This window comes from Celeribacter indicus (assembly GCF_000819565.1).
GTDB lineage: Bacteria > Pseudomonadota > Alphaproteobacteria > Rhodobacterales > Rhodobacteraceae > Celeribacter > Celeribacter indicus.
Map to the genome: position 1 here is coordinate 114688 of NZ_CP004394.1, position 40496 is coordinate 155183.

The 40496-nt window shown below is 67.7% G+C and carries 38 protein-coding genes (1 of these 38 running past the window's edge); 21 read left to right on the top strand and 17 right to left on the bottom strand.

Annotated elements, in window-relative coordinates:
• The 8 genes from P73_RS22610 to P73_RS22645 form a co-directional block, all read left to right on the top strand.
• Positions 1-469 carry the 3' portion of a thiolase C-terminal domain-containing protein gene (locus P73_RS22610; protein ID WP_043872168.1) on the top strand. The gene continues 698 nt to the left of window position 1, outside the view, so 469 of the gene's 1167 nt are visible here — the last part of the coding sequence; its start codon lies beyond the left edge, outside the window; it ends in the stop codon at positions 467-469.
• Positions 470-487: 18 nt separating this feature from the next.
• Entirely contained in the window at positions 488-952 is a 465-nt protein-coding gene (locus tag P73_RS22615) for a MaoC/PaaZ C-terminal domain-containing protein (RefSeq protein WP_052453644.1), read from the top strand.
• Positions 953-965: 13 nt separating this feature from the next.
• Complete coding sequence (locus P73_RS22620; RefSeq protein ID WP_043872170.1) at positions 966-1754, top strand: enoyl-CoA hydratase/isomerase family protein; 789 nt, start codon at positions 966-968, stop codon at positions 1752-1754.
• 101 nt (positions 1755-1855) lie between these two features.
• A complete protein-coding gene (locus P73_RS22625; protein WP_043872171.1) occupies positions 1856-2608 on the top strand; it encodes an electron transfer flavoprotein subunit beta/FixA family protein in 753 nt (250 codons plus the stop codon).
• A complete protein-coding gene (locus P73_RS22630) occupies positions 2608-3528 on the top strand; it encodes an electron transfer flavoprotein subunit alpha/FixB family protein (protein WP_043872172.1) in 921 nt (306 codons plus the stop codon). The genes P73_RS22625 and P73_RS22630 overlap by 1 nt, the downstream gene beginning before the upstream one ends.
• A 135-nt stretch (positions 3529-3663) precedes the next feature.
• Positions 3664-4866: a 3-oxoadipyl-CoA thiolase gene (gene pcaF / locus P73_RS22635; RefSeq protein ID WP_043872173.1), complete on the top strand. Its 1203-nt coding sequence runs from the start codon at positions 3664-3666 to the stop codon at positions 4864-4866.
• Between the two features lie 22 nt (positions 4867-4888).
• Positions 4889-5917, top strand: coding sequence for a zinc-dependent alcohol dehydrogenase family protein (locus P73_RS22640; RefSeq protein ID WP_043872174.1), 1029 nt, complete (start codon positions 4889-4891; stop codon positions 5915-5917).
• A gap of 21 nt (positions 5918-5938) precedes the next feature.
• Positions 5939-7357, top strand: coding sequence for an aldehyde dehydrogenase family protein (locus P73_RS22645; protein ID WP_043872224.1), 1419 nt, complete (start codon positions 5939-5941; stop codon positions 7355-7357).
• 54 nt (positions 7358-7411) lie between these two features.
• On the opposite strand, the gene P73_RS22650 is transcribed toward P73_RS22645, so the two are convergent.
• The 5 genes from P73_RS22650 to rpoN all read right to left on the bottom strand — a co-directional run bounded on the left by P73_RS22650 (position 7412) and on the right by rpoN (position 12010).
• On the bottom strand, positions 7412-8281 hold the full coding sequence (locus P73_RS22650) for an acyl-CoA thioesterase (protein WP_043872175.1): 870 nt from the start codon (positions 8279-8281) through the stop codon (positions 7412-7414).
• Between the two features lie 13 nt (positions 8282-8294).
• The gene (locus P73_RS22655) at positions 8295-9137 is read right to left on the bottom strand and encodes a thioesterase family protein (protein WP_139267222.1); all 843 of its coding nucleotides are present in this window, start codon (positions 9135-9137) and stop codon (positions 8295-8297) included.
• An 11-nt stretch (positions 9138-9148) separates the two neighbouring features.
• Positions 9149-9994, bottom strand: a complete 846-nt coding sequence (locus P73_RS22660) for an SDR family oxidoreductase (protein ID WP_052453645.1) — start codon at positions 9992-9994, stop codon at positions 9149-9151.
• Between the two features lie 28 nt (positions 9995-10022).
• Positions 10023-10415, bottom strand: a complete 393-nt coding sequence (locus P73_RS22665; RefSeq protein ID WP_043872177.1) for a Zn-ribbon domain-containing OB-fold protein — start codon at positions 10413-10415, stop codon at positions 10023-10025.
• 155 nt (positions 10416-10570) lie between these two features.
• On the bottom strand, positions 10571-12010 hold the full coding sequence (gene rpoN, locus P73_RS22670) for an RNA polymerase factor sigma-54 (protein WP_043872178.1): 1440 nt from the start codon (positions 12008-12010) through the stop codon (positions 10571-10573).
• A 338-nt stretch (positions 12011-12348) separates the two neighbouring features.
• On the opposite strand from rpoN, the gene P73_RS22675 reads away from it, so the two are divergent.
• A complete protein-coding gene (locus P73_RS22675; RefSeq protein ID WP_043872179.1) occupies positions 12349-13989 on the top strand; it encodes a sigma-54 interaction domain-containing protein in 1641 nt (546 codons plus the stop codon).
• On the opposite strand, the gene P73_RS22680 is transcribed toward P73_RS22675, so the two are convergent.
• The 11 genes from P73_RS22680 to P73_RS22730 all read right to left on the bottom strand — a co-directional run bounded on the left by P73_RS22680 (position 13990) and on the right by P73_RS22730 (position 25883).
• Entirely contained in the window at positions 13990-14997 is a 1008-nt protein-coding gene (locus P73_RS22680) for an amidohydrolase family protein (RefSeq protein WP_043872180.1), read from the bottom strand.
• A 25-nt stretch (positions 14998-15022) separates the two neighbouring features.
• Positions 15023-15253 carry a tautomerase family protein gene (locus P73_RS22685; protein WP_043872181.1) on the bottom strand — a complete coding sequence of 77 codons (231 nt, stop codon included), beginning with the start codon at positions 15251-15253 and terminating at the stop codon, positions 15023-15025.
• 40 nt (positions 15254-15293) lie between these two features.
• On the bottom strand, positions 15294-16754 hold the full coding sequence (locus P73_RS22690) for an NAD-dependent succinate-semialdehyde dehydrogenase (protein WP_043872226.1): 1461 nt from the start codon (positions 16752-16754) through the stop codon (positions 15294-15296).
• 212 nt (positions 16755-16966) lie between these two features.
• Complete coding sequence (locus P73_RS22695; protein ID WP_043872182.1) at positions 16967-18097, bottom strand: C4-dicarboxylate TRAP transporter substrate-binding protein; 1131 nt, start codon at positions 18095-18097, stop codon at positions 16967-16969.
• Between the two features lie 34 nt (positions 18098-18131).
• The gene (locus P73_RS22700) at positions 18132-19439 is read right to left on the bottom strand and encodes a TRAP transporter large permease (RefSeq protein ID WP_043872183.1); all 1308 of its coding nucleotides are present in this window, start codon (positions 19437-19439) and stop codon (positions 18132-18134) included.
• On the bottom strand, positions 19439-19990 hold the full coding sequence (locus tag P73_RS22705; protein WP_074743439.1) for a TRAP transporter small permease: 552 nt from the start codon (positions 19988-19990) through the stop codon (positions 19439-19441). Before P73_RS22705 ends, P73_RS22700 begins: the two co-directional genes overlap by 1 nt.
• A 216-nt stretch (positions 19991-20206) precedes the next feature.
• Entirely contained in the window at positions 20207-21151 is a 945-nt protein-coding gene (locus P73_RS22710) for an ABC transporter substrate-binding protein (RefSeq protein ID WP_043872184.1), read from the bottom strand.
• A 38-nt stretch (positions 21152-21189) separates the two neighbouring features.
• Entirely contained in the window at positions 21190-22197 is a 1008-nt protein-coding gene (locus P73_RS22715) for an ABC transporter permease (protein WP_043872185.1), read from the bottom strand.
• Positions 22194-23696, bottom strand: a complete 1503-nt coding sequence (locus tag P73_RS22720) for a sugar ABC transporter ATP-binding protein (protein ID WP_043872186.1) — start codon at positions 23694-23696, stop codon at positions 22194-22196. The genes P73_RS22715 and P73_RS22720 overlap by 4 nt, the downstream gene beginning before the upstream one ends.
• Complete coding sequence (locus P73_RS22725) at positions 23693-24823, bottom strand: Gfo/Idh/MocA family protein (protein WP_043872187.1); 1131 nt, start codon at positions 24821-24823, stop codon at positions 23693-23695. The genes P73_RS22720 and P73_RS22725 overlap by 4 nt, the downstream gene beginning before the upstream one ends.
• 1 nt (position 24824) lies before the next feature.
• Positions 24825-25883 carry a sugar phosphate isomerase/epimerase family protein gene (locus P73_RS22730; protein WP_043872188.1) on the bottom strand — a complete coding sequence of 353 codons (1059 nt, stop codon included), beginning with the start codon at positions 25881-25883 and terminating at the stop codon, positions 24825-24827.
• 119 nt (positions 25884-26002) lie between these two features.
• Here P73_RS22730 and P73_RS22735 point away from each other — a divergent pair, with 119 nt between their 5' ends.
• Positions 26003-27022 carry a LacI family DNA-binding transcriptional regulator gene (locus tag P73_RS22735; RefSeq protein WP_043872189.1) on the top strand — a complete coding sequence of 340 codons (1020 nt, stop codon included), beginning with the start codon at positions 26003-26005 and terminating at the stop codon, positions 27020-27022.
• Between the two features lie 15 nt (positions 27023-27037).
• On the opposite strand, the gene P73_RS22740 is transcribed toward P73_RS22735, so the two are convergent.
• Positions 27038-27493, bottom strand: coding sequence for a cyclophilin-like fold protein (locus tag P73_RS22740; RefSeq protein ID WP_245629302.1), 456 nt, complete (start codon positions 27491-27493; stop codon positions 27038-27040).
• A 272-nt stretch (positions 27494-27765) separates the two neighbouring features.
• Here P73_RS22740 and P73_RS25265 point away from each other — a divergent pair.
• The 11 genes from P73_RS25265 (at position 27766) to P73_RS22800 (ending at position 40039) form a co-directional block, all read left to right on the top strand.
• Positions 27766-28526 (top strand): IS5 family transposase gene (locus P73_RS25265; RefSeq protein ID WP_139267087.1). Its coding sequence is split into 2 segments (ribosomal slippage): positions 27766-28090 and positions 28090-28526, totalling 762 coding nucleotides; the frame shifts between segments, so codons are not numbered across the junction.
• A gap of 102 nt (positions 28527-28628) precedes the next feature.
• Positions 28629-29657, top strand: a complete 1029-nt coding sequence (locus P73_RS22755) for an IS110 family RNA-guided transposase (protein WP_043867978.1) — start codon at positions 28629-28631, stop codon at positions 29655-29657.
• Positions 29658-30052: 395 nt separating this feature from the next.
• Positions 30053-30511 (top strand): (R)-mandelonitrile lyase, encoded by a 459-nt coding sequence (locus P73_RS22760; RefSeq protein WP_043872190.1) that lies wholly within the window; start codon positions 30053-30055, stop codon positions 30509-30511.
• 170 nt (positions 30512-30681) lie between these two features.
• Complete coding sequence (locus P73_RS22765) at positions 30682-31578, top strand: LysR family transcriptional regulator (protein WP_043872229.1); 897 nt, start codon at positions 30682-30684, stop codon at positions 31576-31578.
• Between the two features lie 107 nt (positions 31579-31685).
• The gene (locus P73_RS22770; protein WP_043872191.1) at positions 31686-32447 is read left to right on the top strand and encodes a carboxymuconolactone decarboxylase family protein; all 762 of its coding nucleotides are present in this window, start codon (positions 31686-31688) and stop codon (positions 32445-32447) included.
• A gap of 3 nt (positions 32448-32450) precedes the next feature.
• On the top strand, positions 32451-33089 hold the full coding sequence (locus P73_RS22775; protein ID WP_043872192.1) for an NADPH-dependent F420 reductase: 639 nt from the start codon (positions 32451-32453) through the stop codon (positions 33087-33089).
• 22 nt (positions 33090-33111) lie between these two features.
• Positions 33112-33507 (top strand): (R)-mandelonitrile lyase, encoded by a 396-nt coding sequence (locus P73_RS22780; RefSeq protein ID WP_043872193.1) that lies wholly within the window; start codon positions 33112-33114, stop codon positions 33505-33507.
• A 249-nt stretch (positions 33508-33756) separates the two neighbouring features.
• Positions 33757-34218, top strand: coding sequence for a (2Fe-2S)-binding protein (locus P73_RS22785; protein ID WP_043872194.1), 462 nt, complete (start codon positions 33757-33759; stop codon positions 34216-34218).
• A complete protein-coding gene (locus P73_RS22790) occupies positions 34215-36476 on the top strand; it encodes a xanthine dehydrogenase family protein molybdopterin-binding subunit (protein ID WP_043872195.1) in 2262 nt (753 codons plus the stop codon). Before P73_RS22785 ends, P73_RS22790 begins: the two co-directional genes overlap by 4 nt.
• Before the next feature lie 150 nt (positions 36477-36626).
• Entirely contained in the window at positions 36627-37649 is a 1023-nt protein-coding gene (locus tag P73_RS22795) for a nucleotidyltransferase family protein (RefSeq protein WP_043872196.1), read from the top strand.
• Between the two features lie 65 nt (positions 37650-37714).
• Positions 37715-40039 (top strand): Tex family protein, encoded by a 2325-nt coding sequence (locus P73_RS22800; RefSeq protein WP_043872197.1) that lies wholly within the window; start codon positions 37715-37717, stop codon positions 40037-40039.
• Positions 40040-40496 lie beyond the last annotated feature (457 nt).

Below are 40496 nucleotides of genomic sequence, written 5' to 3' on the forward strand. Positions count from 1 at the left end.
GGAGGTCTACCTCGCGGGCATCGGCGAGGCGCATACCCACGAACATCTCACCAGCGCCCCGAGCCTGACCGAGTTCGGCGCGGAGATCTCCGGGCGCACCGCCTATGGCATGGCCGGGCTCGGGCCCGAGGACATGGATCTCGCCATGCTCTACGACTGTTTCAGCATCGTGCCGATCATCGAGATGGAAGAGCTCGGCCTCGCCCCGCGCGGAGAGGGCGGCGCGCGTTTCGCCGAAGGCCAGGCGCGGATCGGCGGCCGGCTCCCGGTCAACACCCATGGCGGCATGCTGAGCCATGCCCATGCCGGCGCGGTCGGCGGGCTCATGGCCATCGTCGAGGCCGTGCGCCAGCTGCGCGGCGAGGCGGGCGAGCGGCAGACACAGGGCGCCTCGGCGGCGCTGGTGCACGGGGAAGGCGGCGTCATGTCCTCCCATTGCACCGCCATTCTCACCGCCGAAGCCCGCTAATCCCGGAAAGGAAAGAAGATGAGCACGAATGTCAGAGGCATGTATTTCGACGATTTCGAGGAGGGCCAGGTGATCGAGACGCCGCGGCGCACCATCACCTCGACCGATATCGTGAATTTCGCCTGCCTGTCGGGCGACTTCAACGGGGTCCATACCGATTTCGAATATTGCAGGACGACGCCCTTCGGCGAACCCATCGCCCATGCGCCACTGGTCTACGCGGTGATGGGCGGGCTGCAATATGCCAGCGGCGTCAACGACGGCACGCTTCTCGCCGTGCTCGGCATCGACGAATGGCGGATGTTGAAACCCGTCAAGCATGGTGACACGGTGCATATGCGGTCGAAGGTGCTGAGCAAGAAACCCACTTCCAAACCGGGGCGCGGCGTCGTCTCCTTCCGGCGGGAATTCGTCAACCAGCACGACGAGGTGGTGCAGAGCATGACCGCCACCTTCCTCTATCGCATGCGCCCCGAAGAATAAGGAACATCCCGGAATGTCAGAAGATCTTCTGTTCGAGGTCGCCGACGGCGTGGCGACCATCACGATCAACCGCCCGGACAAGCGCAACTCCTTCACCGACGAGATGGTGCGCCAGTGGGTCGGCTGGCTCGAGGAGTGCAGGACCCGCGAGGACGTGCGCGTGATCGTCTTCACCGGCTCGGACACGGCCTTCTCCGCCGGCGGCGACATGGGCGGGATGAAGGGCAAAGCGGAACGGACCCCGCTCGAGGCGCGGGCGGGCATCGTCGCCAACACCCAGTCGCTCGCCCGCTGCGTCGAGACCATCGAGAAGCCGGTGATCGCCGCGATCAACGGCGTCGCGGTCGGCGGCGGGCTCGACATCGCGCTGATGTGCGACGTGCGGCTCGCCACCGCCTCCGCGCGGATGGCCGAAACCTATGCGAAGATGGGCCTCGTGCCGGGTGTCGGCGGGGCCTGGTTCCTGCCGCGCATCGTCGGCCAGTCGGTCGCGCTCGACATGTTCTGGACCGCGCGCTGGGTCGGGGCGGAGGAGGCGCTGTCGCTCGGGCTCGTCAACCACGTCTATCCCGACGAGAGCTTCCGCGAGGAGGTCGCCGCCTATGCCCGCCGCATCGCGGAGGCCGCGCCGCTCTCGGTCCATTTCATCAAGCAGCTCGTGCGGCAATCGCTCGACGTGGACCTGCGCACCCATCTCGACGCGCTCGCCTCGCATATCGCGCTGGTGCGGACGAGCTCGGACCACAAGGAGGCGGTCGCCGCCTTCAAGGAGAAGCGCAAGCCGAATTTCAACGGAAACTGACCGGCGCGGGCCGCGATGGCACGCCGGTTGCAATGCTGCGCTTTCGGGGCCGGGCCGCATGGCCGCTCCGGCGCAGACAACGGAAAGTCTGGACTCAGGATATGAAGATAATCGTACCGATCAAACGGGTGATCGACTACAACGTGAAGGTTAAGGTTAAGGCGGACGGCACGGGTGTCGATCTTGCGAATGTGAAGATGTCGATGAACCCGTTCGACGAGATCGCGGTGGAGGAGGCGATCCGGCTGAAGGAGGCGGGTGTTGCGACCGAGGTTGTGGTCGTGTCGATCGGGGAGAAGAAGGCGACGGACACGCTGCGCAACGCGCTCGCGATGGGGGCGGACCGGGCGATCCTCGTGGAGGAGGCGCAGGGCGTGGAGATCGAACCGCTCGCCGTGGCGAAGATCCTCGCGAAGGTGGCGGAGGCGGAGAGCCCCGATCTGGTGATCCTCGGCAAGCAGGCGATCGACAACGACATGAACGCCACCGGGCAGATGCTGGCCGCGCTGCTGGGCTGGGGCCAGGCGACCTTCGCCTCCGAGGTGAAGGTCGGGGACGGCAAGGCCGTGGTGACCCGCGAGGTCGACGGCGGGTTGCAGACCATCTCCGTGCCGCTGCCGGCGATCGTCACCACCGACCTGCGCCTCAACGAGCCGCGCTATGCCTCCCTGCCGAACATCATGAAGGCGAAGAAGAAGCCGCTCGAGGAGAAGACGGCCGCCGATTACGGCGTCGACACCTCCCCCCGCCTGACGGTGGTGGCGACCGCGGAGCCGCCGGCGCGGGCCGCCGGGGTCCGGGTCGGCTCCGTCGACGAACTTGTCGCGAAACTCAAGGAAGGAGGGCTCGTCTGATGGCCGTTCTGTGTCTTGCCGAAGTTGCGGGCGGGGAGCTCGCCCCGGATGCCACCGCGAAGGCGGTCACCGCCGCCGCGAGCCTCGGGGAGGTGACGCTGCTGGTCTGCGGCCCCGCCGCGGCCGGAGAGGCCGCTGCCGGGATCGCGGGCGTCGCGAAGGTGCTCCTCGCGGAGGATGCCGCCTATGCCCACGGGCTGGCCGAGCCGCTGGCCGGGCTGATCGTCTCGCTGGCGGGCGATTACGCTCATATCGTCGCCCCCGCCACGACCACGGGCAAGAACGTGCTGCCGCGGGTGGCCGCGCTGCTCGATGTGATGGTCCTCACCGATGTCACCTCCGTCGTGGATGCCGAAACCTTCACGCGCCCGGTCTATGCGGGCAACGCTGTCCAGACGATACGCTCGAAAGATGAAAAGAAGGTTATCACCTTCCGCACCTCGAGCTTCGAGGCCGCCGGCAGCGGCGGCCCGGCGCCGGTGGAGAGCGTCTCGGGCGCGGGCGACAGCGGCCTGTCGGCCTTCGTGGAGGACAAGGTGGCCGAGAGCGACCGGCCGGAGCTGACCTCGGCGAAGATCGTGGTCTCGGGCGGGCGCGGGCTCGGGTCGGAGGAGAATTTCGCGATCGTCGAAAGCCTGGCCGACAAGCTCGGCGCGGCGGTGGGCGCCTCCCGCGCGGCGGTGGATTCGGGCTATGCGCCGAACGATTTCCAGGTCGGCCAGACCGGCAAGGTGGTCGCGCCCGAGCTCTATATCGCCGTCGGCATCTCCGGCGCGATCCAGCACCTCGCCGGCATGAAGGACAGCAAGGTCATCGTCGCGATCAACAAGGACGAGGAGGCCCCGATCTTCCAGGTCGCCGACTACGGCCTCGTCGCAGACCTCTTCGACGCCCTCCCGGAACTCACCGGGAAGCTCTGAGCGGAACGCACCGGGACGCGGCGCGCTCCGCTCCCGGCTGCCCCCCAAGGCCCCGGCCGGCCTCTCCTCCCCCGGCCGGGGCCGAATATCAAATTTCCACCGTGAATCACGGTGTCAGACGCAGGAAAGAAACTTATGGACGCATTCATCTGTGACGGGATCCGCACACCGATCGGGCGCTACGGCGGCGCGCTGTCCTCGATCCGCGCGGACGACCTTGCCGCGCTGCCGATCGCCGCACTGATGGAGCGCAACCCGCAGGTCGACTGGTCGCGGCTCGACGAGGTGATCCTCGGTTCGGCCAACCAGGCGGGCGAGGACAACCGCAACGTGGCGCGCATGGCCGCGCTCCTGGCCGGGCTGCCGGTCGAGGTGCCGGGGACAACGGTGAACCGGCTCTGTGCCTCGGGCATGGATGCGGTCGGCATGGGCGCGCGCGGGATCCGGGCGGGCGACTACGACATGGTGATCGCGGGCGGCGTCGAATCCATGTCCCGCGCGCCCTTCGTCATGCCGAAGGCCACGAGCGCCTTCTCGCGCGCCAACGCGGTCTACGACACGACGATCGGCTGGCGGTTCGAGAACCCGAAGATGAAGGCGCAATACGGCACCGACTCCATGCCGCAGACCGCCGACAACGTGGCCGGGGATCACGGCATCTCGCGCGAGGATCAGGACGCCTTCGCCGCGCGGTCGCAGGCGCGCTGGCAGGCCGCCCATGAGGCGGGCGTGTTCGGCGACGAGATCGCGCCGGTCCAGGTGCCGAGGCGCAAGGCCGACCCGGTCACGGTGGACAGGGACGAACATCCCCGCCCCGGCACGGATACGGCGACCCTCGCGAAACTGCGCGGCGTGAACGGGCCGGAGCGCACGGTCACGGCGGGCAATGCCTCCGGCGTGAACGACGGCGCGGCGGCGCTGCTGCTGGCCGGAGAGGCGGCGGTGGCGGCGCAGGGGCTGACGCCGGTCGCGCGCATCGTCGCGATGGCCGCCGCCGGCGTGCCCCCGCGGGTGATGGGCATCGGTCCCGTGCCGGCCACGCAAAAGGTGCTCGCGCGCACCGGTCTCTCCATCGCGGACATGGATCTGATCGAACTGAACGAGGCCTTCGCGAGCCAGGCGCTCGCCACGCTGCGCGCCCTCGGCGTTCCCGACGATGCGCCGCATGTCAACCCGAACGGCGGCGCCATCGCGCTCGGCCATCCGCTCGGCATGTCGGGGGCCCGGCTCGTGCTGACGGCGGCGCGCGAACTCAAGCGCCGCGGCGGCAGATACGCGCTGTGCACCATGTGCGTCGGCGTCGGCCAGGGCACGGCCCTCGTGCTCGAGGCCGTGTGATGAAACCTGAGGAGACAGAGTGATGAAAGCAGTGGTTTTTCTCGGGGAGGGAGAGCTCGAGATCCGGGACTACCCCGATCCCGCCCCCGGCCCCGACGAGGTGATCGTGGAGATCCGGGCCTCCGGCATGTGCGGCACCGACCTGCACCACCTGCACGGGCCGAAACGGTCCGAGGACCAGATCGTGATCGAGGGGCACGAACCCTGCGGCGTCGTGGCCGAGATCGGCAGCGCCGTGCATCCGAACGAGGCGCGGATCGGGGACCGCGTCATGGTGCACCATTACGACGGCTGCCGGACCTGTCACGAATGCCGCTCCGGCTCGACCCAGCTCTGCACCCATTCGAAGATCGTCTACGGCGGGCTCAACGGCGACGGCTCGCATGCGCATTACATGAAGGTGCCCGCCCACACCCTCGTGCGCCTGCCCGACGAGCTGTCCTTCAAGGCGGGGGCGGCGGTCTCCTGCGGCACCGGCACGGCCTTCGGCGCGATCAAGCGCGTCGATCTGACCGGCGAGGACACGGTGGCGATCTTCGGTCAGGGGCCGGTGGGGCTGAGCTGCACGATGTTCGCGAAAGCCTTCGGCGCACGGGTGATCGCGCTCGACATCGGCGAGGAGCGCCTCGGCATGGCGAAAAAATTCGGCGCCGACTACGTCATCAACCCGCTGAAGGACGATCCGGTGGAAGCGATCCGCGATCTGACCCGCGGCGGCCACGGCGCGGACAAATCCATCGAATGCTCGGCCAACCGCGACGCGCGGCGCCAGGCGCTCGAGGCGGTGCGGCTCAACGGCACCGCCTGCATGGTGGGGGCCTATGGCGACATGCAGGTGGACGTGCACCAGATCATCCAGCTCCAGAAATCGCTGCTCGGCTCGCTGACCTTCTCGAAGAACATGCAATACGATTGCGCCGCCTTCGTGGCCGAGCGCGGTCTCGACGTGGAGACGCTGTTCACCCACGATTTCCGTCTCGAGGAGGCGCGGCGCGCCTATGATCTCTTCGACGAACGCAAGATTGGGAAAGGCGTCTTCGTCTTCGACTGACGGAGGGCCGGAAAGGACATGATGAAACAGTACGGACAGTTCTATATCGACGGCGCCTGGGTCGATCCGGTCTCCTCGCGGCCCTTCGAGCTCGTGAATCCCGCGACCGAGGAGGTCTTTGCCACCGTCGCCCTCGGCAGTCCCGAGGATGTGGACCGTGCCGTGACGGCGGCGCGCCGGGCCTTCGGGAGTTTCGGGCGCACGACGCCGGCGGAGCGTATCGAGCTCCTGGAGTCGATCATCTCGGTCTACGAGAAGCGCTCCGGCGAGCTGATGGCCGCGCTGACGGAGGAGATGGGCGCGCCCGTCTCGCTCAAGCAGCAATGCGGCGCGGGGCTCGCCTCTCTCAGGCAGGCGGTGGAGACGCTGAAGGGCTACGAGTTCGAGACCCGGCTCGGCGTGAACATCATCCAGCGCGAGCCGATCGGCGTCGCGGGTCTCATCACGCCCTGGAACTGGCCGGCGCAGCTCATCTGCAACAAGATCTCCTCGGCCTTCGCGGCGGGCTGCACCGTGGTGGTGAAGCCCTCCGAATTCACGCCGGTGGATGCGATCGTGATCGCGGAGATCCTGCACGAGGCGGGCGTGCCCGCGGGTGTGTTCAACCTCGTGAACGGCGACGGGCCGGGCGTCGGCAACGCGATCAGCAGCCATGAGGACATCGACATCGTGTCCTTCACCGGATCGACGCGGGCGGGCATCCTCGTGGCCGAGGCGGCGGCGAAGACGGTGAAGCGCGTGGCCCAGGAGCTCGGCGGCAAATCCGCGAACCTCATCCTGCCCGATGCCGACCTGCGCGCGGCGGCACATTACAACGTGTCCCGCGGTTTCTCCAACAGCGGCCAGTCCTGCCATTCCCCGACCCGCATCCTCGTCCACGAGGACCAGCTCGCCGAGCTCGAAGGCTACCTTCGCGACTATGCCGCGGAGATCCGCGTCGGCGATCCAACCGATCCGGCCACGACCCACGGTCCGGTGGTCAACCGCGCCCAGTTCGACCGGATCCAGTCCTATATCGAAACGGGCGTGAAGGAGGGCGGACGCATCATCGTCGGCGGACCCGGCCGCCCCGAGGGGCTCGAGCGCGGCTTCTTCGTGCGGCCCACGATCTTTTCCGACATCACCCGCGACATGACCATCGCGCGGGAGGAGATCTTCGGCATGGTCACCGCGATCCTCACCTACGGGACGGTGGAGGAGGCCATCGACATCGCCAATGACACGAAATACGGGCTCGGCGCCTATGTCTTCGGCGCGGACAGGGATCAGGCGCTCGACGTCTGCCGCCGGATGAAGGCGGGGCGCGTGTTCTACAACGGTGCGCCGGCCAACACGGTCGCCCCGATGGGCGGCTACAAGCAGTCCGGCAACGGCCGCGAGATGGGCGTGTTCGGGATGGAGGAATTCCTCGAGATCAAGGCGATCATCGGCTTCGACTGAGGCGAACCGGAAAGACGGCGGAAAACCGGCGGGCGCCCTGCCCTGCCGGTTTTCTCATGCGCTCATCCGCGCGCGATAGGCCGTCATGATGAACTCCGGCACCGGCACGGCGCGCCGTGCCTCCAGGTCGATGATCAGCACGAGCGAGGCCATGGTCGCCAGCACCTCGCCGCCCTGCGCGGTCTCGAGCTGGTGGCGCATGACCACGCGCTTGTCCTCGAACCGCTCGAACCAGGACACGAGCCGGACGAGCGACCCCACCGGCGCGCTCGCGTGGTATCCGAAACACAGCTCCACCATCGCCCGTCCCAGCCGGCGCGCGTAGAGATCCGCGACCACGACACCGCCATGCGCCCAGAGGTGCGGCGAGCCCTCGTTGAGATAGCCGTGCATCACATCCGCCCGGATCCGCCCCTGTGCATCGAGATCGCCGGGCCGGACGATATCGAGGCGGGAGACGACCGCCCGGCCGCCTGACAAGAGGTCCGCCCCGTCCACGACCTCCGGCGCCCCGGCCGGCAGGCCGCGCGGGCCGAGCGTCGCGAGCTCCGGCTCGCTCGCCACCGGGATCGCGGCGACGTCGAAGCCCGGTGCCTCGAAGGACACGGCGGCGAGACGGCCGCTCACGGAATGACGCATCCTGTGGATCAGCCCATAGGCGCCGACCGGCTCGGGCAGGCGCGCGGTCTCGATCACCATCGGCTCACCGCCGCGCAGCTCGCGGAAGAACCGGATATGCCGCGCATGGGTCATCGCCCCGCCGGGCGGCGCATGGGCGAGAAGGACCGCCGCCACTTCCGACGCGCGCTGGAACGCGCCGGTGTAGTAGCGGCCGTTCCAGTGCTCGTTCTCGTCCCGCTCCCAATGGAGCACATGGCCCCGGTGCGTTTCGGAAAATCCGCCTCTGTCCCCGGTGCTCGACATCCGGCCTTCTCCCCTATTGCACCGCCGCGGGCATCGCGGTGCCGAACCCGCGCGCCAGTTCTTCCGGCATCGGAACCGCCTTGCGCGTCGACAGGTCGACCATGACGATGCACTGGGCGGCGCTCGCGATCACGGTCCCCGTGGTCGCGGAATAGAGGTCGTGGCGGATCACCGCCGACTTGCCGGTCACCGCGGCGATCACCGAACGCGCGCTCAGGATCGTGCTTTCCGGACAGAAGACATGGCGCGTCGTCTTCATCTCCACCGCCATCCGGCTGATGCCTGTGCGGGCGACGAATTCGGGGGTGAAGCCGAGCGCGTTGAGCAGCCCGTGGGACGCGATGGAGACGAAATTCATCATCCCGTCGGAAGACAGGTCGCCGGTATGGTCGCGCGCCTCCGTCGGCACGGGGCCGAGAATGACGTCGCGCGCCGCCTCCCCCTCCCGGAGCGGAACGAAATCGCCGGGCGGAAGGCCCCGCGGCAGCGCATGTGTGGCGGCCCCGGCGGGAAAGGCCCCGACCTGCGGCACCGGGCCGGGCGTTCGGTCGAGCGCGGTGGCCGACAGCCTGCCGTGGCTTTCGATCAGGTGGAGAAGCGCCCCGGCCTGCGGGCCCCCGGTCAGCACGCCCGAACGCACCCGCACCGGCGCGCCGGAAAAGAGCTCCCGATGATAGCGCAGATGCCGGGTGGTCACGGAGGCCGCGCCCGGATTGGACGCGCCGCAGAGGACCGCCGCGGCTTCGGAGGCGGCCTGGGCCGCCCGCGAATAGAAGCGCACGTTCCAGTGGCCGTTATGGTCGCATTCCCACTGGTTCACCTTGGTGACATGGGTCAGCACGCCGTCCTGTTCCACCCGCTCCATCCTCACAGCGCCCTGAGGTTGCGGACCTTCGAGGGCACCATGTTGTGCTGGCGCCCGCCGTCGACCAGAAGATCGGCGCCGGAGATGAAGCTGCCCGCGGGCGAGGCGAGATAGGCCACCGCTTCGGCGATGTCCCCGATCTGGCCGAGGCGCCCGAGCGAGGTGCGCTCGATCTCCGCGGAGAAGCGTTCGGGATCGTCGGCCATGCGGTTGATCCCGCCCGTGCCGCCGATCGGACCGGGGGCGACGTTGTTCACATGGATGTTGTAGCGGCCCCATTCGACCGCCAGCGTATGCGCCATGGAAATCAGCCCCGCCTTTGCCGCCGCCGCGTTGACCGACCCCGGCCAGCTCTGCCAGGCGAAGGGGGAGACGATATTGACGATCCGCCCGCCCTGCTCGGCCTTGCTGAGCGGCTCGAAGGCCGCCTTGCAACAGGCCCAGGCGCCGTTGAGATTGATGTCGATCAACACTTTCCAGCCGTTTTCCGTCAATTCCTCGGCCGGCGTGTGGAACAGCCCCGCGGCACAGTTCACCAGGATGTCAAGCGAGCCCAGGCGCGCGACGGTCTGCGCCACCGCCGCCTCCACCGCCGCAAAGTCGCGGATGTCCGTGGGCACCGCCAGCGTCTCGATCCCCTCGGAGTCGAGCGCGGTGCGGGCGGAGTTCAGCACCTCCTCCTTGCGGCTCACGATCGCGACCTTCGCGCCGAGGAGCCCGAGCGTGCGCGCGATGCCGAAGCCGATGCCGGTGCCCCCTCCGGTGACAAAGGCCGTGCGGCCCCTGAGCATGTCCCTTGCGAATGTCTCGAACGGGCTGCGCGGGTTTTCGGGCGCTGTATCGGCCATTCCTGTCTCCTTCTCCGGCGGGTTGGTCTCAGCTGCGTTTGAACTGCGGCAGGGTGTCGCCCTGGGCGTTCGTCTCGAAGGTGACGCGCACCTCGTCGCCGATCCGCACCCCGAGCGCGTCCTCGCCCACGAGGTTGGTGATCATGCGCGGACCTTCCTCGACCCGCACGGCGGCGACCACATAGGGCACCTTGTCGCGGAACTCCGGCAGCGGCGCGCGGCGCACGACGGTGAAGCTTTCCACCCGGCCGCGCCCCGTGCTCTCGATCCACTCGGGCGTCTCCTCCCAGCAGCTCGCACAATGGAAGCGCGGCGGAAACTGCACGGTGCCGCAGGCGCCGCATTTCTGGAACATCAGGCGGCCGTCGCGCGCGCCTTCCCAATAGGCGACGGAATCGCCGTTCTCCAAGCTGCCGGTCATGTCGGTCCTCTCTCGTTGTCGCGGGATGCCGGCCCGGCCGCCTGCGCAGCCGGACGGAGGGGCGCGCAGGACACGCGGGATGCAGCCCTGCACCCTGTCCTGATGCGGATCCCGTCGCAAATCCCGTGCCACCGACCGGGGGAGGCGGCGGCGGATCAGGCGCAGACCGCCTCCGTTCCGATCGCCTGCGCGCGCTTCATCCGCTTGCGCTTCTGCGAGGTCGGGATATGCAGCATCTCGCGGTATTTGGCCACCGTCCGGCGCGCGATGTCGATGCCTTCCGCCTGGAGCGCGGCCATGATCGCGCTGTCCGACAGCACGGTGGCCGCCGTCTCCGCCTCGATCATGTGGCGGATCTTCTGGCGCACGGTCTCCGCCGACAGCTCCTCGCTGCCATCCGTCGAACCGAGCGAATTCATGAAGAAGAACTTCAGCTCGAACATGCCGCGCGGGGTCATCATGTATTTGTCCGTCGTCGCCCGGCACACGGTGGATTCATGCAGCCCCACCGCCTCCGCCACATCGCGCAGATAGAGCGGTTTCAGATGTTCGAGCCCCTGCTCGAAGAAGGCGCGCTGCCGCGTCACGATCTCGGTCGCGACCCGCAGGATCGTCTGGGCCCGCTGGTCGACATTGCGCACCAGCCAGTTCGCGTTCCTCATGCAGTCGGTGACGAAACGGGCGTCCTCCACCCCGCGGCTCGCCTGCCGGATCTCCGCGTAATATTCCCGGTCCACCAGAACCCGCGGCATCAGGCTCGTGTTCAGCTCGACGGAGATGCGCCCGTCCTCGTGCATCTCCACCTGAACGTCCGGCAGCGCCGGCAGCACCGGATCGGTGTCGAAACAACGGCCCGGACGCGGGTCGAGTTCGCGGATCTTCCGGGCCAGCTCCATCACCCCGTCCTGCGACAGGCCGCACAGCCGCGCGAGCCGCGCGATGTCGAAATTCGCGAGCAGGTCGAGATTGTCCACGAGCGTCAGCATCGCCGGATCGTCCTGCCCCCGCTCGACGAGCTGGAGCCGCAGGCATTCCGCCAGGTCGCGCGCGCCGACGCCGGTCGGCTCGAAGGTCTGGACCATGCCCAGCACCTCCGTCACCCGCGCCTCCCCGACGCCGAGGATATTCGCGATCTCCTCGGGATCGCGTCGGAAATAGCCGTCGGGATCGAGCGACTCGACGATCTCTCGGGCGATGAACTGGTCCTGCGGGTCCGCGATCGAAAGCGCCACCTGTCCGTGCAGCGCCTCGCGCAGCGTCGTGCCGACCGGGCAATATTCCTCGAGGCTGCGCTTCTCCGCGCCAAAGGCCACGCCGCCGCCGGTGCCGCTGAGATAGGACTTGCGGGCGTAGCCGTCGTTTTCCGCCTCGCGCACCGGGCGCGCCGCCTCCTCGCGCGCGGGTTCGGGCGCGGGATCCACCGTGAACTCCCGGCCGAGCGTGACCTCGATCAGCGGATTGCGCTCGGCCTGTTCCCGCAGGAAGTCGCGCAATTCGTTCTGGCCGAAGTGAAGCAGCTTGATCGACTGGATCACCTGCGAGGTGATCGAGATCGTCTGCTTCTGCTGGCTGAACAGATTTGGTCTCAGTTCCATGGTTCCTCCCCTTCGATTGCAATGCCTTTCCGGAGCGGACATCTGGCCGGCAGACGGGGCCCGGAGCGCGGGAGCGATGGGGCTCGATCCTCCTTCGAGCGTCCATAAGGCATCGGCCATTTCTGGATGATAGGCCGGCACCGCCCATCACGCAATCCTCGTGCCAAAGAGAGGAAAACGCCGCATCTGTTCCTGTTTTCCCGTGAAAATTGTATGTTGCGTTCCAATTCTCACGCAGTAGCATGACCGGGAAATGCCAAATGGCAACCAATTGGCCGCATATTCGCACAGAATCGGGAAACCGGCGCTGACTTTGCGGTCCATGTTGGGAGGACAGCATGACCAAAGAGCATGACGAGGTGATCGGCCTCAGGGGAGTCGTGATCAGCGACATCCGGGGCAAGTGTCTTGCCGCGATTGGCGTCGCCGAGGACATGCGCATCCGGGCGATCATCTCCACCCGCGAATGGCTCGAGGAGGCCGCGGCGCGCCGGGTGACCCCGATCCTGCTCAACGACGCGAAGTATATCGCCTTCGTGAGCCGGGTGGGCGAGACCTATCTCGTGCTGCTGTCCGAACCCCCGACGGAAACCGTGCTCCAGTTCGTCTCCAACGTGGAATTCGCCTTCGACATCATCGACCACATCCTGACGGACCCCTATGACGCGATGGCCATCGTGGACAAAAAGGCCAATGTCGCCTTCATCTCCCCGGTGCACGAGAAATATCTCGGCCTGCAACCGGGCGAGGCGGTGGGCAGGAACGTGCGCGACGTGATCGAGAATTCGCGCCTTCACCAGGTGGTCAAGACCGGCGTGGCCGAGGTCGGACAGGTCCACCGGATGAAGGGGCGCGACCGGATCGTGTCGCGCCATCCGATCCGCCGCGACGGCGAGATCGTCGGGGCGATCGGGCGCATCATGTTCAAGGGCCCGCAACAGGTCGAGGCGCTGGCCCGCAAGATCAACGTGCTCGAGAAGGAGATCGAGATCTACAAGGCGAAGAGCACGACGAGCTCCGCCTCCGACAAGATCCTCGACAGCATCATCGGCCAGAGCTTTGCGATCCAGTCCGTGCGCGAACAGATCCGCAAGATCGCGCCGCTCGACATCCCCGTGCTCATCCAGGGCGAGAGCGGCACGGGCAAGGAGCTCGTGGCGCAGGCGCTGCATCGCCTGAGCTCGCGCCAGGACGGCCGGCTGGTGACCGTGAACGCCGCCGCCCTGCCGGAATCCCTCGTCGAGAGCGAGCTCTTCGGCTACGAGGCCGGCTCCTTCACCGGCGCCGACCGCAAGGGCCGCGCGGGCAAGTTCGAACAGGCGGACAAGGGCACGATCTTCCTCGACGAGATCGGGGACATGCCGCTCGAGGTGCAGTCGAAGCTTTTGCGCGTGTTGCAGGACCGGATGGTCGAGCGCGTCGGCGGCGACAAGCCCAAGCGCGTGGATTTCCGGCTGTGCAGCGCGACCAACCGCGACCTTGAATCCGACGTGGACCAGGGCAAGTTCCGGCTCGACCTGTTCTACCGGATCAGCCCGGTCTGCATCTACCTGCCCTCGCTCGAGGAACGGCGGGAGGACATCCCGCTCCTGCTCAACCATTTCGTGACGGAGATCGCCGCGCAATACAATCGCGAGCGGCCGGAGGTGGACTATGACGTCGCCCAGCTCCTGATGCAGCGGAGCTGGCCCGGAAACGTGCGCCAGCTCCGCCACACCGTCGAGCGCGCGATGGTCTTCGCGGAGGGCGGCAAGCTGACGGTGGAGGATTTCCAGCGCAATTCCGCCCCCTCCTTCGAGAAACCCGCCCCGGCAAGGGGAAAGCCGGCGGCGAGCACGCTCCAGACCTCGCTCGACCAGTTCGAGACGCGGCTCATCAACGAGACGATCTCCCGCTTCCAGGGCGATCGGGCGCGGGCGGCCGAAGTGCTCGGTGTGCCCCTCGCCTATCTCGACGAAAGGCTCGAACAGGTCTCCTGATCAGGGCAGGCCGATCCGGTAGACCCGCGCCGCCGTTCCCGCGAACAGCGCGCGCTTCTCCTCCTGCGAGGCGCCCGCCACGATATGCTTGAACGCGTTCCAGAGCGGGACATAGCCGCAGGAGCGCGCGTCGGGCGGGAAATTGCTCTCCATCATGCAGCGATCCGCGCCGAAGGCTTCGATCGCCGTCTCGACGAAGGGCCGCCAGACCTCCGCGAGATCACGATAGCCCAGGGCATCCTCGCGCGCGTCGAGGCCGAAGCCCCAGATCGGCATGCCGAGCCCGCCGATCTTGCACATCACGTTCGGCCGTTTCGCGACCTCGACGAGCTTGCCGCGCCAGTCCGCGAAAAGCTCCGCCCGCGCCCCGGCATCCATCTCGAGCCCCATCGCGACGGTCATGTGGTTGACGATCAGCGTGGTGTCGGGAAAGGCGTCGGCAAGCGCCGCGATATCGGGAAGCTGAAGGTGGAATCCCGTGGCGTCATAGGTGAGCCCGCGCTGCGCGAGCTGGCGGAAGCCGTTGCGGAACTCCGGGTGGCCGAACACGCCCTCGGGCGGCCGCCCGGTGAAGAAATAGCGGAACGGCAGGTTGCTCGGATGTTCCATCGTGATCTGGCGGATGCCGCGGAAGCGGTCCGGCGCGGCCGCCATCGCCCGGTCGAGCAGCCAGCCGATCCCGTCGCCCTGCCGCAGGTCCGCATAGCCGACGATCGCCGCGCAGAGCCGCACATCGCCATAAGCCCCGCTGGCGCAGATCGCCCCGACCCCGTTGGCGAATTCGATCTCGCCCAGCGGTTTCAGGATCTCCGGCCCCCCGGCGCGGTGAAAGGCCGAGGCCTCGACATAGACCGAGGCGACGACATTGTGCCCGGCGCGCACATCCTCGAGATAGTCCTCGAGCATGTAGCGCAGCGCCGGCTTGTCGAAGAGGTGGTGATGCGCGTCGATGATCGGGAGATCCGGCTCCAGGATCGGTTCGTCCCTGCCCTCCAGTCTTTTGCTCATCCGTCTGCTCGTCCTTCCGGTTTGGTCAGGTCGGGTCGTACCCCGGTTCCTTGAAGATGGTCTCGGGGCGGTTGACGATCTCGGGGACATAGACCGCGTCCTTCCAGTCGCGGCCGGGGACGTCCTCGATCGCCACGGAGACGGAGCTTTCGGCGGCGCCGAGCACCTCCGTCACCGTGCGGGTGATCGCCTCCGCGAGCCTGCGCTTGAGCGCGTCGTCGCGCCCCGGCATCATCTTGACATTGACATGGGGCATGATCCGCCTCCTCCTTTGCCTCTGCGCCGCCCGCGCGGGATCAGACCCGTGCCGCGCGCCGCATGATCGTCTTGGAGATCGTGTAGCTGTCGAGCGATTCCATCCCGCCCTCGCGGCCGATCCCGCTTTCCTTGTAGCCGCCGAAGGGTGCGTCCGCGCCGGGGCTGCCGAAATTGTTCACCGCGACAGAGCCGCATTCAAGCGCCGCGGCGAGCCGGTCGGCCTCCGCGAAATCGTTGGTGAAGATATAGCCGGCGAGCCCCACCTCGAGCGAATTGGCGATGGAGAGCGCCGCATCCATGTCCGCGACCGGCACACAGGCCGCCAGCGGGCCGAAGGGCTCGACATGCATCGCATCGGCCTCGAGCGGCACGTCGGCAAGCACGGTAGGCGCATAGAAATGCCCCTTGTTGCCGACCCGCTTGCCGCCCGCCGCGATCCGCGCGCCGCGGTCGCGCGCATCCTCGACCAGCGCCGAGATCGCCTCGACCCGGCGCCCGTTGGCGAGCGGCCCCATGTCGATCCCCTCCGCGAAACCGTCGCCCTGCCGGAGCGCGTCGGCGCCGCGCGCGAATTCGGTCACGAAGGGTTCGTAGACGTCCCGATGCACGAGGAACCGCGAGGGCGAGACGCAGAGCTGCCCGGCCATGCGGAACTTTGCCGCCGAGGCCATCGCCGCCACCCCCGCCGGATCCACATCCGGGCCGATCAGCACCGGCGCATGACCGCCGAGCTCCATCAGCACGGGTTTCATCCCGCGCGCGGCGAGCCCGGTCAGCGTCTTGCCCACCCCGACCGAGCCGGTCAGCGTGATCATGCGGATCACCGGCGAGAGGATCAGCGTTTCCGACACCTGCGCGGGATCGCCGAACACGACCTGGAGCACGCCTTCGGGAAGCCCCGCGTCGATGAAGCATCGGGCGAAGAGACAGGCCGTCGCCGGCGTCTCCTCTGCGGGCTTGATGATCACCGAACAGCCGGCGGCAAGCGAGCCGCTGATCTTGCGCGAGGGCGCGGAGAGCGGCACGTTCCACGGGGTGAAGGCGGCGACCGGCCCGATCGGCTCGCGCACGACGAGCTGGTCGAGCGGTCCGTCGGTATGCACGATCCGCCCGTAGCTGCGCTGGAGCTGTTCGGCATCCCATTCGAGGAAGGTGGAGGACCGCCGCACCTCGTTGCGCGCATCGGGCAGCGTCTTTCCCTGTTCGAGCGTGATCACCGTCGCGATCTCCTCGATCCGTTCGTGCATCAGCGCGGCGGTGCGGCGCAGGAGCGCGGCGCGCTCGGCCATCGGCACCCTGCGCCAGGTCTCGAACCCCTTCCGCGCCGCGGTGAGCGCGCGCGCGAGATCCTCGGGCGTCGCCCCCGGCACCGGACCGAGGAGGCTCTCGTCGCTCGGATTCTCGACGTGGTGGCAGGCGGGGCGGTCGTAAATCCACGTCCCGTCGATCAGCAGGCCCACCTGCGGGTAACTTTGGCGTCGTTCGGTGTCCTGGGTCATCTTGTCGTCCTGGTTTGTGAGTGTCTGCCGGGGCCGCAGATCCGCCGCGCCGAGCCCGCCCTCCCCGGCCGGCATCGGGTGCCGGGGTCGTGACGCGTCCGGCGGCATGCGGCCCATGCGACCGTCCCAGCAATCCGTGTGCCACGGCTGCCGTCCGTCCCGGAAAACTTCGGGCGCGCGCCCGCGCACACAGGCGCGCGCCCCGGCCGGCATCACTCCATCCCGTAGGTTTCCACGTCGACCTTGTCGAAGATCTCCCGGTCGAGCAGCGCCGTGACCGCGTCCAGATCACTCGTGTCCACCTCGGCCAGAAGGCCCTTCCACTTGTCGATGAGCGCCGTGACATTGGCGATCATCTCCGTCGGATCCTCGACCCCGCGCTTGTCCATCGAGCTTTGCGGCAGGTCTTCGAGGAAACGCGCCTTGAAGTCGTTGAGCTGCTCCATGCCCGTCTCCTCCGGCTCGTTGAGCGCCACGCCGGCCTCGCGCGCGGCCTCGATCGCCGCCTCGATGTCGGCGGCCCAGTCGATCATGCTGCGCGCGGTCGCCCGCGACAGCGCGTTAAGCAGGATGCGCCGCTCCTCGGGCGTGCGGTCCTGCCAGAAGTCCTTGTTGAAATAATAGCCCCCGTTCGCATTCGACCCGAAGGGCATCAGGTAGACCGATTTCGCCACCTCGTTGAGCTTGAAGAAATCGGTCAGGAACAGCGGCGTCCCCATCGCGCAGTCGAGCGAACCGCGCTGGATGCCGGTGTAGATCTCCGTCCCCGGCACGGAAACGGACACCCCGCCGATCTCCTCGGTGAAGGCGATCTGCGCGCTCGAGGAGGTGCGGATCTTGCGCCCCTGGAAATCGTCGATCGAATCCGCCTCGAACCCGCAGATCAGGTTGTAGATCCCGATGGTGAAGCCGGTGGCGAAGACGATGTTCTTGTCGTCGAGCTCGCCGCGCAGCATCGGATCGAAGAAATTCGCCTCCGTCGCGGCGAAGGCAAGCGCGAGCTGGTCGTCGGCCATGAAGGACAGGTCGGCGAGGATGTTGTTGATCGGCATGTCCGAGGGAATGTAGGCGGCGGTGATGTTGGCGAGCTGGGCCACCCCGCTCTCGAGCCCCGGAAGCGTGCCATCCGGCGGCAGCAGCGAGCCGCCGGAATAGACCTCGAATTCCATCTCGCCGCCCGATGCCTCCGCGACCAGTTCGGCCACGTCGTTCAGAAAGCGGGTGTTGGGCGAATTCGCCGCGTTCCAGGTCGCGGCGCGAAAGGTTTCGGCGCTCGCGCCGCCGGACGCCGCCGCGGCAAGGCCGAGCCCCAGCAGCAGGGGTTTGAAGACGGGTTTGCTCATCGTGTTTCCTCCTCTTGATGAACAGACATCCCGCTCAGAGCATCACGCTCGGCAGGAACAGGGTGATGGCGGGAAAGGCGATCAGCAGGACCAGGGTGAGCACGTCCATCCCGATGAACCAGAACGCGCCCCTGAAGATCTCCGACAGCGACACGGAAGAGCCGAGCGCGCTCCGGATCACATAGACGTTCATGCCGACCGGCGGCGTGATCAGCCCGATTTCCAGCAGCTTGATCATGATGATCCCGAACCAGACCATGTCGACGCCCATGCCCTGAAGCACCGGCTGGATGATCGGGATGGTCAGCAGCATCAGCGAGATCCCCTCGATGAACATGCCGAGCACGACGAACAGCACGGCGATCATGCCGATCACCGCGATCGGGGAGTCCACCGCGCCGAGCATCCGGTCGGCCAGCGCCATCGGCACGCTCGTCAGCCCCATGAAGACCGAGAACATCGTCGCGCCGATCGCGATGATGAACACGGTACAGGTGCCCTCCGCCGTCTCGATCAGCGCCTCCCGGATCGAGGCGCGCGTGAGCGAGCCGCGGAACAGCGCGATCAGCACGGCAAGCCCCGCGCCGATGGCACCCGCTTCCGTCGGGGAGAAGATCCCCGCGAACATGCCGCCGAGCACGCCGAGGATCAGCGCCGGCAGGGGCCAGATGTCGCGGACCGCCGCCCAGATATCCTCGCGCGAATGGCCGTGTTCATGCACCGGCGCAAGCGTCGGGTCGAGCCGCGCGCGGATCGTGATCATACCGATGTAGATCAGCGCGGACAGCAGGCCCGGCACCACCCCGCCGACGAAGAGCGCGCCGATGGAAGTCTCGGTGAAGATGCCGAAGAGGATCATCAGCACGCTCGGCGGGATCAGCGAGCCGAGCGTGCCCGAGGCCGCCACCGCGCCGGTCGCGAGCGAGGGCCTGTAATTCGAGGCGAGCATTTCCGGCACCGCGATGCGCGAGAAGGCCGCCGAGGTCGCGACGCTCGACCCCGAGGCGGAGGCGAAGAGCGCGGAGGCCACGACCGTGGCGGAGGCAAGCCCCCCCGGCACCCGCCCGAGGAAGATCCGCGCGCTGGCGAAAAGCCCCTTCGTCAGCCCGGTCTGCGCCGCGATATAGCCCATGAGCAGGAACATCGGCACGGCGCTGAGGCTCCATTGCGCGATGAATTTCTGCGGGATCGCCGTGAGGATGCCCCAGGCGGCGTCCATGCTGGTCAGCGCCCCGATCCCGAGGAAGGCGACGATGCCGAGCACCACGCCGACCTGCATCCGCATCGCGATGAGGATGAGGGCGGCGGCGATCCCGACCAGTCCGATTTCGATCCGGTCCATCAGCGCACCTCCCCTGCGTCGGCCTGTGCCTCGACCGGCCCGCCGTATTCCACGACATCCTCCCAGTCGTCGCGCAGGAGCACCTGCACGATCCGCAACAGGCTCACCAGCGCCGCGATGCCGAAACCGGCGGGCAGGAAGAAGCTCGCGGGCCAGACGATCACGACGATCTGCCCGTCCACGTATTCGCCCTTCGCCATCGCCCGCATCGCATCCGCCCAGGATTGCCAGGCGAGGATCGAAAAGAAGCAGAGCTGCCCGAGATAGGCCACGAGGACCATCAGCCGCCGCATCGCCGTGCCGAACATGCCGTAGAACAGGTCCACCGCCACGCCGCTGTTGCGCAGTTCCACGAGCGGCAGGGGCAGGAAGACGGCGGCCACCATGTAATAGCGCGCCACCACCTCGGCGGTGCCGGGGATCGGATCGTTGAAGAAATATTTCAGGACGACGTCGGCAAAGACGTGGATCATCATCGCCAGAAGGCTCAGCCCGGCGAGCGCGATCAGCAGATACGCGCAATATTTCAGCGCATGCTCAACAGCTTTCATGTTTCCTCCCTCGGCCGGGTGTTCCTCCTCACCGACCGTCGCCCCTCTCCTAGCAGTCCTCATGCCAGAACCGGCGCGCGCCGCGATTTTTCGCGCCGATCCGGGCCGCGGCCGCACACGCGGCCCCACAAAGCGCAACGGCCGCAGGTCTCCCCGCGGCCGCGCCGGAGGCGGGTGCCTGCGCTGCGCGGCCCGCCGGTCTTTCGTTCGCCCGCCTCAGTAGGGGCTGTCCTCGAAATAGAAGGCCTCGGCATTCTCCGGGGTGATCAGTTCGGAGGCGATGATGAAGTCCCCCGTCATCGGCGCGCTGGAGACGAGGCCGAGCGCGGTCATCTCGATCGCGGTGGAGATCATCGCCGGCGGATAGGTCACGTTCACCGGCACGGTCTCGTCGTTGTTGCGGATGCGGTCGACCATCTCCTTCATCCCGGCGCCGCCGACGACGACCATCTCGCCCTCGCGGCCCGCCTGTTCGATGGCCGCGAGCGCGCCGACGGCCTGGTCGTCATCCGCCGCCCAGACCGCGTCGATCTCCGGGAAGCGCGACAGGTAGTCCTGCATCAGGGTAAAGGCATTGTCGCGGTTCCAGTTGGCGTGATCCATCGCCAGCACTTCGATCCCGGAGCCTTCGAGCGCGGCATTGAACCCCTCCACCCGCTCGTTGTCCACGGTCGAGGGGATGCCGCGCATCACCACGACCTTTGCGCCCTCCTCGAGCGTGTCGGCGAAATACCGGCCTGCCGTGCTGCCGAAGCTCGCGTTGTCGCCCGCCACATAGAGATCCTCGATCCCCTCCTGGGCAAGCCCGCGGTCGACCACCGTCACCCAGACGCCGCTGTCCGCGATCCGCTTGATCGGGCCGGTGAGCGGTTCGGATTCGAACGGCAGCACCACGAGCGCGTCGATGTTGCGGGTCGCGACCATGTCCTCGAGGTCGGAAACCTGCGCCGCCGGATCCGAGGTCGTGGTGAGCACGAAATCGAGATCGGGATAGGCCTCCTCGAGCCGGTCGACGGTCTGTTCGGCGTGGAAGTTCAGCGCGCCCGCCCAGCCATGGGTGGCCGCCGGGATGGAGATCCCGATGGTTTCCGCCGAGGCGGCGGCGACGAGCGTTCCCGCGAACGCACCCGCCAGTGCAGTGGTCGTGAAGATCTTCGTCATGGTGTCCTCCCTTTTGACGATGTCCCTTGAAAACAGGCTTACCGCTCCGCGCCGCGGCTGCGTTGCAGCACCACGGCGAGGATGATCACGACGCCCTGGATCGCGCCGTTGAGATAGGGGCTCACGAAATCCGTGAGGTTGAGGATATTGCCGATCAGGCTCAGGATCAGCACCCCGACCACCGTGCCCCAGACGCGGCCGAACCCGCCCTTGAGCAGCGTGCCGCCGATGATCACCGCCGCAATCGCCTCGAGCTCCCACAACAGCCCCGTGGCCGAGGAGGCCGAGCCGAGCCGCGGCACGTACATCACCACGGCAAAGCCGACGAGCAGCCCGAGCAGCGCATAGGTCGCAAGCCGCACCCGGATCACCGAAACGGCGGAGAAGCGGGCGACCTTTTCATTCGAGCCGATGGCCGCGCAATGCCGTCCGAAGGCGGTGTGGCGCATCACCACCTCCCCGATCAGGGCGACGACGAAAAAGGCGATGATCGGCCAGCTCACCCCGAAGAGGCCGCCGTAATAGACCGGGCGATAGAGTTCGCGCATCTCGAACCCGAGGCTGAGCGTCCCGCCATCCGCGAGCCATGTGATGAGCGAGCGATAGATGCCCATCGTGCCGAGCGTGACGATGAAGGCCTCGATCCCCACCTTCGTGATCAGCACACCGTTGATCAGCCCCGCCACGAGCCCCGCGAGCAGCGCGACCGCGATCCCGATCAGGATCACCGGCAGGCTCACGCCCAGACGGTCGGTCAGCACGTTCATGGTGAGGATCATCAGCCCGGCGATGAAGGCCGCCATCGACCCTACCGAGAGGTCGAGCCCGCCCGCCGTGATGACGAATGTCATGCCCACGGCGATGATGCCGATAAAGGCCGAGCGCGCGAGCACATTGGTGATGTTCGCATAGCTCAGGAAATTCGGATTGAGCGCCATACCGATGAGGATCAGCGCGATCAGCGCCACGATGGGCCCGATCACCTTGAGATCCACACGCCTGCGCGGCGTCCTGCGCGCAGTCTTTTCCGTCACGGCGGATGTCATGCCGCGTCCTCCCCGCTCGTCGCCAGCCCCATCGCGAGACGGACGATCATTCCTTCGTTGACCTCGTCGCCCTCGACCTCTCCGACGACGCGCCCGGCATGCATCACCAGCGCGCGCGACACGAGGCCGATCAGCTCCGGCATTTCGGAGGAGATGACGACGATCGACCGCCCCTCCGCCGCCAGCCCGGCGATCAGGTCGTAGATCTGCTGTTTCGTGCCGATGTCGATGCCGCGCGTCGGCTCGTCGATCAGGATCACCTGCGGATCGCTCAGCAGCGTCTTGGCGAGCAAGAGCTTCTGCTGGTTGCCGCCCGACAGGTTGCCCACCGGCATCTCGCGCGAGGGCGCGCGGATCGCGAAATCGGCAATCGCCCGGTCGAGCGCCGCCTCTTCCGCCTTGCGGTCGATGAGCACCCGCCCGAACCGCTCGAGCAGCGGCAGGGTCAGGTTCTCCCGCAGCCCCTTGTCGAGCAAGAGCCCCGCACCCTTCCGGTCCTCGGTGAGATAGACGAGCCCCGCCGCCATCGCCGCGCGCACATCGCCGGGCGGCAGCTCCCGGCCGTTCACCCGCACGCTGCCGCTGCGCCGGCGCAGCCCCGCGATGGCCTCGGCAAGCTCGGTGCGCCCCGATCCGACCAGCCCGCCGATGCCGAGGATCTCCCCCCGGCGCAGCGTGAGGCCGGCCCCCTCGACGACGCCCGGCACGGAAAGATCCGCGACCTCGAGCACGACCTCGGGCTGCGGCACGGCCTTCGCGGGATAGAGATCGGAAAGCTCGCGCCCGACCATCGCCGCCGCCATCTCGTCCTCGGTGATGTCGGACACCGGCGCGGACCTGACCATGGTCCCGTCGCGCAGCACCGTCACCCGGTCGCAGATCCGCTTCACCTCCGACAGCTTGTGCGAGGTGTAGAGGATCGCGACGCCCTCCTCGCGCAGCCGGCGGATCTGGCGGAACAGGATCTCGCATTCGCGCTCGGTCAGCACCGCGGTCGGCTCGTCCATGATCAGCACCCGCAGATCGCGCGAAAGCGCCTTTGCGATCTCGACCATCTGCTTGTTGGGCACCGAAAGATCGGACACCTGCGTCGCCGGATCCACCCGGCATTCGAGCCGCGCGAGCAACTCCTCCGTGCGCGCCCGCATCGCCCCGTGATCGAGGCGCCAGCCCTTTTTCAGCTCCCGCCCGAGGAACACGTTCTGATCCACCGTAAGGTGTTCGGCGAGGTTGAATTCCTGATGGATCATCACGATCCCGCGCGCCTCCGCGTCTTTCGAGGAGGCAAAGCGGACCGCCTGCCCCCCGGCGCGCACCTCCCCCGTCGTCGGGTCGAGATAGCCGGCGAGGATGTTCATCGTCGTGGACTTGCCCGCCCCGTTCTCCCCGATCAGCGCATGGACCTCGCCGGGACGGAGCGCGAAATCGACGCCGTGCAGCACCTCGACCGGACCGAAGGACCGCGACACGTCGACAAGTTCGAGGATCGGCGCGCTCATGGCAGGATCTCCACCCAGCCGCTCTCCGCCGCGTTCGAGCGGATGCAGGCGTCGATGAAACGCAGCCCCTCGATCCCGTCCGCGATCCCCGGCAGGAGCGTCTCGATCCGTTCGCCCGCCTGCGCGGCCCGGATCGCGTCCGCGGCCTCGCTGTAGATATTGGCGAACCCTTCGAGATAGCCCTCGGGATGGCCCGCCGGAACCCGGCTGCCCGCCATCGTCCCCTCCGGCCCGCCGCGGCGCAGCTTCCGCGCGGGCTCGCCCAGCGGCGTGAACCAGAGCGTTTCCGGCGTCTCATGCGACCAGGCGAGCCCGCCCGTCTCGCCATAGACCCGCAGCTTCAGCCCGTTCTCCGTCCCCGGCGCGACCTGCGAACACCACAACGCCCCCTTCGCGCCCGAGGCGTAGCGCAGCATCACCTGCGCATTGTCGTCGAGCCGCCGGCCGGGCACGAAGCTCGTGAGATCGGCGGCGAGCCGCGTCGGGCATTCGCCCGTGACGAAACGCGCGAGCTGGAACGCATGGGTGCCGATATCCCCGATGGCGCCCCCTGCCCCGGCCCGCGCCGGATCGGTGCGCCAGGCGGCCTGCTTGCTCTCCACCGGGGCGGCGAGCCAGTCCTGCGCATATTCGACCTGCACCAGCCGCAGCGGACCGAGCGCGCCCTGCGCCACGAGATCGCGCGCCAGGCGGATCTGCGGATAGGCGGAATAATTGTGCGTCAGCACAAAAAGCGCGTCCGACGCCGCGACGATCCGCGCAAGCTCCAGCGCCTCCTCGAGCGTCGCGGTCATCGGCTTGTCGCAGATGACATGGATGCCGCGTTCGAGAAACGCCTTCGCCGCCGCGAAATGCAGGTGGTTCGGGGTGCAGACCGACACCGCCTCGATCCCGTCCTCGCGGCCGGCCTCCGCACGCGCCATCTCCCGGAAATCGGCATAGCTGCGCTCCGGCGCGAGACCGATCTCCGCCGCGCTCCGCGCCGCCGTCTCCGGTGTCGAGGACAACGCACCCGCGACAAGATCGAAACGGTTGTCGAGCCGCGCCGCGATCCGGTGCACACCGCCGATCATCGCGCCGAGACCGCCGCCGACCATCCCGAGGCGAATGGGCCTGTGCCGTTCCATCTCAGCCCTCCAGCCCGAGCATCTTGCGATTGGCCGCCGCATCCGTGCCGGAGGCCGCGAAATCGTCGAAGGCATGATCGGTCACGCGGATGATATGGTCGCGCACGAATTGCGCGCCTTCGCGGGCGCCGTCCTCGGGGTGCTTCAGCGCGCATTCCCATTCCACGACCGCCCAGCCGTCGAACTCCATCGCCGTGAGCTTCGCAAAGATCGCCTTGAAATCCACCTGCCCGTCGCCGGGACTGCGGAACCGGCCCGCGCGCTCGACCCAGCCCTGGTAGCCGCCATAGACGCCCTGCCGCCCGGTCGGGTTGAACTCCGCGTCCTTGACATGGAACATGCCGATCCGCTCGGCGTAGATGTCGAGATTGTCGAGGTAATCGAGCTGTTGCAGCACGTAATGCGACGGATCGTAGAGCATCATCGCGGACGGGTGCTGATCGACGCGGTCGAGGAACATCTCGAAACTGACCCCGTCATGCAGATCCTCGCCGGGATGGATCTCGAAACAGATCTTCACCCCCTTGTCGGCGGCATGGTCGAGCAGCGGGCGCCAGCGCGCCGCCAGCTCGTCGAAGGCCGCCTCGATCAGCCCCGCCGGGCGCTGCGGCCAGGGATAGACATAGGGCCACGCGAGCGCGCCGGAAAAAGCCGCCATGCGGTCGAGCCCGAGCCGGGCGGAGGCGTCGATGGTCTTCTTCACCTGATCGACCGCCCAGTCCTGCCGCGCCTTCGGATTGCCGCGCACCGCTTCGGGCGCGAAACCGTCGAAGGCGATGTCATAGGCGGGATGGACCGCGACGAGCTGGCCCTGGACATGGGCCGACAGCTCGGTGATCTCCACCCCGTGCGCCGCGGCGCGGGATCTGATCTCGTCGCAATATTCCGCCGAGGCGGCGGCGCGGTCGAGGTCGATGAGCGACGCCTCGCCGCTCGGCACCTGCACGCCCTCGTATCCGCAGCCCGCGGCCCATTCCACGATCGCATCGAAACTGTCGAACGGCGGCTCCGCGCCGACGAACTGCGCCAGGAACAGACCCGGCCCTTTCAGTGTTCGCATCTCTCCTCCCGCCGATTCTGCATATGTAATCGGTTACATAAACCGTTACACACAATGAAATGGTTTTCAACAGCCGCAATCGCATCTAGGTTTCACGAAGCCCAGGAAAAGGACCGCCGGTGAGAGATCCCGTCAAACCGCCACGCATCCACGATGTCGCAAAGCTCGCCGGCGTCTCCGTCGCGACGGTGAGCCGGGTGCTGTCGAACCCCGCCATCGTCTCCGAAACCACCCGGATCGCGGTGGAAAAGGCCGTGGCCGAAACCGGCTATCGCGTCAATCTCACCGCCCGCAACCTGCGCCAGCAACAGGTGGGCGCGGTGCTCGCCCTCGTGCCGAATCTCGCCAACCCGTTCTTCTCCGAAATCCTGTCGGGGATCTCGCGCGTGCTGCGCGAGGAGGGGATGAACCTTCTCGTGCTCGACACCCGCGCCCATGACGGGCAACCCGACATGAAGGCGGTGCAGCCCTATCTCACGCGCTCCCATGCCGACGGGGTGCTCGTGCTCGACGGCGGTCTCGACCCGGAGCCGTTCCGCGCCCCCTCCTGCCCGCCGGTGCTCCAGGCCTGCGAATGGATCGAAGGGCTCGGGGCACCGCGCGTCTTTGCCGACAACGAGGCCGGGGCGCGGCTCGCCATCGACCATCTCGCGGGGCTCGGCCACCGCCGGATCGCGCATCTGACCGGACCTGCGGAAAACTGCCTGACCGTCGCCCGCGCGCAGGGCGTCGCCAGCGGGATCGCGGCGGCAGGGCTCCCCTCCCCGGCGCGGTTCGAGGGCGATTTCAAGCTGCGCTCGGGCGCGCAGGCGGCACAGGCCTTCCTCGCCATGGCCGACCGCCCCACCGCCATCTTCTGCGACAATGACGAGATGGCGCTCGGCCTGCTGCACGGCCTCGTGCGCGGCGGGCTGCGCGTGCCGGAGGATATTTCCGTGGTCGGCTTCGACAATCTGGAGATGTCCGCCTATGCCCTGCCGCCGCTGACCACGATCCGCCAGCGCCGCGCGCGGATCGGCAACCGCGCGGCGGAGCTCCTGCTGAAACGCCGCCGCGAAAGCCTCGGCGACGGCTATACCGAGGTGATGCCCGTCGAGCTCATCCTGCGCGAAAGCACGGCGCCCCCCGCACAGGGCTGAGGCCGCCGCGCCCCGTCAGTCCGCCCTCTCGATCCGCACCGGCAGCTCGCCCCCGGTCAGAAGCGCGTCGATCGGCCCGTCGAATGCGCCGAGGCGCACGAGCCCGTGCGAGTCGCTGAACGGCTTGTAGAAGATCGCGAGATTGCCCCAGGGCGCATAAAGCGTGATGTCCCCGGTCTCCGGCTTGTAGCTCGCCGGCGCCCCGGTCGTGTCGAGCGCGCGCGGCAGGTCCGCGATCTTCTCGATCCCGTGATAGTCGCTGAGCGTGAGCTCGAGCGGCAGGAGCGCGGCGAAATCGCGCCCCGCCGGCGTGTCGTCGAGCGTGGCGGGCAGGACGGTGTCGCCCACGATCACTTCGATTGCGGTCATCTCGGTGCCTTTCGTCTCGGGGTCCGCGGCCTCTGCGCCCCCCGCGAGCAGGCAGGCGATCAGCATGGCGGTCCCGGTGCGGTTCCTGCGGATCTCGGTCATCTGGCGGGCCCCTGTTTCGGTCTGTCCCCAATCTAGGGCGGAACGCCGCGCGGATCATGTCCCGCGCGCCACTTGCACTCATGAAACAGGCTCATGAAATCGCGATCCATGCGGGCGGCCATGCGGGAGGAGCCGGCGGAAGAGGTCTCATGAAACGCCTTCATGAGTGCCATCGGCCTGCGGGACATGATCCCCGCGCTGCCGGGCCCTAGGCTCAGGACCCATTGATTTGTCGGGCTTGTCGTGATTCACGGCTCCGCAAGGAGGCCGATATGACGAGCAACTTGTTCTGGTTGACGGAGGCGCAGATGGAGCGCCTTCGGCCCTTCTTCCCAAAGAGCCATGGGCGCCCTCGCGTTGATGATCGTCGTGTCCTGAGCGGCATTATCTTCATCAATCGCAACGGCTTGAGGTGGTGTGACGCGCCTTCGGAGTATGGGCCTCCAAAGACGCTCTACAACCGCTGGAAGCGATGGAGCGAGCTCGGTGTCTTTGCCAGGATCTTCGAGGGGCTGGCCGCGGAGGCCCCTGAGCCCGAGACCATCATGATCGATGCAACCTACCTGAAGGCGCATCGCACGGCATCCAGCCTGCGAGCAAAAAAGGGGGGCGCGGACGCCTCATCGGCCGAACGAAAGGCGGAATGAACACAAAGCTCCACGCGGTCACTGACGGCGAGGGCCGCCCCCTGCGCTTCTTCATGTCCGCGGGCCAAGTGAGCGACTATACCGGCGCACGGGCGATGCTGCGCGATCTCCCACCTGCGAAGTGGTTTCTCGGCGATCGCGGCTATGATGCCGATTGGCTCAGAGAAAGTCTGCAAGACAAGGGCTTGCGGGTCTGCATCCCGGGCCGAAAGGGACGGAAGACACCAGTCCGATACGATCGGCGACGCTACAAGCGCCGCAACCGGATCGAGATCATGTTCGGCAGACTGAAGGACTGGAGGCGCGTTGCAACCCGCTACGACAGGTGCCCGAAGGTTTTTCTCTCAGCCATCGCCCTCGCCGCAACCGTCCTTTTCTGGCTATGAGATGCTGTAACGGGGCCTGCGTCACGCACGACCGTTGCCACTTGTCAGATCAGCACCGCGCTGTCGCCATTCCCGTATTGAACCCAGATGGAGGATGACGGGATGAAGCTATTTATTGGATTGGATGTGTCGTTGGCGAAGACCGCAGTTTGTGTGGTCAGCGAGCATGGCCAGATCGTCAAAGAGGCGGAGACTGAAAGTGAACCGGAAGCTTTGGCGCATTGGTTGGACGAACTTGACGGCAGTATCGCAGCGATTGGCCTGGAGGCCGGGCCACTGTCGCAATGGCTGCACAGAGGGCTGACCGAAGCTGGACTGGAAGCGGTGCTCATGGAAACGCGCCAGGTGAAAGGAGCGTTGAAGGCGATGCCGATCAAGACGGATCGCCGCGATGCAGAAGGGATTGCACGCCTTCTTCATCTCGGCTGGTTCCGCCCGGTTCACTGTAAATCCGTCTCTGCTCAGGAAACCCGGGCAGTTCTCGGCGCTCGAAAGGCTATCCAGCAGAACATGATCGCTCTGGAAATGTCGGTGCGCGGATTGCTGCGGAACTTTGGCCTCAAGGTCGGTGCGATCTCCCGCGGCAAGTTCGAGACACGCATTCGGGAATTGGCAGATGGCAATCCGATGCTGGAAGCCGCGACTGAACCGATGCTGCGGGCCCGAGCGTCCCTACGACAGGAACTGGCCGATCTCGAAAAGTGCGTGCGGCGGTTGGCCTGGGATGATCCGGTTTGCCAACGCCTTATGTCGATGCCAGGAATCGGTGTCGTCGTAGCACTGACATTTCGTGCTGCGGTCGATGATCCGGCCCGCTTTCGGTCTTCGAAAAGGGTCGGACCCTGGGTTGGTTTGACGCCTTCACGCAACCAGTCCGGTGAACGGGACGTGTCGGGTGGTATAACCAAAGCTGGCGATGTCAATCTGAGAAGGGCGTTGTGCCAGGCTGCAACTGTCATGATGAACCGTGGCCGATCGACTTGGCTGAGAACGTGGGGAGCCCAACTCGTGCAGCGGCGCGGACGCAAAGTTGCGATGGTCGCCCTCGCACGCCGCATCGCTGTCATACTGCATCGGATTTGGGTCGATGGCACAACCTTCCAATCAGATGCGGCGCCAAACCCTGCCTAACAGGATGACACCCCACCCGTTGCCTGCCTGATCGCAGGCCTTTGAGGTCCCGCAGGGACGTGGTTCCGATGATGCCGTGGTCAGGACTGTCGCTGGTTTTTGCCAAGCACGCCTATGAGATGGGCACATCGGAATTACATCGAACCAGCATCATGTTGGCAGCCATCGCGCTGACCACGAACCGAAGCATGTTCCCCAAGGATCTCAGCTATAGGCCGCGAAGGAAGCCAGGACCGGCACCAAGTATATCAAAGTAACCTCTACGGCGGGTCAATTGTTGTGCGCAAAACCGCTTGACTGGGACGCCCCCGTTACCGAAGTCCTGAGCCTAGATGTCCCGATGCACCCCGACCAGACCGGCCGCAGGCCGCCCCCCATATCAGGAGACGACCAAGATGATCCGTTCCATCCCCCTTTCCCTCACCCTGCTCCTCGCCGCGCCCGCCGCGATGGCGCAGTCCCAGGAGATCACCCGCGCCGAAGACCGCGCCGGGGAGACCGGCAGCGAGGAGACCTTTACCGGCACCGTCTATGTCGCGCCGGTCTTCGACCCGGTGATGAACGACGTGAACGGGGGAGAGGTCACCTTCCTGCCCGGCGCGCGCTCCGCCTGGCACACGCATCCGGCGGGCCAGATCCTCGTCGTCACCGCAGGCACCGGCTGGGTGCAGGAGCGCGGCCAGGAGAAACAGGTGATCCAGGCCGGCGACGTGGTCTGGTGCCCGCCCGGTGTCGAGCACTGGCACGGCGCCACCGACAGCACTGCCGTCACCCATTACGCGATCCAGGCCAATGTGGACGGCGCCGCGGCCGCATGGGGCGAACATGTCACGGACGAGGAATACGGCGGCTGACCGCCCTTCCCCGCGGCGCGGCCTCCCCCGGCCGCGCCGACCCGGCAAGGCTCTGCCGATGCCGCGCCAGGAGGAACGCCATCCTTGCATAATCCATGGCACCATGACCGCTCCTCATATATCCTGAAGGAGATCCCATGATCCTCGACACAAAGATCAAGGCCTCCTTCATGCTCCGAGAGAACATCAACGACCTGATCGCCTTCGCCGCCGTGGCGGAGGAACGCAGCTTCACACGCGCCGCCGCCCGGCTCAACGTGTCGCAATCCGCGCTCAGCCACACGATCAAGGCGCTGGAACAGCGGCTCGGCCTGCGGCTGCTGACGCGGACGACGCGGACGGTCGCGCCGACGCTCGCGGGCGAGGATCTCCTCGCCACGCTGAACCCCTGTTTCGACAAGATCGAGACGCGGCTGCTCGCGCTCAACGACGCGCGCGACCAGCCGACCGGCACCGTGCGCATCGCCGCCACCGAATATGCGATCGAGACGCTGCTCTGGCCGAAACTCTCCCCGGTGCTGAAACAATATCCGAGCGTGAACGTCGAATTCGTGATGGATTACGGCTATACCGATCTCGCCCAGTCGCAATGCGACGCCGGCGTGCGCTATGGCGAGCAGGTGAGCGACGGCATGATCGCCATGCGCATCGGCCCCGACGAACGCATGGTCTGCGTCGGCGCGCCGGAGTATTTCGCGCGCCACGGCCCGCCCGACACGCCGCAGGCGCTCAGCGACCACCAATGCGTGAACCTGCGCCTGTCCACCCATGGCGCGCTCTACGCCTGGGAATTCGAGGACCGCGACGGCCACGAGATCCGGGTGAAGGTCCAGGGCCAGACCTGTTTCAACACGATCAACCCGGTGCTGCGCGCGGCCCAGGACGGCCACGGGCTCGCCCTCGTGCCCGAACGCCTCGCCCGCCCGCATCTCGACAGCGGCGCGCTCGTGAGCTGTCTCGAGGAATTCTCGCCGCCCTTCGCGGGCTTCCACCTCTATTACCCGAGCCGCCAGCGCCCCTCGAGCGCCTTCGAGATCGTGCTCGACGCCCTGCGCGAGCGCGCCTGAACATTCATGAGATGCGCTCATGAGCGACGTGACGCGCGCGAGATTTACCTTTGCGCCGCACGCCCCATATCAGGCGCAGAGCCCGATATCCCGCAAAGGAGACCCTGATGAAGACCCGAGTTGCCGCCTCGACCCTTGCTCTCATGACGACATCCGCCTTCGCACAGGACATGTCCGCCACCCTGCCGGAGGCCATCGGCCGGGTCTCCCCCGCGCTCGGGGCCTATTCCGAGGAGGCGCTGTTCAACGGCGAATGGACGGCGGAGGCGCTGTCGGTGCGCGACCGCGCGCTCGTCACCTTCGCCGCGCTGCTGACCCGGCACGAGACGGAGACCCTCGGCGCGCATGTGGCGCTGGCCCTCGATGCCGGCGTGACCCCCGCAGAGATCTCCGAGACGATCACCCATCTCGCCTTCTACACCGGCTGGGGCAATGCCGTCGCCGCCTCGGAAGCCGCCGCGCCGGTCTTCGACGACCGCGGGGTGAGCGAGGAGGATCTTCCGGCGGTCGATCCCGAACTCCTGCCGCTCGACGAGGCGGCCGAGGCCGCGCGCGAGGAAAATGTCCGGGGCGATTACGGCGAGGTGTCCATGGGCGTCGTGGACAACACCCGCGACGTGCTGTTCCGCGACCTCTGGCTGCGCCCCGGCCTCGAACCCCGCGACCGCAGCCTCGTGACCGTCGCCGCGCTGATCGCCGCCGGACAGCCGGAACAGATGACCTTCCACCTCAACCGCGCGATGGACAACGGCCTCACCCAGGCCGAGGCGGGCGGCGTGCTGTCGCATCTGGCCTTCTACGCCGGCTGGCCGAGGGTCTTTTCCGCCCTGCCCGTCGCGAAAGAGGTCTTCGCCTCGCGGAGCGAATGACCCATGCGGATCGCGGTCCTCGGATCCGGTCGGATGGGGGCGAAGCTCGGGCGGCTCTGGGCGCGCTGCGGCCATGACGTGACCTTCGCCTATGCCCGCAGCGCGCAAAAGCTCGAACGCCTCGCCCGCGAAAGCGGCGCCACCCATGCAAGCGTCGCCGAGGCGGTGCGCGGGGCGGAGGCGATCCTGCTCGCGGTGCACTGGTCGCGCACCGGCGACGTGCTCGGCCAGGCGGGCGACATGGCGGGCAAGGTCGTGCTCAACTGCTGCGTGCCGCTCGACGAGGCCGACCGCGATCTCGTCGTCGGCCTCACGACCTCCGGCGCGGAGGAGCTGGCGCGCCTCCGCCCGCAGGCGCGCTGGGTCTCCTGCTTCAACACCACGCCCTCGGAAAGTTTCGCGCCCGTCTTCATCCGGCGGGCCGACACCCCGCGGCCGCAGGTCATGGCCTATGGCGACGATCCGGGCGCGAAACAGATCGCCTTCGGCCTGATCCGCGACATCGGCTTCGAGCCGCTCGACACCGGCCCGCTGCGCAGCGGGCGCTATGTCGAGCCCTTCGCCATGGCCACGGTCGAACTGGCCTATGTCCAGCCCGGCGGCCCCGCCCTCACCTATCGTTTCGAGAAATTGCGCGACTGACCGCGCGAGGAAAGGAGACTCCATGAAAATCATTCGTTCCGGCAGCGCCCCCTCCGGGCCCGGTCCCGAGGAATATTTCACCGGCACCGTGCGCGTCGACCCGCTGTTCCAGGCAGAGGCGCCCGGCCGCACCGGCGGCGCGCATGTCACCTTCGAACCCGGCGCGCGCACGGCATGGCACACCCACCCCGCCGGGCAGACGCTGATCGTCACCTTCGGGCGCGGCCGCGTCCGGCGCGAGGGCGGCCCGGTGGAGGAGATCTCCCAGGGCGACATCGTCTGGTTTCCCGCCGGCGAGAAACACTGGCACGGCGCCGCGCCCGACACGGCGATGAGCCATATCGCCATCCAGGAAAGCATCGACGGCAGCCCCGTCACCTGGATGGAAAAGGTCTCCGACGCCGATTACGGCGACTGACGCCCGAAACGCGGGCCGGCTCCCGCCGGGATCCGGCCCCTTCGTCGCACCGTCTGCCGCGCAGTCATGAGCCGTGCTCATGACTGAATTTGGCATCTCCCGATTTACAGCATCTTCTGCCGCGCTATCTGATGAAGGGCGCGCGCGCCCGGACGAGCCCGAAGCACTGGCCACCGGCGCCCCCGCCCGTTCCGACCAAGGGGACACGCACATCACGAAGGTCGCCCCCGCTACCCACGAGGAAACCCCATGCAACTTCAGATCAACGACCAGACCTATGACGTGGAGGCCGAGGGAGATACGCCTCTGCTCTGGATCCTGCGCGACAATCTCGGCCTGACCGGCACGAAATACGGCTGCGGCATCGCCCAGTGCGGCGCCTGTTCGGTGCTGATCGACGGCATCGTCACCCGCTCCTGCATCACCCCCGTCGACACGGTGACCGAAAGCCGCATCACCACCATCGAGGCGATCGAGCAGGACGAGACCGGCCGCCGCGTCGTCGAGAAATGGGTGGAACACCAGGTGCCGCAATGCGGCTACTGCCAGTCCGGGCAGGTGATGGCCGTCACCTCGCTGCTCAAGGAAAACGCCACCCCCGACGACGAGGACATCGCCGCGGCGATGACCAACCTGTGCCGCTGCGGCACCTATAACGCGATCCGCGCCGCCGTCCTGGATCTCGCGCAGGGCGAGGGAGAGACGCTATGACCCGCCTCGACCGCCTGTTCGCCCTCACCTCCCTGCTCTCGGGCCGTGCGCCGGTGAACCTGTCGCGCCGCCGCTTCCTGCTGTCCGCCGCCGGGGCCACTGCCGGATCGCTCGTGCTCGGCATCGGCCTGCCGGTCGCGGGCCGGGCGCAGGATGCCGCGCCGGAGATCGCCCCCGGCACCCGCGTGCCCGCCTTCATCGAAATCCGCCCCGACGGCACCATCCGCCTGCTCAGCCCGTTCAACGAGGGCGGCCAGGGCATCTTCACCGCCATGGCGCAGATCGTCGGCGAGGAGCTCGACGCCGATCCCGCGGGCTTCACCGTGGAAAACGCCCCGGCGGGCGAGGATTACCTCGTCGTCAACGGCCAGATGCGGATCACCGGCGGCAGCATGTCGGTGCGCACGAGCTACGACACGATGCGCCGCCTCGGCGCGCTGACCCGCCGGTTGCTGCTCGAGGCCGCGGCGACCCGGCTCGACGTGCCGGTGGACGACCTGACGACCGAACCGGGCGAGATCGTCCATGCCGCCTCCGGCCGGCGGCTCGGCTATGGCGAGGTCGCGGGCGACGCGCTCGACCTTCCCGTGCCCGATCCCGACAGCGTGACGCTGAAGGATCCCGCCGACTTCCGCTGGATCGGCAAGCCGCTCGCACGGGTCGATATCCGGGACAAATCCACCGGAAAGGCGGTCTATGCCATCGACACGAAGGTCGAGGACATGGTCCATGCCGCCGTCCAGCACGCCCCCCGCCTCGGCCTCACGGTCGGCACGATCGCCAACGAGGCGGAGGTCGCGGCGATGCCCGGCGTGATCTCCATCCACCGCCTGACCGGCGCGGTCGCGGTCGTCTCCGAACGCTGGTGGACCGCGCGCAAGGCCGTCGAGGCGCTGGAGGTCGACTGGGCAGAACCCGAGCCCGACACCGATCCCCTCGTCCGCTACATGCCCGCCGATTTCTCCACCGAGGCCTTCGCCGAACGCCTCGCCAGCGAGCCGGGCGAGGGCACGACGGCGGAAAGCGAGGACATCGTCGAGACTGCCTTCGACGCCGCCGAAACGGTGGTCGAGGCCACCTATCACAGCCAGTTCCTCAACCATGCCCAGCTCGAACCGCCCTCGACGGTGGCGCGGTTCAACGACGACGGCTCGCTCGAGCTGTGGATGCCGAACCAGGCGCCGGAACAGTTCCGCGACGTGATCGCCGGCATCACCGGGCTCGAGGCGGATCGGATCGCGATCCATTCCCCGATCCTCGGCGGCTTCTTCGGGCGGCACTTCCTCTATCCCGAGGCCAACCCCTTCCCGCAGGCGATCCAGCTCGCCCGCGAGACCGGCCGCCCGGTAAAGGTGATCTGGAGCCGGGAGGAGGAATTCCTGCGCGACCCGCTGCGCCCGATGGCGGCGGTGCGCTTCCGCGGCGCGCTCGATGCCGAGGGCATGCCCGTCGCGCTCGAGGCGATCAGCGCCTGCGAGGGTCCGACCGAGGGCATCTGGGGCCGCAATCCCGAAACGCTCGACCCGACCGCGCTCGAGGGGCTGACGGGCAAGGCCTATGCCATCCCCAACCGCCGGATCGCCCAGCTCTACGTGGAAAACCCCACGATGCTCGCCTACTGGCGCTCGGTCGGCAATTCGATGAACGATTTCTTCTATGAAACCTTCCTCGACGAGCTGGCCGATGCGGGCGGGCAGGATCCGTTCGAACTGCGCCTGCACCTGCTGGCGGGCAACGAGCGGCTGACCACCCTGCTCCGGTCGGTCGCGGACCTGTCGGGCGGCTGGAAACGCGGGCCCTTCACCGCCGAGGACGGCAGCCGGCGCGCCCGCGGCATCGGCATGGCCTCCCCCTTCGGCAGCGAGACGGCGGCGATCGCGGAGGTCTCCATCCGCGATGGCGAGGTCGTGGTCCACGACGTCTGGGAAGCCATCGACCCCGGCAGCATCGTCAATCCCGCGATCATCGAGGCGCAGGTGAATTCCGCCGTCGCGCTCGGCCTGTCGCAGGTGCTGCTCGAGGAAACCGCCTATGAGAACGGCATGCCCGTGGCGCGCAATTTCGACATGTATCCGATCCTCACCCCGGACCGGATGCCGCGCGTTCATACCACCATCGTGGAAAGCGGCGCCCCCATGGGCGGGGTCGGCGAACCGGGCCTGCCGCCCGTGCCGCCCGCCGTGGCGAATGCCGTCTCTGCCCTGACCGGCCAGCGGATCCGGCGCATGCCGCTCTCCCGCTACACGTTCGAGGCATAAGGCCCGCACGGCCGGGCGCCCGCGCCCGGTCGTTCCCGTTTCAGGCCGGTTCCGGGTCGCGTCCGGGCGCTATACAACAAAACTCATTTTCGTTGTGCAACGCCCCGCCCCGCGCTATACAACAAAAAGTCCTTTTGATGTATAACCGCGATGACCGAGCTCCGCTTCCACTCCCCCGTCGGCCATGCCGCCTACCACGACCTGCTGCGCCTCGCGCAGGACGAACAGGCGAGCGAAATCACCGGCACCCCCACCCGCGTCACGGTGAAGGGGCGCGTGTTCTGGTATGACAAGTTCCGTCTCGGCACCACCGTCGCACAGCGCTATATCGGCCCCGACAGCCCGGAGCTGCGCGCCCGCCTCGACCGGCTGGAGGCGCTTCGGACAGAGCGCGACGCCCGGCGCCGGGAACGCACCCGCCTCGTGCGCCTGTTGCGCGCGGAAGGCTATGCCTCCACCGACCAGCAGACCGGCAGCCTGCTGAACGCCTTCGCCCGCGCCGGCGTCTTCCGCCTCGGCGGCACGCTGATCGGAACGGTCGCCTTCCGCCATTACGAGGGCGAGCTGGGCCTCGCGCTCGGCTTCGACCGGCTGGCGCAGACCGGCGACATCGACATCGGCAGTTTCGAACGCCTCTCCTTCGCCCTGGGCGACACGGTCGAGACCCCGCTCGCCGAGGTGTTCCGCAGCCTCGACTTCGCCCCGGCCCCCTCGCTCGATCCCGGCCGCACCTGGCGCTGGACGCAGGCGGGGGGCGAGGCGCTGGTGGAATTCCTGATGCCGGCGCAGGGCGAGGAATCGATCCGCGACCTGCCCGCCCTCGGGGTCAGCGCGCTGGCCCTGCGCCATCTCGATTTCCTGCTGAAAGACCCGATTCCCGCCGTCAGCCTCTATCGCAGCGGCGTGCTGATCCAGATCCCGCGCCCCGAACGCTTCGCCCTGCACAAGCTCATCGTCGCGGAACGGCGCCGGGGCGGCCCCGACGCGCTCAAGGCCGGAAAGGACCGCGCGCAGGCCGCCCTCCTCGTCGCGGCACTGGCGGAGACGCGGCCGGACGAGCTGGCCGAAGCGCATGAGGAGGCGCGCGGGCGCGGACCGAACTGGGCGGCCCGGATCGACGCCTCCCTCGCCCGCCTGCCCGAGACCCGCGCGCGGATCCGCGCCGTGCTCTGATCTCCCCCTTGGCGCGCGGACGCGGGAGGGCTAAGACACATCTCCGACCATCAGGGAGACGACCCGTGACCACCGCCGCCGATCCGCAAACCGCCGCCCGCATCGCCCGCACCATCGCAGGCGAGATTTCCGCCACCCCCGCACAGGTCGCCGCCGCCGTGACCCTGCTCGACGGGGGCGCGACCGTGCCCTTCGTCGCGCGCTACCGCAAGGAGGTGACCGGCGGGCTCGACGACACGCAGTTGCGCACGCTGTCGGACCGGCTCGCCTACCTGCGCGAGCTCGAGGCGCGGCGGGTCACGATCCTGCGGTCGATCGAGGACCAGGGCAAGCTGACCGACGACCTGCGCCGCTCCATCGCCGGCGCGGACAGCAAAGCGGCGCTCGAGGACATCTATCTCCCCTACAAGCCGAAGCGCCGCACCAAGGCGATGATCGCGCGGGAAAACGGCCTCGAGCCGCTGCTGCGCGCCATCATGGACACCCGCGCCACCGCGCCCGAAACCCTGGCCGAAGCCTATGTGACCGAGGCCGTGCCCACGGTGAAGGACGCGCTCAACGGCGCGCGCGACATCCTGACCGAGGAGCTGTCGGAAAATGCCGATCTCCTGGGCCGGCTGCGCGCCTTCATGCGGCAGGAGGCGTTCGTCTCCGCACGGGTGATCGCGGGCAAGGAGCAGGAGGGCGCGAAATTCTCCGATTATTTCGACCACCGCGAATCCTGGGCCGGCATCCCCTCCCACCGCGCGCTCGCCATCCTGCGCGCCGCGAAGGAGGAAATCGTGACGATGGAAATCGCCCCCGATCCCGAGGCGGGGCAGGACCGCGCCATCGCGATGATCGCCGCCACGCTCGAAGCCGGCGGGGAGACGCCCGGCGACCTCTGGCTGCGCGGGGTGGCGAAATGGGCCTGGCGGGTGAAATTCTCCATCTCGCTCTACATCGACCTGCTGGGCGAGATGCGCGAGCGCGCGCATGACGAGGCCATCACGGTCTTTTCCCGCAATCTCAAGGACCTGCTGCTCGCCGCCCCGGCGGGCGCGAAGGCGACGCTCGGCCTCGATCCGGGGATCCGAACCGGCGTCAAGGCGGCGGTCGTGGACCGCACCGGCAAGCTGCTCGACACCGCGACGCTCTACCCGTTCCAGCCGAGACTGGACCTGCGCGGGGCACAGGCGACGCTCGTCGATCTCATCACCCGCCACGGCATCGAACTGATCGCCATCGGCAACGGCACCGCCAGCCGGGAAACGGAGCGGCTGGTCGCGGACACGCTCGGCCTGCTGCCGCCGGGGGGGAAGGCGCCGACCAAGGTGGTGGTCTCCGAGGCCGGCGCCTCGGTCTATTCCGCCTCCGAACTCGCGGCGCAGGAATTCCCCGACCTCGACGTGAGCCTGCGCGGCGCGGTCTCCATCGCCCGCCGCCTTCAGGATCCGCTGGCCGAGCTGGTGAAGATCACGCCGCAGTCGATCGGCGTCGGGCAATACCAGCATGACGTGGACCAGCGGCGGCTGAGCCAGGCGCTCGAGGCGGTGGTCGAGGACGCGGTGAACGCGGTCGGCGTCGATCTCAACATGGCCTCCGCGCCGCTTCTGGCGCAGGTCGCGGGGCTCGGGCCGTCCCTCGCGCAATCCATCGTGCTGCATCGCGACCTGAACGGCGCCTTCCCCTCGCGCAAGTCGCTTTTGAAGGTCGCGGGCCTCGGCCCGAAGGCGTTCGAACAATGTGCGGGCTTCCTGCGGATCCGCGACGGGGAGGACCCGCTCGACGCCTCCTCCGTCCACCCCGAAGCCTATGACGTCGCGCGCCGGATCGTCTCCGCCTGCGGCCGCGACATTCGCGAGATCATGGGCGCCGCCGGCGCGCTGAAGGGGCTCGCCCCCGCGGATTTCGTCACCGGCGATTTCGGCCTGCCGACCGTGCGCGACATCTTCAGCGAGCTGGAAAAGCCGGGACGCGACCCGCGGCCCGAATTCAGGACCGCGACCTTTGCCGAGGGGGTCGAGGATATCAAGGACCTGAAACCCGGCATGCGGCTGGAGGGCACGGTGACGAATGTCGCGGCCTTCGGCGCCTTCGTCGACATCGGCGTGCACCAGGACGGGCTCGTGCATGTGAGCCAGCTCGCCGACCGCTTCGTGAAGGATCCCCATGAGGTCGTGAAGGCGGGTGACGTGGTGCAGGTGCGCGTGACCGAGGTCGACATCCCGCGCAAGCGCATCGGCCTGTCGATGCGCAAGGACGGCGGCGGCTCCGCGCGTGCCGAACGGCAGGACAAGTCCCCTGCCCCGCGCGGCGGCAAGCCGAAGGCACAGGCGCCGGGACGCGGCAAACCGGCGGAGACCGGCGCCTTCGGCGCGGCCCTGCTCGAGGCGATGAAGCGGAAATAGGGTCTTTTTCCGCGGAAAAGACCCCGATCCGGCCGGATGCGACCCTGTCCGCGATTCTCCCGCGGGCGGGCGCGCGCGGCCCCCCTCCCCCACCGCGCACGAGCACCGGGATCTTTTCCGCCAGTCGGAGGCTGGGCCGCAGCGCGTCATAAAAACCAATTATTTCAAAGACTTATAAGAAATCTAGTGGCTTTCCCCCGCCAGCCCGCCAGATATGGTGTCGCTTTCCCTCCGCGGCGGGGTCAGGAATCTGTTGCCTTGCGCCCCTTCCCTTGCGTATAGAAACGATAAAGAAAGCTCTGTCGAAAAAGAGCGTTACCGAGAGGCAGCACGACCGGCGTCTGCTCCCGCCCCCTCCGGGGACCGGGTCCGGCGGGGGTCAAGGAACACAAGCACCGCCCGCGCGCCCAGTCAAGGACGCGCCTCGAACGGGCGTATCGTGCGAATGAGGGCGAGC

Coding starts and splice junctions, on each gene's coding strand:
- P73_RS22615 (WP_052453644.1), top strand. CDS start 488: ATGAGCACGAATGTCAGAGGCATGTATTTCGACGATTTCGAGGAGGGC.
- P73_RS22620 (WP_043872170.1), top strand. CDS start 966: ATGTCAGAAGATCTTCTGTTCGAGGTCGCCGACGGCGTGGCGACCATC.
- P73_RS22625 (WP_043872171.1), top strand. CDS start 1,856: ATGAAGATAATCGTACCGATCAAACGGGTGATCGACTACAACGTGAAG.
- P73_RS22630 (WP_043872172.1), top strand. CDS start 2,608: ATGGCCGTTCTGTGTCTTGCCGAAGTTGCGGGCGGGGAGCTCGCCCCG.
- pcaF (WP_043872173.1), top strand. CDS start 3,664: ATGGACGCATTCATCTGTGACGGGATCCGCACACCGATCGGGCGCTAC.
- P73_RS22640 (WP_043872174.1), top strand. CDS start 4,889: ATGAAAGCAGTGGTTTTTCTCGGGGAGGGAGAGCTCGAGATCCGGGAC.
- P73_RS22645 (WP_043872224.1), top strand. CDS start 5,939: ATGAAACAGTACGGACAGTTCTATATCGACGGCGCCTGGGTCGATCCG.
- P73_RS22650 (WP_043872175.1), bottom strand. CDS start 8,281: ATGTCGAGCACCGGGGACAGAGGCGGATTTTCCGAAACGCACCGGGGC.
- P73_RS22660 (WP_052453645.1), bottom strand. CDS start 9,994: ATGGCCGATACAGCGCCCGAAAACCCGCGCAGCCCGTTCGAGACATTC.
- P73_RS22665 (WP_043872177.1), bottom strand. CDS start 10,415: ATGACCGGCAGCTTGGAGAACGGCGATTCCGTCGCCTATTGGGAAGGC.
- rpoN (WP_043872178.1), bottom strand. CDS start 12,010: ATGGAACTGAGACCAAATCTGTTCAGCCAGCAGAAGCAGACGATCTCG.
- P73_RS22675 (WP_043872179.1), top strand. CDS start 12,349: ATGACCAAAGAGCATGACGAGGTGATCGGCCTCAGGGGAGTCGTGATC.
- P73_RS22680 (WP_043872180.1), bottom strand. CDS start 14,997: ATGAGCAAAAGACTGGAGGGCAGGGACGAACCGATCCTGGAGCCGGAT.
- P73_RS22685 (WP_043872181.1), bottom strand. CDS start 15,253: ATGCCCCATGTCAATGTCAAGATGATGCCGGGGCGCGACGACGCGCTC.
- P73_RS22690 (WP_043872226.1), bottom strand. CDS start 16,754: ATGACCCAGGACACCGAACGACGCCAAAGTTACCCGCAGGTGGGCCTG.
- P73_RS22695 (WP_043872182.1), bottom strand. CDS start 18,097: ATGAGCAAACCCGTCTTCAAACCCCTGCTGCTGGGGCTCGGCCTTGCC.
- P73_RS22700 (WP_043872183.1), bottom strand. CDS start 19,439: ATGGACCGGATCGAAATCGGACTGGTCGGGATCGCCGCCGCCCTCATC.
- P73_RS22705 (WP_074743439.1), bottom strand. CDS start 19,990: ATGAAAGCTGTTGAGCATGCGCTGAAATATTGCGCGTATCTGCTGATC.
- P73_RS22710 (WP_043872184.1), bottom strand. CDS start 21,151: ATGACGAAGATCTTCACGACCACTGCACTGGCGGGTGCGTTCGCGGGA.
- P73_RS22715 (WP_043872185.1), bottom strand. CDS start 22,197: ATGACATCCGCCGTGACGGAAAAGACTGCGCGCAGGACGCCGCGCAGG.
- P73_RS22720 (WP_043872186.1), bottom strand. CDS start 23,696: ATGAGCGCGCCGATCCTCGAACTTGTCGACGTGTCGCGGTCCTTCGGT.
- P73_RS22725 (WP_043872187.1), bottom strand. CDS start 24,823: ATGGAACGGCACAGGCCCATTCGCCTCGGGATGGTCGGCGGCGGTCTC.
- P73_RS22730 (WP_043872188.1), bottom strand. CDS start 25,883: ATGCGAACACTGAAAGGGCCGGGTCTGTTCCTGGCGCAGTTCGTCGGC.
- P73_RS22740 (WP_245629302.1), bottom strand. CDS start 27,493: ATGACCGAGATCCGCAGGAACCGCACCGGGACCGCCATGCTGATCGCC.
- P73_RS22755 (WP_043867978.1), top strand. CDS start 28,629: ATGAAGCTATTTATTGGATTGGATGTGTCGTTGGCGAAGACCGCAGTT.
- P73_RS22760 (WP_043872190.1), top strand. CDS start 30,053: ATGATCCGTTCCATCCCCCTTTCCCTCACCCTGCTCCTCGCCGCGCCC.
- P73_RS22765 (WP_043872229.1), top strand. CDS start 30,682: ATGCTCCGAGAGAACATCAACGACCTGATCGCCTTCGCCGCCGTGGCG.
- P73_RS22770 (WP_043872191.1), top strand. CDS start 31,686: ATGAAGACCCGAGTTGCCGCCTCGACCCTTGCTCTCATGACGACATCC.
- P73_RS22775 (WP_043872192.1), top strand. CDS start 32,451: ATGCGGATCGCGGTCCTCGGATCCGGTCGGATGGGGGCGAAGCTCGGG.
- P73_RS22780 (WP_043872193.1), top strand. CDS start 33,112: ATGAAAATCATTCGTTCCGGCAGCGCCCCCTCCGGGCCCGGTCCCGAG.
- P73_RS22785 (WP_043872194.1), top strand. CDS start 33,757: ATGCAACTTCAGATCAACGACCAGACCTATGACGTGGAGGCCGAGGGA.
- P73_RS22790 (WP_043872195.1), top strand. CDS start 34,215: ATGACCCGCCTCGACCGCCTGTTCGCCCTCACCTCCCTGCTCTCGGGC.
- P73_RS22795 (WP_043872196.1), top strand. CDS start 36,627: ATGACCGAGCTCCGCTTCCACTCCCCCGTCGGCCATGCCGCCTACCAC.